Source organism: Rahnella perminowiae (genome assembly GCF_019049695.1).
GTDB lineage: Bacteria > Pseudomonadota > Gammaproteobacteria > Enterobacterales > Enterobacteriaceae > Rahnella > Rahnella perminowiae.
This window is the reverse complement of record NZ_JAFMOT010000177.1, coordinates 57,672-115,342: the sequence shown is the minus strand read 5'-3', so window position 1 is coordinate 115,342 and position 57,671 is coordinate 57,672. Positions and strand designations below refer to the sequence as shown.

Sequence of the window (57,671 nt, the reverse complement as noted above, 5' to 3'; positions counted from 1 at the left end):
TTTATTGGCCGGCGACCTTATAACGAACAGCGTACGCTCATTTCTCGCTTTGCCGGTCCATTCCTCTGGTCACAACGTATCAATACTGCCGGGCTCGGTGGGATCCTGGCGTCGGTCGCCCTTCATCACACTCAAGAGCTGACGCAATTACAGAATCAACTGCAGCAAAATATCGAATATTTTGATTCGCTGATTGCAAATGACAATCACAATGACGGGCTGCCAATACGTTTTATTCAGATAGGTTCCGAGGAAGCGACCATCTCAATCGCCAAAACGCTATTTGAACGTGGTTTTTATACCTCTCCGATTTTCTTCCCGGTCATTGCGCGCGGTAAAGCAGGTTTGCGCATTATGCTACGTTCAAACATCAGCCGCAGTGAGATTGCGGAGTTTGCCGGGCACGTCAACCAGTTGCGAGCGAACTATGAATGAATCTGAAAGTTACCGTGTTCCGGCCGTGGACACGCTTTCGTTGAGGATCATGTCGCTGGCCTGTCTGGTCGTGTTCATGACGCAGATGGCGACCACCATCTACCTTCCTTCACTTCCGGTCGTGATGCGGGAGCTTGGGATGACCCAGAGCGCGACAGAGTTGTCGATCTCGATTTTCGTCGTCGGCGCGGCGGTGCCCGTTATTTTCTGGGGAGCGGCGGCAGACCGCTATGGACGGCGCATCTCACTGACATTATCGCTGGTGTTATTTATCGGCACCAGCCTGCTGCTGGCGTGGTGCAGGGACGCTAACCTGCTTCTGGTTTTACGTGCCTTGCAGGGGATCGGCGCGGGGGGAGCCGCGATTATCGGGCGCATTCTGGTTAAAGATAACTGGAGTGGTGCGGAACTGGCAAAACGACTTTCCGTATTGTCGGTAGCGTTTATTACCGCGCTGGGCGGCGGACAGTTTATCGGCGGACTTATCAGCTATTACCTGCACTGGCAGGTTGCCTTCCTGGTGCTGGCCGCCACCGGCTTTGTTGCGCTGCTTTTCTCACTGACGGTGCCGATGGCGTATGCCGAACCTGCCAGGATCAGCAAGGGTATGGCGCACGCCTACTTAACCATTCTGCGGCGCCCAGGTTTTTTCTGGCCAGCGTGCGTGGGAGGGCTGGGCTTTGCCACGACCGTGACATTGCAGGAAGTCAGTCCGTTTGTCATGCAGCAGAGTTTTGGTCTGGAGGTGACCAGCTTTGGTCTCTTTGGCCTGCTTATCGGCATCTCCTATCTGGCCGGCGCATTGACGGTAAATCGCATCGTGCACGCTACGGGAGTGGTCACCTTAATGCGTCGTGGCTCGTTGATGGTCGCGATCTCCGCGCTGGCGCTGCTTGTTCTGTGGTGGGCTGGGCTACTTAGCCACACATCGGGACTGGTTATTTTTATCCTGCTGTATTGTCTGATTATTTTCGGCCAGGCGGTGATGTTCCCAAGCAGCATGTCGGCGGCGGTGAACGATGGTAAGGATTTCGGTGCTTACGCGATGGCGCTGTGCGGGTTTCTGCAGCAGGGGATGGCGGGAATTGCCTCCTCATTTGCCGTGCTGCTGGAGCATCACGGCACATGGACGCTGGCCATCTTGCTGACCGGACTGGCGAGTTTTCTGATCGCCCGGTTCAAAGTCCACGCTTAATTTCTAAGAGAGGCACCATGGCGACAATTGCAGCACGTCATTACACCGATAATCCGACGTTTCGTGAAAACCAGCAGGCATTTGCCCGGATGCAGCAGCCAATAGATGAAGCGCGGCAAGCGGCGCTCCAGGGAGGAGGGGAGGCGGCTCGTCAGAAACAGGCGGCGCGTGGCAAACTTTCAGCCCGTGAACGTATCGCCCTGCTGATTGACGTAGGCAGCGCCTTTGTTGAAATTGGGCAGTTGGCTGCTCATCAGGTATATGAACATTCGGTGCCGTCGGCCGGGATCGTGACCGGTATCGGTATTGTTAAAAATCGCGCAGTGGCGATTTACGCCAATGATGCTTCGGTAAAAGGCGGCGCATATTATCCGCTGACATTGAAGAAGCATCTGCGCATGCAGCAGATTGCCCGTGAAATGGCACTTCCCAGCGTCTATCTGATGGACTCGGGGGGCGTTTATTTGCCGCTTCAGGAAGAGATTTTTCCTGATGAACATCATATCGGGCGCATTTTTCGCAATATTGCTGAAATGTCCGCGGCGGGTTTACCCCAGATCGCGGCGGTGTTGGGTTCCTGTACCGCAGGAGGAGCATATATACCCGCAATGTGCGACGAAACGGTGATTGTCAAAGACAACGGCACTATTTTCCTCGGCGGCCCGCAGCTGGTGCGTGCTGCAACGGGGGTAATTGTTGATGCCCAGACCCTTGGCGGTGCCGATGTCCATACGCTGGATAGCGGTGTGGCCGACCACTATGCAGAACATGACCGTCATGCGTTGCACATTGTCCGTGACATTATTGCCCGCAGTGATGCCGGTAAGCTTGCGTCACCGCCGCTGGCGGCGGTTGAGCCGCTGTTCGATCCGCGCCAGATCCCTGGCATTATCAGCGCAAATCCGCGTGAACCTATCCCCGTTCGGGAGATTCTTGCCCGCCTGCTGGACGGCAGCGAGCTGACGGAATACAAAGCCCGCTATGGGCGCACGCTCATTTGCGGAACGGGCCATATCGGCGGTTTTCCGGTTGGGGTGTTGATTAATGACGGGGTGCTGTACTCAGAAAGCGCGCAGAAGGCGGCGAACTTTATCGAGCTGTGTGTACAGCGCAATATCCCCTTGTTGTTCCTGCATAACATCAACGGCTTCATGGTGGGGCCGGAGTATGAAGCCGGGGGCATTGCCAAACACGGAGCCAAAATGATGAATGCGGTCGCCTGCGCCCGTGTGCCTAAATTCTCTGTCCTGATTGGCGGCAGCTTTGGGGCGGGCAATCTGGCGATGTGTGGTCGCGCGCTTGGCCCGCAGCTCATGGCAATGTGGCCGAACGCGAAAATGTCTGTCGTCGGCAGCGAGCAGGCGGCAACGGTGATGGCACTGATGCGTGAGGAGCATTTAGAAAAAAAAGGCCAACCTTTCACCGCTGAAGAGGCTGAACGGGTCAAACAACCGGTCCGCGATGCTTATGACCGGCAGGGACAGGCATTGTATGTCGCTGCACGTTTGTGGGTGGATGCCGTTATTCTTCCCGAACATACCCGCGACTGGCTGGCGTTGGGACTTGCGCTTGCCCACCAGGCACCCCAGCAGACGACCCATTTTGGCGTTTTCAGGATGTGAACCATGTTGAATCGAATTCTTATTGCTAACCGTGGCGAGATTGCCCGACGTATTGCCCGCACCGCCAGAGAAATGGGTATTGAGTACGTAGCGGTTTATTCTGATGCCGATACCGAAGCCGATCATCTGTCAGGTGCAATACGGACCGTCAATATTGGTGGCCCGCTTGCCGCTGACAGCTATCTGAACATTGATGCGCTTGTGAGTGCCGCACGTCATTCGGGCTGTGATGCGGTTCATCCCGGCTACGGATTTTTATCTGAAAACCCGGAGTTTGCCGAGGCGGTTTCCCTGGCTGGGCTGACGTTTATCGGGCCGTCGGCGAATATCATCCGCGATATGGGCAATAAAATTCTGGCCCGGCAACAGATGGAAAAAGCGGGAGTGCCAGTACTCCCCGGATCGCAGGAAGCTTCTGAATCCTTCAGTGTGCTGAATGCGCTGGCTGAAGAAATAGGATATCCGGTGATCCTCAAGCCTGTCGCGGGTGGCGGGGGTAAAGGGATGCAGGTGGTGGAGCAGGCTGCTGAAATGCAGGCGGCCGTTGCCGCGGCCGTGCGTATCGCCAGGGCTAACTTTAACGATGGCCGTCTGATGATCGAACGCTATATCCATTCGCCGCGTCATATCGAAGTGCAGATCATGGGTGATAAGCACGGGCAGGTGGTGCACCTGTATGAAAGAGAATGTTCACTGCAACGGCGGCATCAGAAAATTATCGAAGAAGCCCCGGCGACGTCCATCTCTGCGGAGGTTCGCGAAGCAATGTTAAACGCGGCCGTCAACGGGGCACGGCAAATAGGCTATTTTAATGCGGGAACATTTGAGTTTATCGTTGCGCCTGACAACCGGTTTTATTTCCTTGAGGTCAACACCCGCCTGCAGGTAGAGCATCCGGTGACAGAAATGATCACAGGACTGGATCTTGTTGAGTGGCAGATCAAAATTGCGGCGGGCGAACAACTGCCCTTGTCTCAGTCGCAGATAGTCAGTAAGGGGCATGCTTTTGAGAGCCGTATATATGCTGAGGATCCGGACGATGACTTTACTCCCTCGCCAGGACCGGCCACAGTAACATGGCCGGAGACAGCCCGGACCGACAGTGCTTTCGACCACCATGGCGAGGTACCTGCGTTTTACGATCCGCTGATTGCTAAACTTATTGTCCATGCCGCAGATCGCGAGCAGTCCCGGCTTAAAATGGTGCAGGCACTGACTCAGACGTGGGTGTTTGGGGTGACGACCAACAGTGGCTTTCTCCTGGAATTATTAAACCATCCCCGGGTGATGGCCGGTAACCTGCATACCGGGTTAATTGACCAACTTCTTACGGGGCGTGACGTTTCAGTCGGGCCACTGGCTGCCTTTGCCAGCGCAGCTGCACTGCTGGCAAAGCAGGAAAGTGCAGGGCGTACCTCTTCCCCCTGGTACGGGCTACAGGGAAACAGTGACCGGCAGGCATTAGACCCGGCGGCACCCGCAGGAAAAATATATATCCGCTATCAGGGGAATGAAATTGCTGTCAACCTGCTGACGCTCGGTAATACCCAGGTACTGACGGCTATTGGTCCGGAGACATTCACCATCACTATCGCGCCGGTGGATCATGGCTGGGGCGGGCAGTGTGGTGATGTGAGCTGGCAGGGAAGAGAGAGAAAAGGGATCGTGGAAGTGATACTGGCGGGCAAGCGATACCGGGTCGATAGCCAGCTGCATCTGGAAGAGAATAACCGTTCGACTGGCAATGGCGTAACAGCCCCCATGCCGGGAACCATCGTATTTATCGCGGTAGAACCGGGCGCATTCGTTAAGGAAGGCGATACGCTTGCCATCGTCGAGGCGATGAAAATGGAAAACCGGGTGGTGGCAGTCACCGGGGGTGTGATTGCTGAGGTGCTGTGCGCAACGGGTGAGATCGTCAGTAGCGGGCAGCAACTTTTTACCCTTGAGGAGAGGCCGGGTTAATAACCGCATTTTCACACATTGGTTTATAGGGGTTACGGATGCCGGGGAACAGAATCGTAAACCTGGAAAGGTTTTTCAGAAGGCTTGAGACGGCGGATTTTAGTGTCGTTAAGATACCTTTGGTGGTCACGTCATTATCGAACCGCAAACTTTTGCGGATCCGGAACCTCATCACATATAACCAGCCAGGGACCGAACCCACCGGAATACGACTGCGGTCTTCTTCCAGAGATGCGCCACCAATTAAGACGTTGTCTGGATGGAGCATGTCGTAATCCCGGCAAATAAGAACGCCTTTGCGTCTGATGTTTTTAACCCGATCCACGTATTGCAAATATCAATCAATGCCAGGCTTAAAAAATAATGAAAAGGCGAGGCAATTATTGTTCAGACCCCCGGGAGACTTCGGCTGTTTCGCCACTCTCCTGCATGTACGCTGTGGTTGTCGTCTACTGAGAAACTGAGCGTAGCGGTGCCCCCGCGCGCAATCCCGCCATCACCATGTCGATGAGCCAGGTTAGCCGGGGCTGCCACTCATCATTAAAATCGAGCTGCCATATCCCTGCAATTGCCAGGAAAAAGTCGTCAGTGGTAACCCCCGGGTGGATAGTTCCCGCTTTCTTATTGGCATCAAGTAACAACTGAGCGGCAGCAATGACAGGGGCATAGCCTGCCTTTTCCGGACAGTCCCGCGAGAGCGATACCTCGCGAATGGCATTGGCCAGGCCTGCTTTGGTCATTGCATATTCGGCAAGGCGATTCATCCAGTCACGCAACGCCTGTTCGGGTGCGCAGGTCCGGAGCAAATGTTCTGCAAACTTTGTGACCTGCAACATCTCATAGCGATAAACCTCCATCACTAATACCTCCCGTGTCGGGAAGTTGCGATAAAAAGTGGCCTGCCCGACGCCTGCCTTCTTCGCGATCGTGCTTAGGGGCACGTCTGCGGAAACGGTCAGTTCCTGAAGTGCAACCGACAGAATACGCTCGCGGTTTTGCTGCGCGTCAGCCCGTGCCGGGCGACCCGTTTTTTGTTGCTGTGTCACCAGTCCTCCTGTCCACAATATTAAAACTTGCTTAACGGACAATTGTCCGTTAATTTTTTCCTGTCGGACAACTGTCCGTTTGGCATTCTACCTTTTTCATCAATCCGGAGAAACATATGAAAACTTCAGGTAATACGATCCTCATCACGGGTTCCACCTCGGGGATAGGGCTGGGCCTTGCGGTACGTTTTCATGAAGCAGGCAATAAGGTCATTGTAGCTGGCCGTCGCAAGGCTTTACTTGATCAAATCACAAACGATTACCCCGGCATCGAGGCCATTGAACTCGATATTGCCGATGCCGGTTCCATTACCCGGGCAAGCGAACTCGCGGCAGTGCGTTACCCCGACCTGAATGTTGTCATCAACAACGCCGGTATTATGTTGAGCGAAAATGTTTTGGATCAGGATGCAGTGAAGATTGCGCAACAGACTGTTGAGATCAACCTTCTGGGGACCATTCGTATGACTTATGCGTTCTTACCGCAGCTGGTTAAAAAGAATGACAGTGTCATCATTAATGTCAGTTCCGCACTGGCGTTTGTTCCGTTCCCTATTGCCATGACCTATAGCGCCACAAAAGCTGCGGTTCATTCATTCACTGAAAGCTTGCGTGTTCAGCTCGCCGACACTTCCGTACGCGTAATTGAGTTAGCGCCACCAGGCGTGCAAACCACATTGTTTGGTCAGGAAAGTGACGAGCATGCCATGCCGCTGGAAGACTTCATTAATGAGACGATCGACCTTTTGCATGCAGCAGAGCCCACACCTGATGAAATCATCGTTGAGCGCGCCAGATTTTTACGTACAGCCGGGGCGACGGGTCACTACGACAGCGCCCTTAAAATGCTTTCTGAATGGAAGGCTGCAGACTAAGAGCGTTCGTGGCAAAGAGTATGGGCAACCCCGACGCAGCAGATTAGTCACTCCATAATCGAACTGAAATGACCCCAAATCTGACGACCAAATTCTCCCGATGCGGAGGGAAAACTGAACATGCATCGGGAAGACTTTTCACGCTAGCTCGTTGAATTTAAATGATACAAAGGTTCGTTCAGTTTTATGAAAAACAAAAAGCCCGCTTAAGTTTCCTTAAGCGGGCTTCTCTAAATAATTAATGGTGCAATAAGTCACTTAAAAACTTCCTGGCACGTGGGTGTTGCGGATGATTGAAGAAGTTTTCCGGTTTGGATTTTTCCAGAATTTTCCCCTGATCCATAAACCAGATTGTGTCCGCCACGTCGCGGGCAAAATTCATTTCGTGTGTGACGCACATCATGGTCATACCTTCACGTGCAAGACTGCGCATCACATTCAGGACTTCACCGACCATTTCCGGATCAAGCGCCGACGTCGGTTCATCAAACAGCATCACTGGCGGTTTCATGGCTAATGCCCGGGCGATGGCAACACGTTGCTGCTGCCCGCCGGAAAGCTGTGCCGGATAGGCATTGGCTTTGTGTGATAATCCGACACGTTCCAGCAGTTCACCCGCGTGCTTGCGCGCTTCCTGACGTTTCACGCCGAGCACCTTTACCGGCGACATCATGATGTTGTCCAGCACCGAAACGTGCGGGAAAAGATTAAAGTTCTGAAAGACAAAACCGATACGCGTGCGCAACTGGTTCAGGCGGGTGCTGGTGCCATGAATATCCATGCCATCGAACAGGATCTGGCCCTCTTCAATAGGTTCCAGCCGGTTCACGGTGCGGATCAGCGTTGATTTGCCCGAGCCGGACGGTCCGCAAACCACTACGACTTCACCACTTCTAATTTCTGCACTCAGGTCGGTCAGCGCCTGATATTCGCCATACCATTTATTAACCTGATTAAATAAGATCATCGGTCGCATCGTCGTTCCTTATTATGGTTGAGTCTTCAGCAGTGGAGCCTTCGTCATTTTCTCCGCTTCCGGCATCCGGTTCTGTCGTTTGCGCGTGATACGGGCTTCAAGCTTATTGGCCAGCCACGTCAGGCTGAAACAGATGATGTAATAGCCAATCGCGACAATCGCGAAGACTTGAAAAGGTTTGGTCAGCAGTTGGTTATTCACCTGATTAGCGGCAAAGGTCAGCTCCGGCACGTTAATGACGTAACCCAGCGTGCTGTCTTTAATGATAGAAACCAACTGGCTGACCAGACTTGGCAGCGTGTTGTATAACGCCTGCGGCAGAATAATCAGACGCAGCGTTTTGAAATAACTCATCCCTAAAGCGCGCGCCGCTTCGTACTGGCCGCCCGGCAGCGCCTGAATGCCGCCGCGCACGATCTCGGCGATATACGCACTTTCATAAATCACCAGCGTACACAGCATAGTGCTGAAGCCGCTGATGTTGTGACCGATTAACAGTGGAACGCAGAAATACGTCCAGAACACCACCATCAGCAGCGGAATGCCGCGTAAGCCGTAGACCCAGCAGGCAGCGGGCCAGCTCAGCCAGCGGAAAGGCGATAAACGCGCCAGCCCGAGCAGAATACCCACCGGCAGTGCAAACAAAACGGCCAGCAGGGAAATCAGTAACGTACAAAGTATCCCGCCCAGTGGCCCCTGCGGGTATTGCCCCATCAGGAACAGCATCCCGTTGTCGTGCAAAATCGTGAACATCTCGAGCATGTGATTACCTCGCGTAGGCCCGCTGGAACCGGCGGGCCAGCAATGCGCCAGCACCCATCAGCAGCAGAGAGAAGAACAGATAACCGGCAGAGGCCACCAGATACGATTCGAAAGTCCGGAACGTCTGGTTTTCAATATCACGGGTCACGTAAGTCAGTTCAGCTACGCCAATGACCATAGCCAGACTGGTGTTTTTGAACAGTAAAACGGTGTGGTTGAGCAGTGAGGGCAGCGCGTTGCGGATGCCCTGCGGTAAAATAACCGAACGCAGCGATCGGGTGTAACTCATGCCCAGCGCGCGTGATGCTTCGGTTTGCCCTTCAGGAATAGCGCGTAATCCGCTGCGGATGTCTTCAGAGAAATACGCCGCCTGACACAATCCGAGCGCAAACATCGAGAACAGAAACTCGGCGTTGAAATCGTTAATCCACATCTGCACAGATTCCGGCAGCAGCGTCGGAATGGCGAAATACCACATCATCAGTTGAATAAGCGTCGGTACATTGCGGTGATACGACACATAGGCGCGGACGAAATATTCGGCGGCGCGTTTGTGCGTCAGCCGGATGACGACCAGCAGCAGGGCAATACACATCGCGAGCAGCCAGGACCCCAGCGCCAGCTTGAGGGTGACAACCATGCCATCGACGATCATCTGCCCGAACTGACCGGTCAGGACTTTGCTGAAATCGAGCGTCATCGTATTTTCACCCTCCTGAATGGTTGTACTGTGGGTTTATAGGAAAAAGATCACAGACCTTCGCCGGGGCGCATGGTGGAAAGACCACCGGGAACCTGCAACGTCGGGGTGATTTCGATGTTGCCGATGTTGACGGCAATCGGCGCAGAAACGGCAAACGCCACGCAATCGGCGATGTCTTTGGCTTCGGGCAGTTCAAAACCGTCAATGAAACGGCGGCGGGCTTCTTCGTGATCGCCGGAAACATTGCCGAAAATGTCAGTCGCCACGCGGCCCGGGCAGATTTCAGTGATGCGCACACGCTTGCCGTAGCAGTCAACGCGTAACTGGCGTGACAGGGCGTGAACTCCGGCTTTGGTGGCGTGATAAATCGAGTTGCCGCCGAAGTTATAAATCGCGGCAATCGAGGTGATGTTGATGACGTGGCCGCGATCGCGTTCCATCATGCCCGGTACCAGCAGGCGGCAAAGATGCAAAACGGCGCGCAGATTCACATCCACCTGCGTATCCACGGATTCTTCATCGGCGCTCAGGATAGAGCCGGGACGGGAAACCCCGGCGTTGTTCACCAGAATATCCACGCTGATCTCGCTGCACAGGCGCGTCACCGCGTCGAGGTCGCTGACGTCGAGCGCATGCGGAATACAACCGGTGCGGGCGGCGAGGGCGGCCAGTTGATCGGCGCGGCGCGCGACGGCATGAACGGTGATCCCTTCCTGACAAAGGCGTTCGACAATGGCTTCACCCATGCCGGCCGATGCGCCGGTCACCAGCGCGGTTTTGTAATCTGAAAATGGCATTGCGACTCTCCTGTTAAACCTCCGGCTCCATCATGTTCTGCCGGTGGGTGTTTTCTGACTGTATCCAGTAATTCTCAGACGGTATAAGACATAAACCGTGTGAGGCGATAAGAGGGGCTTATAACAGCGTGTTTTACCGTGCCATCTGGCGGCGTTGCCGGGCTGGGGGCATCAGCGCGATGTCCATTTCGGCAATAATTTCCCGCAGCGTATGCACCATTTCGAGGGATTCCGGCGTATCGCCGTGAACCAGAATCGATGTCGCATCCACCGGCAACGTCACGCCGTCGATGCTTTGCACCGTGCCTTCGCGCAGCAACTGCCGGATGCGCGCGCGTACCTGCTCTTTGTCATGAATAACCGCGCCCGGCAGCGTCCGGCTGACCAGCAGGCCGTTGCTTTCATAGGCGCGGTCGGCGAGAAACGTACCAATCACCGGCAAATCCAGCGCCCGCGCCATGCGTTCGACGGCGTTGCCGGGCATCGTGCTGATGATCATTTGTGCATCGAAATTCTTCACCGCCTGCAATAACACCCGTGCCAGCCGGGCGTCTTCGGACACCATATTGCCCAGCGCACCGTGGAAACTCATGTGCGTCAGCGGGTAATCCGCCGCTTTCGCAAAAGCAGAAAGCGCGCCAAGCTGATAGGTGACGTAATGCGCCATCACCTCCGGTTCGATATGCATCCGGCGGCGGCCAAACCCGGACAAATCGGGAAATCCGACGTGCGCGCCGAGATCCACCTGATACTTTTTCGCCAGCGCGACGGTCTTCGCCATAATCACCGCATCCCCCGCGTGAAACCCGCAGGCCACGTTGGCGGAGGTGATCAGCGGCATCAGCGCGGCGTCGTCGGCGATAGTGTAATCGCCAAAGCCTTCGCCGATATCGGCGTTTAAATCGATGTATTTCATGCGGCCAGCTCCTCGCGGCGTAAAGTGAAAATCTCCGCGCCGTATTCCACGCAGTCACCGTCTTCCACGAACAGGGATTCCACCACGCCCTGCACCGGGCTGCGCAGCGGCAGATAAATCACGCCGACTTTCAGCAGGCCGAGCAGCGCATCTTTCCCGACTTTTTCACCCGGTTGTGTGAACGGAATTTTGTTGAGCGGATGCCGTAACAACACAATGCCGGGGAAAGGTGCACACACCGCGTCGGGAGCGGTCAGCACGGGAAGCGCAGGCGTTTCGTCCGGCATGCGGCATGGCAAAATGGCGGGGGAGACTGGCGCGTATTTCATGCTGATCCGAAAGCCGTTTCCGCTGAGTTCAATCTGGCTCAGGCCGGACGTACGCATCTTTCGTGCGATATCTCGCAACTCGCTGAGTGCTGGTGCTTTTTTTTCCATATCCTTCCCGTCGAAGAGAGAGTGTCCCCGCGCAATAACGACGACAAAACGACCCGCTTTGCGGGCGGTAAAAGCACTCTATCGTGTCACTGCCGACGTCAGGAAAGAGGATTTCGCTTTGCGGTAATAAGGTGTGCTTATTACCCCACCAGCGTCAGTGGCCGGTTATCCACCGTGCGGCTGGCCATCAGCGACAGTAAAATCGCTTTGACCGCTTCGGCGGGCTGGGACAGCGGCAGATGGTCGGACATGCAAAATGACAGCGCCGCCTGAATATTCGGTTTATCAATTTTCGCCATCCACGAACCCGAGGCTTTGAGCATCGCACGGGCGGCGGATTCCGGCATGATCGTGCAGCCTAACCCCGCCGCCAGCGCGGCATTGAGGGTGGTTTGCGATTCGATTTCGCACTTCACGCGGTACGTTACTGCTTCATGGATAAACGCGTCGTCGATGACTTTACGCATGATGTTGTAAATGCGCGGCAGGAACAGGTCATACTTTGCCACCTGCGCCAGACTGACGGATTTCAGCGGTTTGCTCAGCGCGTGCGGGCAGACGAAATACAACTCTTCTTTCATCAGCGGCATAAACCGTAATCCGTGAATTTCCCGGTTGCCGTAAATCACCGCCATATCCATCCGGCCATTCATGATCAGCTCGCTGAGCGTGGTGCCGAAGTTTTCATTGAAATACAATACGATGCCCGGATATTGCCGGTGGACTTCTTCCATCAGCGGCAATGCCAGTTGCTGTGCGGCGGTGCCCGGCGCAAGCCCGACAGAAACGCTGCCCGAAAGTGCCAGCGCCGAGCCGTCAATCGCGCTCTGGGCCTGATCGCACTGGCGCAAAATGGCCTGCGCGTGGATATACAAAATCTTGCCCGCTTCGGTCGGCGTCACGCCGCGTTTGGTGCGGATCAGCAGTTGCTGATTCACTTCGCCTTCCAGCGTCGCGAGTTGCTGGCTGAGCGCAGGCTGCGCAATGTGCAGGATATCTGCGGCCTGAGTGAGGCTACCCACATCGACAATCTTGATAAAATATTTAAGGCGGCGGAGATTCACGATGGCATCCTCATCACGGAAACAAGTGGTGTTATAAGTAATGTGTATGAAGCAAGATGAGTGCCAACACGCACTAACAGGCTGATTTATGTCCGATATCCGGTTTTCCTTCTGATTTACCCGCCGATTTATTCACTGTATAGCCGGATGTTTTCTGCCTTTGCGCAGCCTCCCGAATAATGAAAATTCCCGCCTGCACTGCGCCGGTGCAAATTGCCTGATTTGCGCGTTCAGCCATTGTTTTGTGTTATGTCACCACAACAAAGCGCTATTGGTCGGCGCGGTCCGTTCCTCATTACTCTTTCCCCTGAAGTGCCTCATCGCTGTCCGTCTTTTTACGTTCGATAAAAACAATGGAACCCCAGGACCATGCCTGATATCGCCGATCGCTTAAAAAATGTCTCTGTTTCTGCCTCCGTCGCCATGACGCAAAAGGCCCGTGACCTCGCAGCCGCAGGCGTGAACGTCATTGCGCTTTCTACCGGTGAACCGGATTTTCCGACGCCCCCTCATGCCACGGAAGCCGCCTACGCCGCCGCGCTCGGCGGTGATACCCGTTATCCGCCGACCGACGGAACCCCGGCGCTGCGGGCGGCCATTGCGCGTAAATTTCAGCGCGATAACAACCTGAATTACGACGTGAGCCAGATCCTCACTGCAGGCGGCGCGAAGCAAATTATTTTTAACGCGATGCTGGCGACGATTAATCCGGGCGATGAAGTGGTGATCCCGACGCCGTCGTGGATTAGCTATGCGGATATCGTCAAATTCGCGGGCGGTATTCCGGTGCCGGTGGCCTGCCCGGAGGAGAACAATTTCAAGCCGTATCCGCAGGACATCGACGCGGCGATTACGCCGAAAACCAAGTGGCTGCTGCTGAATTACCCGAGCAATCCGACCGGTTCCGTGGCAACCCGCCAGGAATTGCAGGCGATGGGCGAGGTGATGCTGCGCCATCCGGGCGTGTGGATCCTGACTGATGACATTTACGAACATCTGATTTATGACGACGTGACGTTTTATACGCTGGCCGAAGTGGAACCGCGTTTGCTCGATCGCGTGCTGACGGTCAACGGCGTGTCGAAAGCCTATTCCATGACCGGCTGGCGTTTAGGTTTTTGCGGCGGTCCGCAAGATCTGATTAAAGCTATGAGTAACGTGAACACGCAAAACAGCGGCGGCGTCACCACGCTCACGCAGGCGGCGGCGGTCGCGGTGCTTAACGGCCCGCAGGATTTACTGAAAGAGCGCGCCGAAATCTACCGCCAGCGCCGCGATTACGTGCTGGAGCGGTTAACGTCCGTGCATGAACTGCGCTGTCATAAACCGCAGGGTGCGTTCTATCTGTTCGTGAACATTGAAGGCTGCATCGGGAAAACCACCGCAGGCGGGCGTCACATCAATAGCGATGCCGATTTCGTGATGGCGCTGATCGAAGAAAAACACGTCGTCACCGTGCAGGGCGCGGCCTATGGTATGAGTCCGTATTTCCGCATTTCGTATGCGACCAGCATGGAAGTTTTGCAAGACGGCTGCGACCGGATAGCAGAGTTTTGTGCGGAGCTGAAGTCATAATGTCTGAGTCAGAAGCATAAAAAAACGGGCCTGTTCTGGCCCGTTTTCTGTTTCATCCATAGGGCGTTTTAAACCCCCATGATTTTCTTCACCGGCATAACGCTATCGCGCAGGCGGGTGAGCCACTGGCTGATCTGCGCCGCAACAGCAATGGCTTCGCGTGCATCGCTTTTGACCAACTGAATGCTCTGACCGGGCTGAACCTGCGCCAGGCGCCATAAGTCTTCTTCAATAATTCCGGCAATTTTCGGATAGCCTCCGGCGGTATTGGCGTCAGCCAGCTGAATGATCGGCTCGCCGGCAGGCGGAACCTGAACGATGCCGGGGACTAAACCGTATGAACGCATTTCGATGACTTTCGAGGGCGTGACCGGCGCGCCGGATAAGCGGTAACCGGTGCGGTTGCTGTGCAGGGACACTTTCCACGGCTGCGACCAGAAGCGGGGAAGATCGGCTTCAAACAGCGTGTATTCTCCGGCGGGAATAGCCCGCAGTTGCACGCATCCCTCAGTGCTGGTCGGGAATACGTTTGCCAGCGCGATCTCCGGCGGCTCGATGCCCATACCTTGCGCAGGCAGGGGAGATGCGGTGGTTTTACCCGCCGCGAGGCGATCGTTTTTCTCCAGTGGTCGTCCGTCTAAACCACCAAAACCACCACGCAGCGCGGTACTGCGCGAGCCCATAACGACCGGGACGTCAATGCCTCCGGCGACGCACAAATAGCTGCGCGCACCGTAACGCGGGAACTGCATTTCCAGTTCCTGCCCTGCGCGGACGGAACACGCCCACCAGGGCGGAAGATCTGTACCGTCGAGCTTCGTGCGGCAATCTGCGCCGGTGATGGCAATGCTGGTATCGGCGAGAAACCGGACCTTAAACGGAAACATCTGCACTTCAATGCAGGCGGCGTTTTCGTCATTGCCCAGCATGATGTTGCCCGCGTGAAACGCCAGCGGATCCATCACGCCGCTGACGGACACGCCGATATCCCGAAATCCGTTGCGGCCCGCGTCCTGAACGGTATTCAGCGGGCCGGTTTTCACTATTTCAATCACGGCTGGTTCAGTCACAATTCAATCCTTTCTGGCAGAAAGCGCACGCTGTCCCCCGGTGCCATGAGTGCAGGATTCTCCGCCTGCGGGTCAAACAGCGTCAGTTCGGCGAATCCGATGGCGTTCCAGCCGTTTGGCCCGGTCAGCGCGGAAATCCCGGTCTGTGCGCCGCCGATGGTCACGGTGCCTTTGAGCATATTCAGCGAGGGGACTTTTTTACGCGGCGTGGCCAGAGACGGATCCAGCCCGTGGAGATAGCCAAAACCCGGTGCGCTGCCCAGTGAAAACACCGTGTAGCAACCCTCGGAATGGCGATGGATGACCTCGCGTGGCGAAAGCCCGGTATGCTGGCAAACCGCGTCCAGATCGGTGGCATATTGGCCGCCGTAAATCACCGGAATTTCAATCAGTTTGCCTTGCGGATGTACGGCCTGTGCCTGTTCCCAGGCGGCCACCAGCAGGGCAAAGGTGGCGTCGTAATCTGCCGGTGTCTGGCGAAACAGCACCAGCAGATTGGTCACGCCGGGGATCAGTGATTCGATATCATTACGCGCACGCAATGCGACCGCCAGTGACCAGATGCGGCGCTGGGCGGGCAGGTCGAAATCTCCTGGCGCTTCAATCAGCCATGCACGGCTGCCGATGGTGGAGATTTTGATGTTGTCGCCCTGACTGGCAAGAATAAAAGAGGCGCGGGAAGGCGCCTCGTGCGACGCAGTGATCATCGGTTATTCCAGAGGTTCGAATTTAAGGCTGGAGAGCGGCTGTACTTTGTCTTCGCGCACCATTTTGTATTCGGTATTTGGCCCGATCCAGGTATCCCAGATTTTATCGATGGTGCCGTCGTCATCCATCGCTTTCAGGCTGCTGTTAACCTTCGCCAGCAATGCCGGTTCGTCCTTTTTCATGCCGACGCCAATCGGCTCCAGCGCCATCGGCTCTTTGATCATCCCCAGTTCAATGCCATCTTTTCCGGCCTGAGAAATCATTTTGATGGCGGTCATGGTGTTGGTCACAAAGCCCACCGCTTTATTCTGTTCCAGCGCCAGAAAGGCCGACGCAGCATCCTGGAAGGTCACGGCTTTTGCGCCTGCCAGATAAATCGATTGTTCAGACGTTGTGCCTTTGGTGGCGCTGATGCGTTTGCCTTTAAAATCCGCACGAGTTTTATCGACGTTGGGCTTTTTCACCACCAGCACTTCTTTCGCCACATAATACGGGTCGCTGAACTGAATCTGTTGGCCGCGAGTTTTGGTATACGCCAGATTGGCAATCAGCACGTCGGCGCGCCCAGTGGCGATCACCGCAATGCGCGCCTCAATAGACGTCGGCATCAGATTGAGTTTTACGCCCATCTGTTTGGCTAACGCCGTACATAAATCGACGTCCATTCCCGCAAGCTGGCGCGTTTTCGGATCCGGCGACGAGAACGGCGGCACATCGGAATACACGGCACAATTGAGTGAACCGCGTGCCTGAATATCAGAAAGAACATCCGCTTTCGCAGAGGAAAAGGCCGCCATCAGTGGCAACGCCAGCAAGGAACAAGACAGTAACTTCAGTTTCATCATTCATTCTCCGGGATTTTTTAATTAGCAGTGTGTGACGACAACTTCCCCTGGCTCACTGTGAGCAAAACTGGCTGCGGTTTCTTTATGAGTCAGCCCGACTATATAAGCTCACCCTGGCGTTGTATAAGAAGTAAACCCTGTATGGCGATACGCTTTTTGTATGACCGGGAAAAAGGCAGCTCTGCCAGAATAGCGGACAGATTCATCCCGCTGCTCACCAGGAACGAAGGTTAATAATGAACGCCAGAATGGGTATTTCGCTAAAAATATTATCAGCCCTGTGTGCCACATTAATGCTGGCCTGCGTGAAAGGGTTAAGCGGAAATATACCTACCGGAGAAGTGATATTTTTTCGTTCTTTCGTTGCCTTATTCCCGCTGCTGATCTGGCTCAAATTGCAGGGCCCTGTTTTCCCGCAAATTAAAACGAAGAATATATTCGGCCATTTAATTCGCGGTTTTTCCGGCACGGGTGGAATGTATTTTAACTATCTGGCGTTAGTGTATATCTCGCTGGCGGATGCCACGGCGATAAGCTACGCCGCGCCGCTATTTACGGTGGTCATGGCCGCGGTTTTACTGCGTGAAAATGTTCACGCAGCCCGCTGGCTGGCGGTGGGCATCGGTTTCACCGGCATTATCGTCATGCTGTGGGCGCATCTGACAGACAGCGGTTCGCTGCTGTCGGGCAGTGTTAAGCAGGTTTCAGCGGGGCTGGGCGTGATTCTGGCGCTGCTGGCGGCGATGTGTACGGCCGTCTCTTCGGTGCAAATCCGTTTTTTAAATGGCATCGAAAGACCGGGCGCGATCGTTTTCTACTTCTCGCTGATGACCATGCTGATTGGTCTGGCGACGATTTTCTTCGGCTGGAAAATCCCGACTACCTTGCAGCTTTTACTGCTCATCGGTTGCGGATTTTTTGGCGGAATGGCACAGATCCTGATTACCCTGAGCCTGCGTTACGCCGATGCGTCGCTGCTGGCGCCTTTTGATTACACCACGATGGTCTGGTCGATGATGCTTGGTTTTCTGTTCCTCGACAGTTTTCCATCATCTTCCACGCTGGCCGGTGCGTCAATCGTGGCCGCAGCCGGGATTTTCGCCTTATTGAGTGAGAGGCGTATAAACAGAACGGCTATTATCAAATCAGCAAAGTAGGGGAGTAAGGGGGGCGGTAAGCATCCTGATCTCCTCCAGGATATCTCAAACGTGCGTGGAACTAAAACAGGTGTGCTTACATAATGGCTACGCGAATTTTAGCCAAGCCAGCACGGCAATAACGAATTTCATCACAGGATATTACAGCCAGCTCAGACCCCATCAATATAATGGTGGTTTGACGCCGAATGAATCAGAAAGATTGTTCTGGAAAAACTCTAAAGCCGTGGCCAGTTTTTGTTGACCAGTACAGACCTCATACTCATTTTCCTCCAAACAGAAACGTCCTTCGTGCTAACCCATCCTGTTCAGCAAAATCGCAAGGCATTGTCCGTTTTGTGATCTGTATTGCAGTACGTGTTTAATAAATTGTACTACAATTTTCATGAAAATTAAGAACAATAGTTGTGAATTGTACGGTGATCTTGCGACGCATAGGCGCGATACAGGTAAAGTACCCGGCAACTTTTCCTTTTATTCTTTTGTGGAGCCTCTATGAGTAGCCAGGAGTTGAGCAAAACCGATCGCATTATTCTTGAGATAGGGCAGCAAATCGTCAGTGGCAAATATGCCCCGGGGTCTGCATTGCCAGCGGAAACCGAGTTGTGCGAAGAGTTCCAGACGTCACGGAACATCATTCGTGAAGTGCTTCGCTCGTTGATGTCGAAGCGGCTGGTGGAGATAAAGCGTTATCGCGGTGCTTTTGTGGCTTTACGCAACCAGTGGAATTATCTGGATACCGATGTTTTGCAGTGGTCGTTGGCGAATGATTATGACCCGCGGCTGATCCCGGCGATGAGCGAGGTGCGTAATCTGGTTGAACCGGTCATTGCCCGCTGGGCTGCGGAAAGGGCGACCTCCAGCGAATTAGCGGTTATTGAAAAGGCACTTAACGATATGATCGCCGATCACCAAAATCGTGACGCCTTCAATGAGGCTGATATCCGTTTTCACGAAGCGGTACTGGCGTCGGTGCATAACCCGGTGCTGCAACAACTCAGTGTGGCGATAAGTTCCTTGCAGCGTGCCGTATTTGAACGGACCTATATGGCCGATGAAGCCAACATGCCGCGCACATTGAAGGAGCATCAGGATCTGTACGATGCGATACGGCATCAGAACGCAGATGCAGCAGAACAGGCGGCACTGACAATGATCGCCAGCTCGACCAAAAGGCTGAAGGATATTACATGAGAGAAAGCTATATCGCCATTGACTGGGGCTCGACCAATTTTCGCGCCTGGCTCTACCTGAACGGTGAATGTACCGATCACCTGGAGTCAGAAGCGGGGGTTACCCGGCTCAATGGCCGTACTCCTGAACAGGTTTTCCGCGACACACTTTTACCCTGGCAAGCTCATCAGGTACCGGTTCTGATGGCGGGAATGGTTGGCAGCAACGCAGGATGGATGACGGTACCGTATCTGCCTTGCCCGACGCGGCTGACTGATTTCTCCAGACAGTTAACGCGGGTGGAGCAGGCCACACCGTTCAACGCGTGGATTATTCCCGGTCTGAGTGTGGTCAGCGAGGGTAATTGCAATGTCATTCGCGGTGAAGAAACACAGTTAATCGGTGCTTATACAGAATGTCCGGCTTCGCTTTATCTGATGCCGGGAACGCACAGTAAATGGGTACAGATGGACGGTAGCGAGATTGTTGATTTCCGTACCGTCATGACCGGCGAACTCCACCATTTGCTGATGCACCATTCGCTGATTGGTATCGGGCTGACCGGGCAACAGGCAAATCCGGCGGTATTCCAGCAGGGGCTGGAGAGTGGTTTCAAAGAAACCAACATTATTCGCAGTCTTTTTGAGACCCGCGCGGCGCATGTGTTAGGGCAATTAGATAAAAGCGCCGTCAGTGAATGGCTATCGGGGTTGTTGATCGGCAATGAAGTGTCGCAAATGCAGCGGCAATACGGCATCACTGGCGATCAGCCCATCACCTTAATTGGGAGTCCCAAACTGACCGCACGTTACCAGCAGGCATTGAAGTTTGCCGGACTGACCTGGCAAACGCTGGAAGGCGATCGCGCTTTCCAGACAGGTATAAGGAGTATTATCAATGAGTTGGAATACTAAACTTCCGTTAATCGCCATTCTGCGCGGTATCACACCACAAGACGTTCAGGCGCATGTGACAGCATTGCTGGAGGCAGGTTTTGATGCAGTGGAGATCCCACTCAACTCTCCTGACTGGCAGCGCAGCATCAGTGAAACGGTGAAAGAGTTTGGGCATCGGGCGCTGATTGGTGCCGGGACGGTTTTACAACCCGCGCGAGTTGATGAACTGAATGCGATGGGTAGCCGTCTGGTGGTCACCCCTAATATTCAGCCGGAAGTGATTCGTCGGGCTGTGGGGTATGGCATGACCGTTTGCTCTGGTTGCGCGACCGCGACGGAAGCCTTCAATGCACTGGATGCGGGCGCTCAGGCGCTGAAAATCTTTCCTTCCAACGCATTTGGACCGGATTACATCAAAGCGTTGAAAGCGGTGCTACCGCCAGAAATTCCGGTCTTTGCCGTGGGGGGGATCACTCCTGAAAATTTACATCTCTATCTTAATGCCGGTTGTATCGGTGCAGGGTTGGGAAGTGATCTCTACCGTGCCGGACAGTCTGTTGAACGTACGACACAACAAGCTAACGCCTTTGTTAAAGCTTATAAGGAATCAACCCGATGAAAGTGACCAAACTCACCACCTACCGGCTACCGCCGCGCTGGATGTTCCTGAAAATAGAAACTGATGAAGGCATTGTCGGTTGGGGAGAGCCGGTTGTTGAAGGCCGTGCCCGCAGTGTGGAGGCTGCTGTGCATGAGCTGTCTGAATATGTGATCGGACAGGATCCGGCGCGCATCAATGACATTTGGCAGACTCTGTATCGCGGTGGATTTTATCGCGGTGGGCCGATTCTGATGAGCGCGATTTCCGGTATCGATCAGGCACTGTGGGACATTAAGGGCAAAGCCCTGGGCGTTCCTGTTTATCAACTGCTCGGTGGTCTGGTTCGCGATAAGATTAAAGCCTACAGTTGGGTTGGCGGCGACCGCCCGGCAGATGTGATTGAAGGCATTAAAAAGTTGAAAGGCATTGGTTTTGATACCTTTAAACTCAATGGCTGCGAAGAAATGGGCATGATAGACAATTCACGTAAAGTTGACGATGCCGTCGCTGTCGTGGCGCAAATACGTGAAGCATTCGGTAACAGCATTGAGTTCGGACTCGACTTCCATGGCCGCGTCAATGCACCTATGGCGAAGATTCTGATCAAAGAGCTCGAACCTTACCGTCCGCTATTTATCGAAGAACCGGTACTGGCCGAACAGGCAGAATACTATCCTCGTCTGGCTGCTCAGACACATATTCCCATTGCAGCCGGTGAACGCATGTTCTCGCGCTTTGAGTTCAAACGTGTATTGGCCGACGGTGGTTTAGCCATTATCCAGCCGGATTTGTCGCACGCGGGTGGGATCACGGAATGCTTCAAAATTGCGGCGATGGCAGAGTCTTACGATATTTCGCTGGCACCGCATTGTCCGTTGGGGCCGATCGCACTGGCTTCTTGCCTGCATCTGGATTTTGTGGCGCGTAATGCGGTATTCCAGGAGCAGAGTATGGGTATCCATTATAATAAGGGTGCCGAATTATTGGATTATGTCATTAATAAAGAAGATTTTACCATGACGGATGGTTATTTCTATCCGCTGAATAAACCCGGACTGGGCGTTGAAATTAATGAGGAGTTGGTGATTGAGCGCAGTAAGAATGCCCCTGACTGGCGCAACCCAATTTGGCGTTATGAAGATGGTGCTGTCGCCGAATGGTAACCTGTTCTATATATTTTAAGTAACAGAGATATCAAGTAAAACTATATCAATAAAGCAATTAATAATAATATCGATATATCCGTATTTGTTTTTTAATCCACATTAGGTGGGATGGCCATCTTATGCCCTGACACCAGGGACAGACTCATTAAGGTGATAATAATGAACATCGATCTGTGCTCTACAACACTAAAAAAATTAAACGCAAAAATAATACCTTTTATTATTATTTGCTACTTTGTTGCCAATCTGGATAAAACCAATATATCCGTTGCGGCACTGCAAATGAATGCCGATTTAGGCTTGTCTGCCAGTATGTATGGCCTGGGTGTCGGTATGTTCTATATCTCCTACATTATTTTTGAAATACCCAGTAACGTCATTATGACGCGGGTTGGTGCACGCATCTGGATTGCGCGCATCATGATTACCTGGGGGATTGTCAGCGCCGGGATGTCACTGGTCCATACGCCGACACAATTGTATGTGATGCGCTTTTTGCTGGGTATGGCAGAAGCCGGGTTTACACCGGGGATTATCTACTATATCTCCTGCTGGTTTCCCAAGAGCAACCGCGCCCGTGCCATGTCGTTCTTCTATATGGGATCGGTGCTGGCGTCAGTGATTGGATTACCGATTTCCGGCAGTATTCTCAATATGCACGGCATTGCCGATATCGCGGGCTGGCGCTGGCTGTTTGCGATGGAAGGCATCCCGGCCATCATTCTCGGCTGTCTGGTACTGTTACGTCTGCCGGATACGCCAAATCATGCCACCTGGTTGAGTGCGGACGAGAAAAAATGGCTGAACACCCGGTTACAACAAGAGAATAGTGACGTAGAAGTAGGGAAACATCATTCATGGGCCAGTGCGCTCAGGAATAAAGTGGTATTGATGTTGAGTCTGGTGTGGTTCCTGCAAGCATTTTGCTCAATTGGTATTACACTCTTCCTGCCGCTCATTATTAAAAGTGTGGCTACAGAACAGAGTAATTTTGTTATTAGCGTTTTGTCGGCCATTCCTTTTGCCTTTGCCGCGATCTTTATGTACGTGAATGGACGCCATTCAGATCTTACCAAAGAGCGCTCGCTGCATCTGGGGGTGCCGTTAATTATTTCCGGCTTACTGCTGGCTGCCTCGATATATACCAGTAACCTCTTTGTTGCCTATATTATGCTGGTATTGACCGTCGGCTTTAACTTCGCGCTGACCCCGATATTCTGGGCGGTAACGACCGAAAAATTAGCGGGTGTTGCTGCGGCGGCTTCTATCGCTTTCATTAATGCCATTGCCAACTTTGCCGGTCTGGGATTGCCGCCATTGCTGGGGAAAATAAAGGATGTCACCGGCAGTTTCCATTATGGCTTATTGATCATTGCTACGGCACTGGTTATCGGCGGCATCGTCGGTATCTATGTTGGCCGTCCGGCTAAAGTAATAGTGACAAAATCGTCAGCCTCATCATTATCGCAACACTAAGGTCTTGTTATGAAGAATATCGCGGTTAAACAGAAAATATTGAAGCAGGCATCGCTGCCAGATCAGTTGAATGCACAACTGAACGCGCTATACGATGTGTATGAATACAACGACATGGCCGCCGGGGAGTTTGACCGGCTGGCCGCCGAGTTTCGTGTAGTACTTACTAACGGCGAAGCCGTGGTCAGTCGCGAATTTATGGGACGGCTACCTAACCTTGAACTTATCAGCGACTTTGGTGTTGGCTATGACGGTATTGATGTTGCCGCAGCAAGAGAACGTGAGATCGCTGTGACCCATACCCCCGGCGTATTGACGGATGACGTCGCCGACCTGGCCATGGGGTTGATACTGGCAACGTCACGCCAGATCCCTGGAGCACAACGCTTTATCGAACAGGTGGCATGGCAGAAGGGCGGTTATCCCTGGACCCGTAAAGTCTCAGGAGCGCGGTTAGGCATTATTGGCATGGGGCGTATTGGGCGTGCTATCGCCAAACGCGCGGCTGCATTTAATATGTCGATCGCCTATACGGATCGCGCAGCACTTGCCGACATGGATTACACCTTCCATGCAACATTGCTATCGCTGGCCGGGGCGAGTGATTTTCTGGTGGTCTGTACCAACGGTGGTGCAGAAACCCGCGGCCTCGTTAATCGCGATGTATTGAATGCTCTGGGCGCAGAAGGCATTCTGATCAATATTTCCCGTGGATCGGTCGTCGATGAGCGGGCGCTGATTGAAGCCATCGAAGAGGGGACACTCGGGGGAGCCGGTCTTGATGTTTTCACCGACGAACCGCACGTCCCGCACGCATTGTTACACCGGGCAAATGTGGTGGTCACGCCGCATATGGCCAGTGCTACCTGGGCGACGCGCAAAGAGATGTCGCGTCTGGTGCTGGAAAATGTCAACGCCTATTTTGCTGGCGAGCCGTTGGTGACGCCTATTCCGCAGTAACCGAGTGAAAACGTATTCTGCATTTAAATCAAAGCGTGGCGTTAAGTCGCGCTTATTTATTGTCAGCGTTAAGCCACCTCCCGGGAGGAGGTGATTGTCCCTGTGAGGCTTTAGCCTGAAGGAGGTCCATGTCAGCTTACTCACCACAAGTCCCGTTTGGGGGATAATCACGTTGTTCTTTCGCAGTCATCGCCGTCCGGGACTGACCACTGAAGGGCGCATCTGTCTGCGGGCAATACGGCCAGCTTTCAGCCAGATAAAAGGTATCGTACTTGTTCCCATTACTCTTATGCGCGAAGAACAGGAGAGGGGCTTGCTGATTGTCCCGCAGGAAATGCCGATTAGTTCACTGATTGCGTATTACCTTGTATACAAGGAGTTCGCCATATTACAGAAGATAAGTCGCCGCTTCCGTAACTGGATAACGACTACCGCAGCAGCAGCCAGGAATGAACATTCAGATAAACTAGGGAATGTCAGAATGCATCACCGCATTCATCAGCGCTAGCAACAGATGTACCAGTGCTGATAAACCCATCAGTACGGTTATGGGGGCCTGCGTGCATGAGAATATCAGCCCGGCCAGCGCGATGCCCACCAGGGAACCTGTTTGCCTGAAAGTGGTATGTATGGCTGAGGCGGTACCTGCTGTGTCCCGCGTTCTGCCTGCAAGTACGAGTGCGGTCATTGGCGGTACGGCAAACGCCACGCCACCTGCGAGCAGGGCCATTGAGATAAAGACCAACAGGGTTATCTGTCCGTTTAGCAATATCATTCCTGCATAACCCGCGCTGCCTGCGAGAAGGCCTGTGACCATTTGTTTTTTTATTCCCCAGCACCGCATTAACCGCCCGGCGGACAGATTGCCTACGAAGAGAAAAAATGCCAGCGCCATTAACGGCAGCGTACTCTGACCCCATTCCTGTTCCAGGAGCTGTATCAGGACCCAGCTCAGACAGCCCAGGGTGGCCATCGCCAGAACCTGGCCGGTGAAATCCAGCGCCCGTAAACGGGATGGCAAGGCAGCAGGCAACAGCCTGTAACCGGAACAGATGCCGTATAGACCCACAGGCAGGTTGATGAGAAAGATGCTGCGCCAGCCGAAATCCCCCACCAGAACACCGCCAAGCACCGGGCCTGCCGCCGCCGCAACGGACACCAGACCGCCAAACATGCCGATTGCCTGCTGTCGTGCATGTCTGTCGGGGATTAATGACGACAACATCAAAATCTTCAGACTGAAGATAGCAGGCTGCATCGGATTCCAGACCTCCTGTTGCTTCCATCAGGATTAGTTTTATGCTATTTCGGTTTAAACGATTGATTATTCTAATAAAAATATCATTATCATTTGACATCGTTAACTGACTGATAATATGACTGTTCGCAATGTCCAGAATGCTTTTAGGTACATCAATTCCCGCGCAAATAAAATGGCAGTTCAGATTCAAAAAAATTCCACATGATATTCAAATAATTTGAATCTTTTTTTGAAAAACCGAACATTTCCTCTCAAAGGCGCTACAGGCTGTGGAAAACCTCGATTTCCATCCTCATTCTATTAAAAAAGTCGACTGTCTAATCGAAGAGTAATGTTCAAAAAAATTCTTGACATAACTTTACTGTACGTAAGGATATGTTAATTCTTTTTGATAATGGTAATGTTTATCAAAATCATTACTAATTACATACATTATCATTCAGGGTTGAAAATGAAATACAACAAGATAGCCTCGGCGCTCGCCGTGATTCTGGCAGGAAAATTCGCTTACGCAGCAGATCAAACTATCGTGGTATCCGGTAACGTGCTTGGGGACTCGCGTGCCGAAGAGGTGAAAACCTGGGCTGGTAGCCGGACCGTGATTAACAACGACCAATTGCAGAAAGGGGCAAATCGCACGCTGGATGACGCGTTACAACGCGTTCCTGGCGTGAAAATTCAGGACGAAACGGGCACTGGCGTGTTGCCGCAGATCGCGGTTCGCGGCCTTTATGACAGCCGTAGCGGTCGCGCACAGATCCTTGAGGACGGTATTCCGCTGGCGTTAGCACCCTACGGTCAGGAAGGGATGTCGTTATTCCCGGTGACGTTCTCTACCATCGACCGCATTGACGTAGTGCGCGGCGGTGCAGCGGTGCAGTATGGCCCGAATAACGTCGGCGGCGTGATCAACCTGATCAGCAAGCCTATCCCGGTGAAATGGGAAAATGAAATCGGTGAGCGCGCTACCTTCTACGGCAAAGGGCGAAATCTGTGGGATACCTATCTACGGACTGGCGGCATGCTGAATGATGATTTCGGGCTGCAAGTGGAGGCCAACCAGGTGAAAGGCAGTTCGTTCCGCGAGCACAGTGACAGTAAAGTACAGAACTTCCGCGTGCGCGGCCTGTGGAATATCAATGAAGACACCACGTTAAATCTTTCTTATCAGTACTATGACGCGCATGCCGATCTGGCCGGTGCGCTTTCCACTGCGGATTATCTGAGCGATCGCCGTCAAAGCACTCGTCCGTACGATGATTATGACGGCCACACGAAGCGATACAGCGCGGTATACAACCAGCAGTTGGGATCGCTCGGTTTCATCGATTCGGCGGAATTTAACTGGATGTTCTTCGGTCATGAATCAGACCGTGATTTCCATGTTGGGATGAGTAAAATTCCGGGGCAGAACTTCAACCCGGCGCTGCCTGCCGATATCGTGCAAAACTCCCCACGTAATTTCAAAGTATGGGGTACCGAGCCCCGTATTAGCCTGGATGTCGATGGTGACAAGGTGAACCAACAATGGATCATCGGTGGTCGTTTCGTCAGCGAAAAAGTGGACTATCAGGTGCGTCAGCAGGCGCTGGCGACCGGGGTCACGACGGTGACGCGCGACTGGAATTTTGATGATAAAGCCTGGGCGGGGTATATCAGTAACGCCGTGAAATTGTTTGGCGATACCCTGACCATTACGCCGGGCATGCGCTACGAGAACGTCAGTGAAAAATATGTGGATAAAAAGAGCGGCCAGCGTACTTCTTCGCCGGATACACAGTGGCTGCCGGGGTTGACCGTTGGCTATCAGTTGGCACCAGAGTGGTTCCTGTATGCTGATATGCAAAAGAGTTTGCGTCCCGCGCAAGTGACACAGATTGTGAAGGGCGGGGATGTCAGCTCAGAACTGGCATGGAACTATGAAAGTGGCGTGCGCTACACGCCCATGGACAACCTCAGTCTGCATGCGGGCCTGTATCGTATCGATTATAAAGATCAGATTTCCTATGACAGCACCTCTGACAGCTACCTGAACATTGGTCGCACTCGTCATCAGGGCGTGGAGCTGGAAGGTTTCTGGAGCCCGGCAGCGGTCGACGGGCTGAAACTGCACGCCGGTTATGCCTATTTGCAGGCGGAGCAGCGTAACGGCGTCAACCGTGGCAAAGAGGTGCCCTATGCTTCCCGCACCCAACTGACGCTGGATGGCAGCTATGAATGGCGCGGTACCACGTTATCACTGGCGAGTTACTACTTTAGTAAATCCTTTGCTGATGCAGCAAACTCGGTAAGCGAAAACAGCACCGGTTCGGTTGGCGAGATGCCGTCTTACTGGGTGTGGAACACGCAAGTGAGCCGCGATTTGTATAAATCTGGCAGCACGGTAATGAATGGTTATATTGGGGTGAACAACCTGTTCAATCGTGACTACTGGTTCCGTGGCGTTGATACCAGTCCGTGGGGACGCCAACCGGCGCCAGGCCGTTCAGTGACCGCGGGTGTTAGCGTGAAATTCTAAACCTGATAAGCCCGCTCGCACTGAGCGGGCTTAGTTTTTATAGCTGGATGAAAAACAAGCCGCGATAGGGCATGCCGATAAAATCACGATAGAGTGCTTCAAGATCGGCTTGCGGATCCACATCGGCAAATGACTGCGGATGGAACAGTTTAGCCATTGCCTCCAGCGCCACGACGTTGAATGGACTGTCGTAGAATTGATGGTAGATGGCCATGACGCGATGCCCGTTTGCCACAGGCAATACACTCAACATGGGACGCTGCATGAGTGCCTGCAAACGTGGCAGGGTAGTTGCTCGCGTCGCGTCATAACCGAGGGGAACGGCCAGCGACGTCCTACCGCGCTGGCTCCAGTCCGCTCCACTCATCAGATAAATATCCGGTCGTGCAACGATCAGCAACTCCGGGCTAATGTCCGCGCCTTGTGGCGGCACCTTATCGGCAATCAGGTTGCGCCCACCGGCGGCTGGAATGAACTCGCCGAAACTATCACGACCAAATACCGCGCAGCAATTCATGCCGCTCATCCCTGCATGATTCTCAAACACCACGCCAGGCCACTGATCTTGTGGGATTGCCGCAATGCGTTCCTGGGTACGCGCCAGCAATTGATTCCAGCGCTGAATAAAACGTTCGGCATTCTGGGTTTCGCCGGTCACTGTCCCCAGCAGGCGCAGACTGACCGGTGTGTTGGTCAGTGGCTTGTGGCGGAAGTCGATAAAGATCACCGGGATGCCACTCTTTTCCAGTAGTGCCAGCGTACCTTCGCCGCGCAATTTCGCCAGGATACCGATATCAAACACCACCAAATCCGGTTTTAACGTCATCGCCTGCTCAACGCTGAACGTACTGCGATACGGATTGATAAATACAGGAATATCGCTTAACCGTGGGTATTGACGAGCAAAGTAGCGGGCCATATCGGGCGCACGGGTTTTTAACGAGTCGTCCCAGGCCACAATCCCTTTCAGCGCATCGCCAGGATGCAACAAACTCATCGTCAGTAGCATGCGACTATCGGCCAGTATGATGCGTGTTGCCGGGGCATTGAGCGTCACATTTCGCCCGGCAAGATCGGTGACGGTGACCGGCTTTGCCATGCCGGACACGGGCCAAAACAGGATAGAAAACAGTAAAAGCCACTTGCCTCTCATTAATCTTTTCTCTTTTTGAAAAATCCGCTGTTGAAGTTTTTCTAACGTGATGTTGATGCACGTTATCGTCGTTAAAGGGGAATTACGTCTAAATATCGTGGAGATACCTTAGGGTTCAGGTAATCCAGCCACACAAGTTAAGGTAGATAAGTCACCGTCACACAGTGAATATAGTTAACTATTCTTGTCAAATCATTTGAAAAAGATCGACAGAATGGTAATGATAATGCAAACGATAAGCATTATTAAATGGGTTTCGCATGATTTCTCTGACTTCACCTGATGAACGCCTGCAGTCGCAATCAGCGCTGTATGGCATCCTCAACTCCGTTCCGCATCCGACTATTGTGGACATGATTGCTACCGCGGGTTATGACTTCGTTCTGCTTGACCTGGAACACTTACCACACAACGAAACACTGTTAAGCCACTGCATTCAGCTGGGGCAACTCAAGGGGTGTATTCCTCTGGTGCGTATCACTGTGGATGACATTCCGCGCGCCGGCCGCATTCTCGATATGGGTGCGCATGGCATTGTGCTGGCACGTACCGAAAATGCACAACAAGTGAGTGCGCTTTGTGATGCGATGTTCTTCCCGCCGTTGGGTACGCGCGGCATCACCGGTGGCAGTGTCACTGGTTTTGGCACGATGCCGCTCGGCGATTACATCGGCCATGCGAATGAGAAGTTGTGGCTGGTACCCATGATTGAGACGGTGCCCGGCATTGACGCCATCGATGAAATCCTGCGTATTCCGCAAGTGACACTGGTGATGGAAGGAGCACTGGACCTGGCAATGAGTATGCAGCTCGGCCCGCAACCGTCGCATCCTGATGTTGAAATGCATATCCGCTTACTTGCCAGCCGCTGTATCGCCGCAGGGAAGCGTTTCTGTGCTAATCCCCGCACACCGCAACAGCAACAGTTTTGGCGTAGTCAGGGTATTGATTGCTGGCTATGCGGCGAAGACCGCGGCTTCCTGTTTCGCACCCTGAAACAACACCTCACCGATTTTGTTTCCCCTAATCCTTAGTTTCTGAAACCAAAACAGGTATGCACATGCTCAACCACAAGCCCTATGTAATCATTAGTCACGTCGTTAACGCGGCGGTGATCGAAGGCTTTATCCCTGCGGCGCAGCGTCTCGGTTATCCGGTGGTGCTGCTCACCGACCACGCTATGGCACACAATCAGGTGCTGGATGACAACGTCTGCGTGATTGAGTGTGAGGTGTTTAACCCGCTTTCAATCCTCGATGCGCTGACCGAGTGGGGCATTACACCTGCCGCATTGTTCTCCAATAGCGATCACCTGCAAACCGCCACGGCCATTGCCGCCACGGCGCTCGGGCTGCCAGCTAAAAACTGGCAAATTTGCTATGCCGCGAAAGAAAAGTGGCGTATGCGCCAACGGTTACAGGCGCATGGACTGCCGTCGGTGTGGTCAAGCCAACTGCTGCCCAACGAAGCGCCGCACGCCAACTGGCCCTGGCCTGTGGTGATCAAGCCGGGTCAGGGGGTGGCTTCAATGGATGTGCGTTTGCTGGACGATCTCGCCAGCTGCCAGCACTATCTCGCGTCGCTGTCGTCGCGTCAGACGCTGCTGGTCGAAGCATTTATGCAAGGCCCGCTGTTCACGTTGGAAACGCTGGGTGACGGTAACGAGCTGGTGGCGGTCGGTGGCTTCGATGTCGAACTCTCCCCACCACCACATTTTGTTGAAATGGCCGCGCGCTGGGGCGGTGAGCACAGCGTGCGCTGGAAACAGCAGGCATTAGATCAACTGCGCCAGTTTGGTGTCGGTTTTGGCGTCTGTCACAGCGAGTTTATCGTTACCGATAAGGGGCCCGTGCTGGTGGAGATCAACTATCGCAGCATTGGTGATGGACGCGAATTTCTGCTTGAACGCCTGCTGCCGGAAGGCTGGTTCACGCCGATTCTGTGCCTGCATCTCGGTGAGCCGCTGCCGCCAGTGAAACCAGCGCGGGGGGAAGCGCTGATCCACTATCTGGTGGCGCAACAGAGCGGCACGTTACAGCTTGCACCACAGCCCGCCGCCGCACCGGGGTTACGTTATCGCCCGTTAAAAGCGCAGGGCGAACGCATTGAACTGACTCATTCCAATAAAGATTACCTCGGCGTCCTTTATCTTGAAGCCAGCGATACTGCGCAACTGGAGCAACTCACTGCCTGCACTTTAGCGGCACTGAAATGGGAGGTTGCGTAATGAACCAGCACGATTACATCACGCTGCGCATCATCAATGCCAGCCTGCGCGAAGACGTTGGCGGTCTGGTAAGTACAGGCCGCATTACCGAACAGGATGATCAGCAGTGGCTGGTTTATCAGGCGGCGCAGCACAAGCTGCGATTAGCGGTACGTGCCAGCGATTATATGCAGCGCTGGCAGGCGATTTATCCGCACTGGGAAGTGCATACCCTAACAGGCTGGCAGCAACAGTCCGGTTATACCGACTGGCTGGCTGTGCTGATGCCCGATCAGCAGGATGAAACCCGTCAGCTTTTCGCTACTTATAAAGAAGAAGCTGATGCCGCCGTGATACAGGGGGAAATGTGCGCCACGGCGTTTGCTACGCAACGTGAGGCCTTGCTGCGTGCACCGACATCGATGCACTGGGGCGAACGTCTGCGCCATGCCGATCAGTTGGCGAGTTTCCTCGATCATCCATACTACCCCACGGCGCGCGCGAAGTTTGGCTTCAGCGAGGACGATCTGCGTCAGTACGCGCCGGAGTTTTGCCCGTCGTTCCACCTGCGTTGGCTGGCGCTGCCGCGCGGACAGCTGTCGCTCACCGTGCCGGAGGCAAAACCCACCTGGTGGCCACTGCCGCAGCAGGTCGGGTTGGATGCCCGACTGCAGCAGGATTATGAGCTTATTCCTCTCCATCCGCTGACACTGCGTCATCTGAGTGATCTGCCTGCCGGCGCGATCATTGCGCCGCAAGCCTGGCTTGAAGTCTATCCGACACTGTCGGTACGCACCGTTCAATTGGCGGATTATCCCACCGAACACCTTAAAGTGCCGCTCAGCATGCGCACCCTCGGACAGAAAAACATCCGCCTGATTAAAGCGTCCACTCTGTACGACGGGCAGTGGTTCGCCGAGGTGCTGTCGGCGATTGGTGAACAGGACAGCCTGTTGCGCGGCAAATACCGTCACGTGGATGAGCGTTTCTGCGGCCATGTGGCGGAAAATAAGCAACTGGCGTTCCTGCTACGCCGCTACGCCGCACCGCGCAGTGGCGAAACGTTGTTACCGGTGGCGGCGCTCGGCAGCACATTGCCGGACGAACGGCTATATCTCGTTTCGCTGCTGGAGCAGCCAGGCATGCCGGATGCTGCCAGTTGGTGGCGCGAGTACTGCCAGCTGATAGCGGATGTGCACCTGACGTTGTGGCTGCGCTACGGTATTGCACTGGAATCCAACCAGCAAAACGCGGTCCTGAGTCTGACGCCAGGGGAGCCGCTGACGCTGGTGATGAAAGATAATGATGCCGCGCGCATTTTCCCGCAGCGCTTCAAAGCCGCCTGTCCACAACTGGCGGAACGTGTTCAGCAACTGCGCGATGAGCGTATTTGCGTGCAGGAGGATCTTTCGCTGGCGCAGATGTTTATCACTATCACCCTACAACTGTGCCTGGCGGCGGTGTTGGAGAGCCTTGCTGCGGCGAAGCTACTCGATCGTGAAGCCGCTTATGACACGCTGCGAAGTGCGCTGGAAAACAGCCTGGCACGGCTGGACAGTGAAGGTGTTGATACCGCCTTTGCCAGAGAGCAGTTGTTTGCCTCTGCAACCCAGCCGGTGAAATACCTGATGCTGAGTGGCAGCCTGCTGAGTAAGCAGGCATCCGGTGCGGCGGATATCAACAAATTCTACGGCCAGAGCGGACCGAATTTCCTGCAGCGAGGCGATCGCTGATGCGCAGCACGCTAATGGCGGTGCTGGCTTGCCACTTTCTCGCGGCATTCATCGTACTTGGCGTGCCGCTCTATTTGCCACGTTTGTTGTCGGCGTTTGGCATCGGCGAGCAGAGTCTGTGGGCCGGTGTGCTGTTCAGCTTACCGGCGGTGATGACGGCACTTTCATCGGCAGGGTGGGGACGGTTTGCCGATCGCTACGGTCGGCGTCTGTCGCTGCAGCGCGCACTGGTTGGGCTGACGCTGGCGTTTATTCTGGCTGGCATTGCCCCCTCGCTACCCTGGCTGATTGTGGCGCTTGCGTTACAAGGTCTGGCCGGCGGCACGCTGGCGGCGGCTAACGGTTATCTGTCTCTGCACATGCGCGGTGATGCGCTGGCGAAAGCACTCAACTGGACACAGTTCTCGGCGCGTCTGGCGTTGTTGAGTGCACCGCCGCTGATGGGAGGCATTCTGATGCTGTTGCCTCATATCGGACAGCGTCTATGGCTGGGGTTAGCCTTTTTGCCGCTGTGCGGATTGCTGCTCAGTCTACGCTTGCCCGCTGACGTGGCCATTTCACCCAACCCTCACCTCAGGGAAGCGGTCAGCGGCAAAAATCCGCTGCTGCTGCTGCTGTGGACCATGCAGTTCTTGTTCAATTTCGCCATGGTAGTCACTTTTCCTTATTTTTTGCCCTATGCCGCGCACTGGCTGCATCAGGAGGTGTTAATCGGTGTGTTCTACAGCTGGCCACATCTGATCTATCTGCTGTTGTTGCCGCTGTGGCACCGGCTGAATGGCCGCAGCATGTTCCTCCTGCCTGGGTTGGTGCTGATCGCGCTGGCCGCGCTGTGGCATACACAGATCGCAGGTCCGCTAACCCTGCTGGCGGCACGCACCCTTTTTGGCATCGGCATATTACTGGCCTATAGCGGTGCCAATCAGATGTTGAGTGACAGCATTCGCCAGCACAACGCGGGTAGGCAGTTTGGGCAAATCGATGCCGCTGGTAAATGGGCTGGCGTGGCTGCGGGTATCAGTTCGGGCTGGCTTGTCGTGCATTTCTCGCTGCTGACGCCGTATCTGGCGTCAGCGACAGCGGCACTGTGCGGCGTCGCTATTTTTATTCTTTCATCCTTACGAGGTTCAGGTTATGTCCGTATCACTCGCAGTTCGTGAACACCCGCGACTGACGCCAAAAGTCGCGCCAGAGCGTGAGCAGGCGGAATTTGCTGGTCTGACAGCGCTGCTGAATTGCTATATTCGTGAATTCGCCCGACCTGCTGGACGTATCAGCCTGGTGCGGCAGGGGAATCTCCCGCTATCGCTGGCAAGTCGCATGGTGTCCGGCGAGGTCGTTTTGCTTGAGCTGGCAGGGTCGGATGGCACACTGTTGGCCATCCGCGCTACACGCTGGAGCCTGCTCGGGCGTGGTGATTTTACCGGCACGCCTTTTATCAAACAATTTGGCCGCTCATGGCGTGCCATACGTTGCAGCGAGGCGATGGCGTTTCTGGTCAACGATATGGTGCATCAGACCGGTCAGTTGCCGGATCTGGAACTGATGGACCAGATTGAGAACAGCGTGCAGGTAGCCAGCTTGTTTTTGCAACATTTGCCGGAAAATACCGGGCAACACGGTTATATCCGCAGCGAGGAGAGTCTGCTGTGGGGGCATCCAATGCATCCCAGCCCGAAAAGCCGTCAGGGCCTGACGCCCCAGGCGTTGCTGGCCTGTTCACCCGAAGTTTCCGCACGTTTCCCTTTGTTCTGGTTTCGTATCCATCCTTCACTGTTGCAGGTGCGTGGCAGCGCGCCAATCACAGCGATGCTCGAGCAGCTCAATGGCGACCACTGCTATCCGTGTCATCCATGGGAAGTGTCCCATATAACCGAGTCGGCATTGTACGCCCGGGCGCTCAATGCGGGGCTGATTACACCGCTCGGCCTGATCGGCCCGACATTCTCTGCCACTTCGTCGGTGCGTACGCTGTATCGCGCCGATCTGCCGTACTACCTGAAATGTTCCATTCATGTCCGCCTGACTAACTGCGTGCGCAAAAACGCCTGGTACGAGTTGGAGAGCGCGGTGGCACTGAATGAATTACTCGAGAGTCATTTTGCCCGCCTGGAAGCACAAACGCCGGGCTTTCACATCATGCGCGAACCGGGGGCAAGCAGTCTGGACTTCTCCGTGCTGGCGCAAGCGGGTGAAACGGATGAGGTGCGCCATCTGCAGGAGTGCTTCGGCATTTTATACCGTGAGAACCTGGGTGATGAACAACCGTGGCTTGCTGCCGCGCTATTTGCCCTCGACCGCCACGGAAATAGCCCATTGCAGGTCGTCATTCAGCAACTCAGCGCAGCGCAGACGATTCCCCTACAGCAGGCCAGTCTGCTATGGCTGGAACGCTATCTGGCACTTTTGCTGCCAGGGGTGCTGGAGGCTTTCTTTAGCGAAGGTCTGGTGTTCGAGCCACATCTGCAAAATGTGTTGCTGGCGATGGAAAACCATCTGCCAACAGCTGTCTGGGTACGGGATCTGGAAGGCACTAAGCTGACAAGCGAACACTGGGCGGCCAGCGATCTGGCGATGATGTCAGAACGGGCACGCCAGTCGGTCTGGTACAGCCGTGAACAGGGCTGGCGGCGTGTGGCGTATTGCCTGTTGATCAACCATCTTTCCGAAGTCTTATTCCGTCTGGCTGACGGTGATCGTCAGTTGGAGCAGGTGCTGTGGGATCTGTTGGCCGGGCAACTGGCACGCTGGCAACTGCAGCCGGAGATCGCCGACATTCTGTCGGGCGGTGCGATTCCGTCGAAAAACAACCTGAAAACCCGCCTGTTGCAGAAAGCCGATAAGCATGCAGATTACACCATGATGCAACACCCGATGAGGAGCGCCCAGTGACGCCGTTAGTGTTAAAGACGTTGCAGCAATTGCAGCAACAGCGTGCAGAACCCTTCTGTGCCTACGTTTACGATCTTGATGCATTGTCTCAGCACATCAGTGCGATGCGCAGTGCACTCCCTGCGGGCTGCGAGTTATTTTATGCTGCTAAAGCGAATCCGGAAGCCCCCGTGCTACACACGCTGCATGAGTATGTTGATGGTTATGAAGCAGCATCAGGGGGAGAGCTCAACTGGCTGCGTGAGCAGGTGCCGGACAAACCGCTGATTTTCGGCGGACCAGGCAAGCTGGAGAGCGAATTGCAACAGGCAGTGCAGTTGGGCGTAGAGGTATTGCACGTTGAAAGCCTGACTGAGTTGCATCGACTGCAGGCGATTGCGCTGCGCGAGAATCAAACCGTTTCGGTGCTGCTGCGGATGAATATCGTGCTGGACGGTATCGGCGGCACACGCCTGATGATGGGAGGAAAACCGACGCCATTTGGCCTCGACGAGCAGGAGTTGCCTGCTGCGCTGCGCGAGATAGCTGCATCCCCCTTGATTAAACTGCGCGGCTTCCACTTCCATCTGATGTCGCACCAGTTGGATGTCGATAACCATCTGGCGCTGATTCGCCTCTATCTGGAGAAAGTGCGCAACTGGTGTGATGAATGGCAATTAGACGTGGATCTGATTAACGTGGGCGGTGGGATAGGTATCAACTATCTTGATCCTGAACAGCATTTTGACTGGGCGAACTTTTGCCAGCGTCTGCCGGATGTCATGCAGATCAGTCAGGCCCTGGGCTGGACGCTACGTTTTGAATGCGGACGTTACATCGCCGCAGATTGCGGTTATTACGTGATGGAAGTGCTTGATGTGAAGAAAAACCTCGGTGAATGGTTTGCTATCGGGCGCGGCGGCACACATCACTTTCGCACACCTGCGGCACAGAACCATAACCATCCGTTTAGTGTGCTGCGCCGTGAACAGCATGCGGCGTGGATTACGGATCAACACGTGACCGTAGTGGGTCAGCTATGTACGCCAAAAGATGTGCTGGCGCGCCAGCAACCGATTGCCGCCCTGGCTGTAGGTGACTGGCTGGTGTTCAGCCTGGCAGGGGCATATGCCTGGAATATTTCCCACCAAAACTTCCTGATGCACAACCCGCCGGAGGTATTTTGGCTGAGCAAGTAAATTCTTTGAATCTGAATCATATGGCTTATGGTGAAGAAGTCTGAAAAGCAAAAAGCCTGCTTAGCTTCCTATGCAGGTTTTTCTAAAAATGGATCTCTGACTAGGATCACCTTTATCAGTAGCTGGCTCATAAATAAGCTAAATATAAAAATCACCTCCTGTCAAAACCATCACTTGTTGCGGATAACATAAATCTAGTTTGAGCGAGCCTTGCCATATGTGGATTTGCCGACATTCATTGCCGTTGCAGCGGCGGCAACGGTGTAGTGCTGATCGAGTACAAGCTGGGCAGCTTCGAGGCGAAACTCGGGGCTAAAATTGCGTCTGTTACGTCCGGTCATAATGTCACCTGTTTTGACTGTGAGGTGATGATATCACCTCTATTCAGGTGGCCAAATTCAGTGTGCCACTACAAACAGACCTAATCCGTTTCCGTGAATAGTTTTGTATAAGAAGAGGACCTCACACTTTCGATTCACGCAGGTTAATTCGGTTGAAGATGCTCATAAACGGCTTAACAATTTCTCCGAATTAAAGCCAGAAATATGCCGTACCAGTACAGACTGATACGGCTATTTCTGTAGTTTATTTTGTCAGAAGGGTTATCCCATTGTGCAACTGATTTCCTTCCCACAAATATAAGGTGGAGCATACGCTATCCGGCACATATCCAGGTAATCCGACCACCACTGCATCATCGCTTTACGGGCATCAAGATATTCCGCTTTATGGATGTAAGCTGCTCGAACGCTATTGCGTTCCTGGTGACTCATCTGCCGTTCAACCGCATCCTGTGCCCATCGGCCAGACTCCATCAGGGCACTGCAGGCCATTGCCCGAAATCCGTGGCCGCAGATTTCATCTTTCGTGTCATAACCCATCAGCCGCAGTGCCTTGTTGAGCGTGTTTTCGCACATCGGTTTATACGGATTATGATCACCCGGAAATACCAGCTCCTGATGCCCGGATATTTCCCGTATCTGTTTCAGAATAGTGATGGACTGGCTGGAGAGAGGAACGATATGCGGTGTGCGCATTTTCGCTCCACGCCCGGAATAGCGGACACCGGGGATTGCCTCGCGAGTGGCAGGAATGGTCCAGATTCTGTTCCTGAAATCGATCTCAGACCAACGGGCGAAACGCAGTTCGCTGGAACGGATAAAAAGGTACAGGGTGAGTGATACGGCCAGGCGGGTTAATTCTCGTCCTTGCTTGTAGTCCTTAATACGGGTTAACAGTTCTGGTAGTTGTTCCAAGGGAAGGGCAGGGTAGTGGCGTTTAACGGGAGGGGCGATGATACCGTCCAGATTTGCTGCCGGGTACGTGCTGCGACCGGCAGGTATCCAATCACAGGGAATATATGATTGTTCATGCTGGCAAGCAGACGGAAGGCGTGGTTCTCTGACCATATGCGGTTGCTTTTATGCCAGCTCAACGCCACGGACTGAAAGGATTTACCCTGTGAGCGAGCAACTCTTTCAGCAATTCGCTGTTGCGCGGGATTGATATTCTGCACCAGCAACTTGCGAATACCTTCACGCTGCTAACGGGCATCGGCCAGAGAAGCGTCAGGATAGGCACCCAAGCTAAGATTATTTTCTATTGATACGATATTTGAGATACCAGAGACGTGAACCGCCTGGATTGATCAGCTGATACAGACCGTGGCAATTGCAGATTGTAAAGGGTTTATCAGAAGGTTTAAAACTGCGGATTTTTTGTCATCAAGACACCTTTGGTGGTCACGTCATTATCGCACCGCAAATGCCCCTCAATCAGCCCCCACATCTCTCCCGGACGGCAGTTGCCTAACGCAAAAAACCAAAAAGCCCGCTTAAGTTTCCTTAAGCGGGCTTCTCTAAATTTGGCTCCTCTGACTGGACTCGAACCAGTGACATACGGATTAACAGTCCGCCGTTCTACCGACTGAACTACAGAGGAATCGTGTGAACGGGGCGCATAATATCCAGAGGGCTCCGGAGTGTCAACGCTAAATTCGTTAAAAACATCCGACTGCTCAGCAACTAATCAATATGGATGCAAAAGGGCAGGTTAGTGCGAAAAAATGTCCTTCAAAACGGGATTTAACAATCGCAACGCTGACCGCGCAGCTGCCTTGCCAGCGGGTCTTGTTGGTAAAAACGGGTAAAATGGCCGTATACCAGCGGAAAACGTTCTGAAAGTAATTCTGGTGCACTGAAGAAATATTCGGATAGCACGGCAAAACATTCGGCAGCATCGGTCGCAGCATAGGCGTCCATGCTGGCAGCGTCTTCACCGACCGTATCAATTTCATCCTGCAGGTTTTGCATCGCGGCGTGTAAATCGTGCTCCCACGACACTACTTCACGCAGCGGGATAGGCGGAATACCACTGACTTCACCGCCGTTGCGCATATCCAGTTTATGCGCCGCTTCGTGGATGATCAGGTTAAAACCCGAATTGTCGAATGAGTCCTCGATGTCCTGCCAGTTGAGGACAATCGGCCCCTGATCCCAGCTTTGTCCGGCGTGAATTTGTGAACCAGCATGTACCAGCCCGTTTTCATCCTGCCAGGGAGCATCAACCACAAAAGGGGAAGGGTAGAGCAGGATCTCGTGAAAACCGTCGAGCCAGGCGGCGCCCAGTTCCATGACAGGCAGCGCAAACAGCAGCGCGATACGCGCCTGCATCAGCTCCGTCAGGTCAACGCCTTGCAAAGGAACCAGCCGTTTTTGTTGCAACAACTGGCTGGCAACCTGAATCAGACGCAATTTTTCATCTTCGTTCAGGCAAGACAAAAGTGGGATATTCAGCGCATCGTTCCATACGTCTGATTTCTCAATTTTCAGTTCATTCGCTTTCCACGGCCACTTAATCATCATCTTGCTCGCAAAGTGATCAATCGGATTGTCAGCAGTGTTCTCCGCCAGAGTACTCCAATACAAGTAACTTCAACAAGTTAGCTTTGTCACAGGACTGAATCTGTATGGATGTTACACACCAGTGGATTTTTAGCAAAAAGCGCACGCATCTTATAAGACGTAGCTCACGTTATTAGTCTAGTCACAGAGTCACGAAAGTGCCCGCTGCCTGAAGAGGATAGCACCTGCCGCAGGCGGTCTGAGAATCAAAGCCATTTCCCGATAAAAATCTCCGGTGGTACGGGCTTGCCGAAAAAGTAGCCTTGCAGGAATTCAAGCTGGTAGGGCGCGAGATAATTCACCTGCGTCTGGGTTTCAATTCCTTCCGCCACGATGATCATTTGCAGGCGTTTAGCCAGATCAATCACATTATCGACGATATGTTCGGCCAGCGCATCGGTGCCAATCCGGCCGATGAAGCTCTGATCGATTTTCAGAATATCGATATGGAATTTTTGCAGGTACGCCAGACTGGAATGCCCGGTGCCAAAGTCATCCATTGCGATCAGTACGCCCATCTGGCGCAGCGTGCGAAACAGGCTGTAGGTGATTTCACCCGGTTCGATTAATTCACGCTCGGTCAGTTCGAGTACCAGATTGATCGGGTTCACCTTAAAAGCATCAATAAAAGCTTTGCAGTCTTCAGCCAGTGAGTGGTCTTTGAAATGACTGGCGCAGATATTGAAACCGAAATGGAAATTTTTAGGCAACTGTGCCGCCAGCGGGCCGAACTGCTCACGAACCTGTGCCATGATGAGGCGAGTCATGGGCACAATCAGGCCGCTCTCTTCAGCCAGCGGAATGAACTGATAAGGCGGGATCAGACCTGACTGCGGATGTTGCCAGCGCATCAGGACTTCAGCCCCCGTCACCTGATGGGTAGTGCCGTCCACGACGGGTTGCAAATACGCGATGAACTGTTTTTTCTCCAGCGCCTCTTTCAGGGCAGCTGTCGGGCCGCCCACGCGACCGAGCAGAATATAAGTCATGAACGCGATAAATAAGCTGAGCAGCGGAAATAGCACCAGACTGACGGTTGCGTAATCGAAGACATAACCCCAGTGATCACTTTGGCGGATCACTAAACGTATAGCGTAAGGATAGTGCTGAGAAGTCAGCTCCATGCGTTCGCCGGCTGGCCAGTCTTCACCGCGGTGAATGATGCCGTTGCTGTCCATCCACTGGTCGCCAACCTGTAACGCCAGATAAGCATGGGTACTGAGCAATGACAGAATGTTATGCAGAAAATAGCCATCGACACCGACCAGCACACCGCTGCCGTTAACATCATGACGATAGGCAATAAGGGGGTGATTAGGCGTGACGCTGTTGCCGCTCATCAGCATCAGTCTGCCACCCACGAATTTGTCGGTCGAGATAGTGTCAGAGCGCGGGCCAAACAGGGAAGTGCAGTAAATCGTATCCTGGTGATAAAGATTGACCGTACGGACATTGGGCACTTTCGCCACCTGCCAGCGCAGCGCTTGCAGAGTCCTGGCATCACAGGGCATGCCAATCAGATTTTCAACGGCACTGGTTGCAATGGCGGCATTATCCAGCGTCATATCCACCAGCCTCACGGATTGTTGCAAATTTGCAGCGGTATCACGTCGTAATCCCTGAGATGTTTGCCATGAGATTGCCCATGTTCCGAGTGCAGCGACAACAACGAAGGCGAGCAGTGAAACGCATATCCGGACAGAGCGTCGGTTTAACCAATTTAAGGTCAAGGGTAACCACCAGTGAGAGCCTGAGAGCGACGATTCGCCCCGTCAATATAACCTATAACGGTGTTATTCACTGCCACAAGGCAAATAACAAGGCCAATCTGAGAGTGCTGATAATCTCATTTTTAATTCATATTATGAATAGTTATGGATTCAACTGTAATAAGTTTAAATCAAAACCGGCCCCCGGCGGCCAGGATGAGTATTTACCGGACATACCGTTACATTTTGCAAACGAAAGACTGAATCAGCCGGTCTTAAGTGGTTTTTCTGAAGGCGTAAATTTTGTAGCATAGTGTTTTACGCCGTCTGTTCAGTGAACGCCACCAGGACAACCCGATGCTTCCCCGTTTTAAAGTGCTCTTTTATGCGGCTGTTTTATCCTTTTCTTTCTCCGGCTCAATAATGGCGGCAGACGCTCCCGCTTACGGCCCGCAATTGCAGGGATTTGATTATCCGTTCCCGCTGAAGCAATTTTCCTTTAGTTCCCAGGGTGCACCACTGCAAATGGGCTATCTGGACGTTGCCCCTGCCGGGCATAAAAACGGCCAGACTGTGGTGCTGATGCATGGCAAGAATTTCTGTGCCGCAACCTGGGGTGACACTATTTCGGCTCTGGTAAGTCATGGCTATCGGGTTATCGCGCCTGATCAGGTCGGGTTCTGTTCATCGACCAAGCCTTCCCATTACCAGTACAGTTTCCAGCAGTTGGCGACCAACACGCATGAGTTGTTGAAAAACCTTAAAATCAGCAAAGCCGTTATTGTCGGGCATTCGACTGGCGGCATGCTGGCGACACGTTACAGCCTGATGTATGCGCCGGAAGTGTCGAAACTGGTGCTCGTGAACCCAATTGGTCTGGAAGACTGGAAAGCCAAAGGCGTCCCCTATCGTACGGTCGATCAGTGGTATGATCGCGAACTGAAAACCTCAGCGGACAGCATTAAACAGTACGAATTAAAAACGTATTACGTGAATAAATGGAAACCGGAATATGACCGCTGGGTCGATATGCTGGCAGGCCTGAATAACGGTCCGGGGCACAAGCTGGTAGCATGGAACTCAGCGCTGATTTACGACATGATTTTCACTCAGCCGGTCTTTTACGAATTCAAAAATCTCCGCGTACCCACCACCCTGATAATTGGCACGGCTGACACCACAGCCATTGGCAGCGATATTGCCCCGCCTGCGGTGAAAGCCAAAATCGGCCATTACAACGTGCTGGGCAAACAGGTTGCGAAGCTTATTCCGCACGCGAAACTGATCGAGTTTAAAGGCCTTGGACACGCACCGCAGATGGAAGAACCGGAAAAATTCAATGCGACGCTGCTGAAAACGCTGGCACGCTGACGGCCTGTATCCCTGACCTGTTCATAAAAAACCACAGCCCTTACGGACTGTGGTTTTTTATGTCTGTAGTTTAGTGATTAACGCAGATTGTCCGGGAAGTTAGCCGGTAACTCGCTGGCCGGGCAGTCGATCACCCCGTTATTGTCGGCGCCGCAGTCGCGGACGAAAGTTATGGTCGCGAATTCATCAATGACTTCCGTCGGATAAGCCGGGCCGGCATCGCGATATGAATTCATCAGCGGAATATGTTCGTTCTGGAAGCAAACGGTTTTTTCCGGATTGTTCATGATCCAGCGTGGAAAGAAAATCGTGCCGTGGAACACGTTGTCACCCAGGTTGACTATCAGGCTGACATCGGTACCGGTCGGCTCTGTCCAGGAAATTTTGTACACATCAGAAGCCACACGCACGATATAAGCTTGCTGATCTTTCACCCAGCGGTTGCCAACCAGCCCGCTATGAATGCGGTAATCCAGCGTTCCGGCATTTTTCACATAGATTTCATAATTCCAGCCATTGTCATAGGTGTAAACCACGTGTTTGCCGATGAAATTGCTCAGGTCGTGTTTATCAAAGCTGCTCATAATAATTTTCCTTATTAGTGCGCCGTATGTCAGTGCTGTTTCGATAGAGAGAGAGTACACGCTAAAAAATTGATAAAAAAACGCTCTTTTCTGATAAAAAGCATCTAAAATTCCGATAAATTTCTCCGAAGGAAAAAAGCATGGCACTTCCACGAACCACTCTTGAGCAGTGGGTGGTGTTGCAGACGGTCATTGAACAGGGGAGTTACGCGCAGGCAGCGCGGGTGCTGAACCGCAGCCAGTCTTCTGTCAGTTATGCGCTGAGCGGATTGCAGGAACGGCTTGGCCTGCCGTTGCTGGAAATTCAGGGTCGTAAAGCGACCCTGACCGGGCAGGGACGGGCGTTGCTGACGCAGGCAATGCCGCTTATTTCAGCCTTTTTGCAGCTTGAGCACCGCGCTGCCGGGCTGAAAGGCGGAACACGCACCGAACTGAGCCTGGTGGTCGACAGCGTCTTTCCGAAATACCGGTTGTTTCGCGCACTTAAAAGTTTTCAACAACAATTTCCCGATACCCGGGTGCACCTGACGGAAATTTTGCGCGGAGAAAGCCTGGAGCAATTAAACGAACGGTCTGCTGATTTATACATCACCACGCTGGCACCGGAAAATGCCATACAGGGACGCTTTCTGCTGGACGTGGATTTTGTCCCGGTGGCGAAAAACGATCATCCGCTGATGAGCCTCGCTGTTCCGCTGACCGCAGAGGACCTGGCACGCTTCCCGCTGATCAGCGTGGCCGACCGGCACTCGCCGCGTAATGAAAATGCACCATCCGGCCCCCGTGCCAGCTGGACCTTCACTACTGTCGGGGCCGCGATGGAAGCGATTATGGTGGGCGTAGGATACGGCTGGCTGCCGCTGGAAAGTGTGGAGAAAACGCTGGAGAGCGGTTTGCTTCGCCGTCTTGAATTAACAACCAGAACGGTGCGGCAAACGGCACTGTATATGGTGATGGATAATCAATCTGAGCAGTTCGATAAAACGGTCAGCGCACTGGCAACAAGCATTCTGACAGAGTGCGGTTTGCTGCCATAACATTCTGGCAGCAAACCCTTTCAGCTGCGGGCGTGACTACTTCTGAGATGGGCGGCAGGCCGCCAGAATATCCAGTTGTGGGTCACGTTCTGAAGTCTGTACGTTCATCGCGCTCAGCACGGTGTGGAACAGGTTATCCTGCGAAACGTCTTTGTTCGCAGCATTGGATTTCAGGCATTGCATATCTATTCCCTGCGCTTTGACATAGCCATCAGACAGCCAGAATAGCATCGGCACATGGGTCTGTTGCGCCGGTGCCACGCTGTAAGGCGTACCGTGCAGATACAGGCCATTTTCACCCAAGGATTCACCATGGTCGGAAAGATAAATTACGGCCACATTGTACTTATCCTGATACTGCTTCGCTTTTTCAATCACCTGCGACACCATGTAATCCGTGTAAAGCAGCGTATTATCGTAGGTATTCACCAGTTGTTCTTGTGAACAGTTTTCAATGTCGCTGCGCGGGCAGTCAGGCATGAACTTGCGGAATTCCTGAGGATAGCGTTTGTAATATGTCGGGCCGTGGCTGCCGATCAGATGTAAGCTAATCAGCGTATTTTTGCCGTCAGCCTTGATGTCATCATCAATATTCTGCATCAGTGCCATGTCGTAGCAGGTATCACCATCACAATATTTACCGTCTTTTTGGGTATTAATGGTGACATTCGGCACACGGTCGCAGACCCCTTTACAGCCTTCGTCATTGTCTTTCCAGAATACTGAAACGCCGGCCTTATGCAGAATATCCAGCAAACCTTCACTGTTACGGGCGCGGTTGGCGTCGTAACTGGTGCGTTTCATGTTTGAGAACATGCACGGCACAGAAATTGCCGTTGCCGTACCGCATGACGTCATCTTCGTAAAGTACACCACGTCCGGAATGGCTTGCGTGTACTGATTGGTTGGTTTGGCGTATCCCTCATACGACTGATTTTGCGCCCGTGCTGTTTCCCCGATCACCAGGAACACCAGATTGGGTTTTTGCCCCGGTTGTTGTACCAGTTTTGCATCATTACCAAGAGTCCGGAACGGCATTTTCGGTGTGAAGTAACGGTGATTCATGTACTGGAACGCACTGTAAAGATAGTTGGTCGGTACGATTTCCAGATTCAGAGTGCGGTTGTTACGGCCAACGGAAGCATAATCTTTGTAAAAAACGCCGGCAATGGAAGCAACGACCAGCAATGAAATCACCATTGACACCAGGCGTACTCCCAGACGGCGCAGCAGTGTTTTTTCATAGCTGACCGGTGTCAGGAAAAGCAAAATCGCGGGCAAAACGCCGGTGAAGACAAACCACAGCACCACTTTCAGATTCAGGTATGAGGATGCTTCAGCAGATTGCGTCTCGAGGATATTCTCGATCATGCCGCGATCGAAAACGACCTGGAAGGTCATCATCGCGAAACTGGCGAGGGCACTGACCGGGAGCACGATAATGAAGAATGGCTTAAGCAACGGGCGAAAACTGAAAGGGGTGAACACAAAGTTCAGTGCGGCAAACAGCGCGACCGGTATGCTCAGGGCGAAAGCCAGATTGTATGCGGGCAGTGCATTTAAGATGCGGTAAAAATGCAACAAAATAGGTAAGTTAACCACAAAGGTAAAATACAGAGTCAGCAATAAAGTCAGCGTAAAGTAGCTGATCTTCGGAAATATATAGCGCAATGAAAACTCCCAACAAAATGACGGTAGCAGGGTTAATGTGAGGGAAAGATAACGTACGGAAATGAATATTCATAAGAATATTCATCCAAGCTTAAGAAAGCCTTAATCTACCCGTCATAAATCCTTCATCCTGCAGCGTTTCTGAAAAAGTTCAGAAAATATATAAAATATAAGAGACCGCCTTTTCTTGCATGAAGCCTTATGCTCACCGGCGTAGCGATGTGGATGTTCAACGAAACACCCTTTGTTTAAACCTCTCTGAGCGCGTTTCCCTCCGCTCATTTTGTCTTTCCCTGATTATGCCTGACCGGTTTAATTCATCACTGACTGTCTGCGGGCTGTCAGAAGGATATTCGTTTTGATCTCATCTTCGGCCATCATTGCGGCCAGCAGCATTATTGAACCCGGTGTGATTATTGGGCCGCGAGTGGTTATCGGGCCTTTTTGTGTTATTTCAGCGGGTGTGCAAATTGGCGAAGGAACATGCATTTCTTCGCATGTCATCATCAACGGCAATACCAAAATAGGTAGGGATAATCAGATTGGCAGAGGCTCATCCATTGGCGAAATCAGTCAGGATTTGAAATACGCCGGAGAACCTACCGGACTGGAAATCGGCAATGGAAACCAGATTGGCTGCCATGCCACATTACATCGAGGCACTGTACAGGGCGGCGGTATGACCCGGATAGGGCATCTGAATATTTTTGAGCGGGGTGTCCATCTCGGCCATGACTGCCAGGTGGGAAATGCCACGTTCATTGGCGAACATAGTGCTCTGGCAGGGCATGTTTTATTAGGTAATGATGCGCGGATTGATGCCCTGAGCGCAGTGCATCAGTTTTGTATTATTGGTGCGGGAGCCCGTTTGCTTGCCAATACGTGTGTGGTGCAGGATGTGCCGCCGTTTGTGATGGCAGGCGGAAACCGCGCGGTACCTAAAGGGATAAACGAGCAGACAGCAGAATTTTGCCGGGCTGGCAGTTCGCAGCAAAATATCATCCGCTATCTGTACGATTTGCTTTATCACCGGCAGGAAACGATTGAACGGGTAAAGTCAGAAATTGAGCGGCTCAGCACGGAATATCCGTTACTGTGCCACTTCAATGCTTTTTTCCTTCATTCAGCGCGCGGGATCATTCGTTAACGGGTTTACGGTAATCCTGCGGCTGAACAGAGGTGACGGGCTGTCAGGCTTCGAGTGCTAACAGGGCAAAGGTTGCCAGCCAGTGCTCGCCCATATAGGTGCTGTCGAGATGGTTCAGCGCGCTGTGCAGATGGGCTTCTGCCGTCTGACGTAGCAAGACCGCACGCGGATCACCCGCTGGCAGCGCAGAGGCCAGCGAACGCTGACACCAGGCACGGCTGAGATTCAGCCCGTCCAGATGGCCAATTTTACCGTCGCTGCGGTCAGTGACCGTGGCGGGGATAAACAGTGTCGCAGGCTGGCTGTGCGCCAGATCCGGTAAAAAACGGCCAAACCAGGTCACAAATGCTTCGGGCGGTAAAACGCGGCGCATCAGTTCAGCTTCCATCAGGGAAGGTGAAAGGAATTCATCACCGCCCGGTTCCCATGCCTGACAATGCACATCTTCAAGATGCCAGCGCAATGCCGTTTCTTCGATCAATTCTGCCAGTTTGTGATGCTTAACACAGCGGGCATAATCCAGTGTTAACGCCAGAGCAAAAGCTGTGTTGAAATGGCTGCCGACCCGCAGGGGATAGGTTGCCTTTGGCAGAAAAGTGCTAAAACTCTTTTCGAAGAACCGGCTCATGGGCGCGAGCGTTTTCGCCCATTCCGCAGCCTGTGGCAGGGTCATTTCATGCAATTGCTGGCTCAGCGCCAGACACCACGCCCAGCCATACGGCCGTTCAAATCCGGCATGTTGCGTCTGTTGCAGATAGGCCATTTCACCGGCGACATTTTCTGCCGTGAAATGCCGGCCGGCCACCGCAATGATTTTTTCTGCTTCCGGCAGTTGTGGAAAACGATCCAGCAGTCGCAGCAATAACCAGTATCCGTGCACACAGGAATGCCAGTCATAGCTGCCGTAAAAGATCGGATGCAACTGGCGTGGCGTTTGCGCATCCGCTGCGCTGCTCATGGCATGCATGAGTTTATTCGGGTATTCGCGTGTTAAGTGATTCAGTGCCAGTGAAGCAAAACGGGATGCCATCTCTGCCGTCAGTACACTATGTTGTTGCGTCGTCATCGTCTTTCCTTATCAGAAACGGAACACAAAGAAATACATAAACGCGGTATTGACCAGCAACAGTAATACACCGGTTTTCCACTGCGCTTTAATCACGCCATTCTTATCCTGCAATTCCAGCAGCGCCGCGGGGACGATATTAAAATTGGCTGCCATCGGGGTCATCAGGGTGCCGCAGAAACCGGATAACATGCCGATCGCGCCCATAATCGCCGGATTTCCGCCCAGCTGGTTGACGATAAGTGGCAGCCCGATCCCCGCCGTCATGACCGGGAAGGCGGCAAAACCGTTTCCCATGATCATCGTGAAAAGCGCCATGCCGAAGGTATAGGCAATCACAATCGCCAGCGGTGAACCGAGCGGAATGATATTTTTGACCAGGTCCGACACCACGCCGCCGACTCCCGCCAGTGCAAACAGCGCGCCAAGAGCGGCCAGCATTTGTGGCAAAATAGCTGCCCAGCCAACGGTATCCATTGTCTGTCCCCCCGCTTTCACTGCTTTGACCGGCGAATCACGCAGCATAATCAGCGCCACGATGAAGGCCACCAGCGTGCCGATTACCAGCGAAATCAGCGTGACGTTTTTGGCTTCCACCAGCGGCGTGTATTTCAGCGTCAGGGTGCCAGCCAGGGTCACCAGGGGGATCAACAGGGCAGGAATAAACAGTTTATTGCCAAAACGTTTTGAGCCAGCTTCACGCTTTTCAACCTGATCAGGCTGTCCGCTTTCTGATTTGCCTTTCCCCAGTTTTCCGCTCCCGGCGATGATCGCCAGCAGAATCGCCATACAACCGGTAATGAAGTGTGGCAATTGCGCACCAAACAGGAAAGTTATGCCGTAAATCCCCCAGAACAGCGCATTGACATAACGGCGTGAGTGGCTTTTGTCGCGTACGTTGAAAAATGCATAAGCACAGAACATCAGTCCCGCAAGAATATAAACAGTCTGCAAGGTGATCATTTCGCCGCGCTCCCGTGTTGCACGTCAAAGCGCTTAGCCAGCGAACGGTCAAGTAACCACAGACGAATAAAATGGATAATCAGCGCAGCAATAGCCGTCGGGATCGCCCAGACAGACAGGTGCAACGGTTCAACGTTAATGCCGTACTGTTCCAGAAAGCCTTTAATCAGGAGGATAGATTGCACCGCAATGAAAATGTCCTCGCCGAAGAAAACGGCCACATTATCGGTTGCGGCGGCATGAGCCCGGATCTTCTGACGGATATCATTGGGCAAATCGCCGTATCTGGTGGTGGCTGCGGCTTCAGCCATCGGCGCGATCAGCGGGCGTACCATCTGCGCATGACCACCGAGCGAGTTAAGCCCCAGTGCGGCGGTCATCTGGCGCAGGAAAAAGTACAGCATCAGCACGCGACCGGTGGTGGCAGCATGTACTTTGGAAATTAAATGACGCGCCTGTTCTTTCAGGCCGCTGCGCTCGAGGATGGCAATCACCGGCAGTGTCAGCCATATCAACCCCATATAGCGATTATCGGTGAACGCTTTGCCAAATGCGCTGATGATATCAACGGTATGCATTCCGCCCGCCAGGCCGGTAGAAATACCGGCGACCGTCACCACCAGTAAAGAGTTAAACCGCAGTGCAAAACCCAGCACAACGATCGGAATACCTATTAATACCCACATATTTTGTCCCTCAATAATGACGTGTTTGCTTTATATTTTTAATGAACCTGAACAATGTTGATACACTTGTAATAACCGGGTGTTATTGCTTATGTTAAATACATATATATAAAAATATGAGACGGAAAGTAACAAGCAACAGTGGTGAATACAAGGCACAAAGGCGGGGCAGGTCATAGGAAATTATTCTAGAAAACTTAGGCTTAAGGGGCTGGCAAAATAAATAACTAACGTGTCAATTATGACTGGCGAATCTGACAGGAGGCGGGCGAAATAACAGAATAATTAACCCGGCCTGTTGACCGGATATAACAAAAAGAGAGGGTTCAGGCAGTTTTATTCGTTGTCTTCGTCGCCGTAATATTTGACGCCGAGTTTGATCAGCCCACGGCCTTGTGCTTTGCGGTGTAAGTTACTGTCGCGCAAGGAATAAACACAGCCGCAGTATTCCTGTTGGTAAAAGCGTTCGCGCTTGCTGATTTCAATCATGCGCGCCGATCCGCCTTTTTTACGCCAGTTATAATCCCAGTAAATCATGCCCGGGTAAGGTGCCGCGGCACGTTCGCCGCTGCCTGTGATTTGCTTCATGTCTTTCCAGCGGGAGATACCCAGACAACTGGTGATGGCGCTGAAACCATGTTCAAAGGCATATAATGCCGTGCGTTCAAAACGCATATCAAAACACATGGTGCAGCGCACACCACGCTCAGGTTCATTTTCCATTCCCTTTGCCCGCGCAAACCAGTTATCGGTGTCATAATCGGCATCGATAAAAGGAATGCCATGCTGTTCGGCAAAACGCATATTTTCTTCTTTACGTAGCAGATATTCTTTCTGCGGGTGAATATTAGGATTGTAGAAGAAAATCGTATAGTCGATCCCCGATGCCTGAATGGCTTCCATCACTTCGCCTGAGCAGGGCGCACAGCAGGAATGCAGTAATAATTTATCGTGTCCGGCAGGCAGGGCCAGTTTCTCGCGAATTACTTCAGACATATTATTCTCCAGACTCTCGGATTTTCTTTACGATCTTTTCAGGGGGAGATGATAGAAGAACCTCTCTGTCTGTCAAAATTTTCTTAACGGGTTAAGTTGTCAGAGGATTGTGCGCCGGACTTCAGTGCTATGATATGACCCGATCCGGGGGAAGCCCGGTACACAGAGATCTAAGGATACAGGCAATGCAAATTATGAGATCGAATCAAATTCGCTGGCTCAGTGTGGTGATTGTGACGGGCGGGTTGTTACTGATTCTTCCTCTTCATTTACTGGCATGTTTTATTGCCGGTTTTTTAGTGTTTGAACTCATCAATGCGCTTACTCCGTACTTTCAAAAAATTATCAGTGGCGAACGTGCACGCTGGCTAGTGGTGGCCATTATTGCGACCCTGGTTATCAGTTGTCTGACGCTGGCGATTGCGGGCATTGCCGATTTTCTGATGGAAGATATGCGTAATCCCGTGGCATTTAACGCCATGGTATCGCGTCTGCTGACAGACGCGCAAAGCCGCTTATCGCCCGTGTTACTGCATTATTTACCGGCGAATATTGAAGAGTTGCAGCGTAGTTTCCTGCTGTGGTTGCGTGAGCATATTGTGATGATTCAGGCCGTTGGCAAGAACGCCGCCCATGTTTTCCTGACCATGATTATCGGTATGATCCTCGGGGCGATTATCTCGCTTCAGCAGCCGCGTAAGGGGGAACTGCACGCGCCACTGAAAAAAGAGTTATTGCAACGGATGCATTTATTGGGCGAAGCCTTCCGTAACGTAGTCTTTGCGCAGTTCCAGATTTCCCTGATCAATACCGTACTGTCCGGCATTTTCCTGTTCGGTATTTTACCGTTGTTCGGCATTCATCTGCCGCTGGCGAAAACACTGGTTGTCGTGACATTCGTCTGCGGACTGCTGCCGGTTATCGGTAATCTGATTTCGAATACACTGATTTTCATTGTCGGCCTGTCGCTGTCATTGTGGGTCGGTGCGCTGGTGCTGGCATATCTGATTATCATTCATAAAGTGGAATACTTTCTTAATGCCCGTATTGTGGGCAGCCGTATCAAGGCGAAATCCTGGGAAGTTTTACTGGCGATGCTTATCTTCGAGGCGGCGTTCGGTATACCCGGCGTCGTCGCGGCGCCTATCTATTACGCTTACCTGAAAAGCGAACTGAAAGAAGCAGGTCTGATTTAATCCTTTCTGAAAACATGGCGCTTCGCGGGCAGAGCGCCATTGTTTAGTCTCTGTACAATCCATGCTAAAAATCCTGAAAAAAACAGATTCAGGCAAGTAATGGCGAGGATCGTTATATCAGTGAGTCACCTTAAGCCGTCATAATTTTACGGTGCCTGCCTTTTCTGCGGGTATGCAGTATTCCGTAATCCAATCAGGAGATAAAAATGACGCTTAACGTTCGTGGTTTCGCTGCACTTTCAGCGGATGCGCCTCTTGCGCCTCATAATTTTGTTCGCCGTGACCCGCGTGATACCGACGTTGTGATCGACATTCTGTACTGCGGTGTTTGTCACTCCGACATCCACCAGGCGCGTAATGAATGGCATCAAAGCATTTATCCGATGGTTCCGGGGCATGAAATTATCGGACGCGTGAAACAGATTGGTGCGAAAGTCGCGGGTTTCAAAGTGGGCGATACCGTCGGTGTCGGTTGTATGGTCGATTCTTGTCAGCATTGTGAATCCTGTGCAGAAAGCCTGGAACAGTACTGTGAAGAAGGCGCTACCATGACTTATAACAGCCATGATCGTCATGACAACATGATGACCTATGGTGGTTATTCTGAACAAATTGTGGTTTCAGAAAAATTTGTTCTGCGCGTTTCTGAAAAGCTGGACATCAAATCTGCGGCACCGCTGCTGTGTGCGGGTATTACCACTTACTCTCCGCTGAAACACTGGAAAGTCGGTAAAGGTCACAAAGTGGCTGTGGTGGGGCTGGGCGGTCTGGGCCATATGGGTCTGAAGTTTGCCAAAGCACTGGGCGCAGACGTTACGCTGTTCACCCGTTCCAAAGGTAAAGAGCAGGAAGCTTACCGTCTGGGCGCTGACCACGTCGTGTTGTCAACCGATGAAGCGCAAATGGCGGCAGTTAAAAGCCACTTCGATTTCATTCTGGACACCGTACCTAACCCACATGATCTGAACCCGTACCTGGATACGCTTAAACGTGACGGCACCCATATCTTGGTCGGTCTGATCGAACCAATCGAACCTGCGCTGCACAGCGGCAAACTGATTATGGGGCGTAAAACGGTTGCCGGTTCCCTGATCGGTGGTATCGCTGAAACCCAGGAAATGCTGGATTTCTGTGCCGCCCATGATATTTCCTGTGATGTGGAAATGATCGACATGCAGGATATCAACGGCGCGTATGAACGTATGCTGAAAAGCGACGTGAAATACCGCTTTGTTGTTGATATGGCGTCACTGAAAAACGCCTGAAGGCCGTATTGAATCACATGGATTAAATAGCGACCTGATGCGCCTGCCCGGTTTATCACTCTTTGAGTGAAAGAACACGGCAGGGCGGGCGCATTGTGGCGAAATTTACTCTTTACACGTTTCTGTGACTTCTCGGCTTGAAAGCGCGGTGGTATCCTGCTGCCTTTCGCCGGGCGAAGGAAAACCAGTGGCTAAGAGTTTTGACGAACTCATCAGAGATATGGATCTGATGATTGAACATGTGGACAGGCTGAAAAACTTGCCCCCACGGGCTGCTCAACCAGCGGTCTCTGACAAACCTGCGTACGATTCTTTCGGTGAGATTTTCGCGCTGAAGGCTGTCATGCGGGCTTTTATCTCTTCAGTCGACACCATCGTAAAAGTGCAGATTGCGAAGAAAGTTGAGCAGGATATCGGCCATCTCGAGAATACCGTGCGGTCGATTGGCGGCGGCAGTGCGGACGCAGAAGACGTCGCGCAAATTACGGCGTATGTTCGCCACGCGGTATCTGAATTAATGGATTAATGCCTCGTTCCGCCAGCAGACCCACCCTTAAAAGCCGGTCACACAGCGTATTGCACCAATACTTTGTGTGACCGGCTTTTTTATGGGCTGTTTGTCCGTAGGCGCGGCAATGAAAAGCGTCTATTCTTGCCATAATTCCTTTTTGCCGGTGCCGGTTATGTCTCAGGATTATCGTTTTTTCGCGTCAGCCCGACGCCGTTGTTATGCCCTTTTATTTGAACACCGCACCCGCACTGGACGACGGATGGAAATATTTTGGATCCTGTTGTCACTGCTCAGCGTGCTGGTGTTGTTTATCGAATCCAGTGCACGTGACTTATTTCCGGCGACACCTGAGATCATCCCGTTGTTCGGCCTGGTCGAAATGGGGTTTACCGCGCTTTTTACGCTGGAATACGTTTTACGGGTGATCTGTTCGCCGCGCAAAACCCGCTATCCGGTGAGTTTTTTTGGCATTATTGATCTCTGCACCATTCTGCCCATGTACATCCTGTGGATGCTGCCTTCTTTTGCGGGGGCGGGGAATCTGGAGATCCTGATCCGCCTGCTGAGAATTTTACGTGTGCTGCGGGTGCTGAAGCTGCTGCGCTATATGAGCGACGCCGGGGTTTTATGGCGCAGCGTGATGCGCGCGAAACGTAAGCTCAGCATCTTCTTTGGGTTTGTCGCCATCATTCTTTGTCTTTTTGGCGGGCTGATGTTTGCAGTCGAAGGCGGCAGTGACGGATTCACCTCGCTGGGCGCATCTGTTTACTGGGCCGTGGTGACACTGACGACAGTCGGATACGGTGACATTACGCCGCATACCGCGCTGGGAAGAATGCTTGCGTCGGTGCTGATCCTGCTGGGGTACTCTATCATCGCCGTGCCGACCGGGATTTTAACGGCTTATATGTCACAAGAATTGGAAAAAGGGCGTGCTGCCCGTTCCTGTCAGACTTGTCTGCATTCCGGCCACGAAATTGATGCAAAATTTTGCGCGCACTGTGGAGCGGTTTTGGCAGCAGATAATCCACAACCCGTTGAAAAGTAGCCTGATAATTGTACGCCAATTGTACTGTCTGGTACAAAAAATGACTAATCTAACGCTTTACCGCCGCATTGCATTAAAAAGAGTTGCTATTAAGGGGCAGTCATGAGTAAATACATACCGGCCTGTGGTACAGACCTATTTATGCACGACATCCTGAGTAAAGTTGTTCCAATTTAAAGCGTTATCCATGATAACCCTGCTCTGACGAATTTCCTTCTTAGTGCCTCCATAAGTAACGACTGAAATCCGGCTATAACATGCCCATGGTGGCGAAATTTATTTTTAAAAGGTAATTCCTATGTCAATGATGAAAGGTCAGGTTAAGTGGTTTAACGAGTCTAAAGGCTTTGGCTTCATCACTCCTGCTGACGGCAGCAAAGATGTGTTCGTACACTTCTCCGCTATCCAGGATCAAGGTTTCAAGACCCTGGCTGAAGGCCAGAACGTACAGTTCACTATCGAGAACGGTGCTAAAGGTCCGTCTGCGGCTAACGTTACCGCTATCTAATCTTACTTTACCGCTGTTTCAGCGATAAAAGTACAGATGACAAAAACCCGCATGCGCGGGTTTTTTTACGCCTGTTGTTTGCCCATTCACTCTTTGCTGATAGGTTTTTTGTCATTTTCGCGAGCGTCTGCTGTCTTAACCGGCGGTCACTGGCTAAAAGATAAAAAAAAGCCCGCACAGAGGCGGGCAAAATATTTCTTATGACATTCATTCTGCACTCCCTCGGGGGTGAGCACGCAGCCAGTATAGAAGAAATGAAACTCAGGATTCTTGCCCGAATTCGTTAAGAAAGTGCAAATGATTTCCACCGGGTTATTTTACCGTTTCGCATCATCTTTCCTGTCAGGCATGCCTTTGTGCAATGGTCTGTACTACAATAATCATAATTGAAAACCATGGGATAACCTGATGAAAGTTAATGATCTTGTGACAGTAAAAACTGACGGCGGACCGCGCCGTGAAGGTAAGGTATTAGCCGTAGAAGAGTTTTATGAAGGCGTCATGTATCTGGTTTCGCTGGAAGATTATCCGGCAGGTATCTGGTTCTTCAATGAAGGCGATACTAAAGATGGCACATTCGTTGAACCCCGCGAAGGTTCTGAATAATATTTATGCGATGTCTGTCGTGAATAAAAAAAAAACCGGGGCAAGATTTTTGCCGCCGGTTTTTTTTACTTATTGCCTGCCGGTAATGACGCTGAGGCCGTTATCAGAACGTTTCCCAGTTCGGTTCATCGTTTCCCCCTTTAGGCGAACGGGAAGCCTGGCCGGGCAGGGAGCGGGATGATGCCGGGGGTTGTGGTTGCGCACTGCGGATGCTGCCATCGAGACGGAACACAGCCACAGCCTGTGTCAGGCGGGCGGCCTGCTCTTCAAGTGACGCGGCGGCGGCAGATGCTTCCTGCACCAGCGAGGCGTTTTGCTGCGTGACACCATCCATTTCTGACACTGCCTGGCTGACCTGACTGATCCCGCGACTTTGTTCATCCGATGCGGAAGCGATTTCGCCCATAATGTCCGTCACATGGCTGACAGCGGTAACAATTTCTGACATTGTGTCTCCCGCGTCACCCACCAGAATGCTGCCTTCACCAACGTAATCGACAGATTCTTCAATCAGTGCTTCAATTTCTTTCGCTGCCTGTGCGCTTCGTTGCGCCAGATTGCGCACTTCGCTGGCCACCACCGCAAATCCACGTCCCTGCTCACCGGCGCGTGCTGCTTCCACAGCAGCATTGAGTGCCAGAATGTTTGTCTGAAAAGCGATACTGTTGATCACATTAGTGATTTCGGCGATTTTGGTCGAACTCCGGGAAATCTTATCCATGGTACTGACCACGTCCGCCACAATATTCCCGCCTTTTTGCGCTTTGTTTGAAGCGTCTGCAGCCAGTTTACTGGCGTGATGGGCATTTTCGGAGTTCTGTTTCACCGTAGCCGTTAGCTGTTCCATACTGGCAGCCGTTTCTTCCAGTGCCGCGGCCTGTTGTTCGGTCCGCGAAGACAAATCGGTATTACCTGAAGCAATTTCCGTCGAGCCCTGATAAATAGACACCGCGCCTTCACGTACAGTCAGAACCGTTGATGCCAGCGAGCGTTGCATTTGATCCACATTATTACTCAGTACGCCGATTTCATTGCGGCCCTGC

At 52.8% G+C, this 57,671-nt stretch carries 52 protein-coding genes, 1 tRNA gene and 4 pseudogenes (2 of these 57 cut by a window edge); 30 read left to right on the top strand and 27 right to left on the bottom strand.

Annotated features, from left to right (window positions below; all coding sequences use genetic code 11):
- The 4 genes in view from J1781_RS13635 to J1781_RS13620 are tightly spaced (at most 49 nt apart) and all read left to right on the top strand, a layout consistent with a single transcriptional unit that may run on beyond the window.
- Positions 1-435, top strand: partial view of an aminotransferase class I/II-fold pyridoxal phosphate-dependent enzyme gene (locus tag J1781_RS13635; RefSeq protein ID WP_129950997.1) — the 3' portion only. It extends 777 nt beyond the left edge of the window; only the last 435 of its 1,212 coding nucleotides appear in the window; the start codon falls outside the window, past its left edge; the stop codon is at positions 433-435.
- Between the two features lie 49 nt (positions 436-484).
- The gene (locus tag J1781_RS13630; protein ID WP_217219037.1) at positions 485-1,630 is read left to right on the top strand and encodes an MFS transporter; all 1,146 of its coding nucleotides are present in this window, start codon (positions 485-487) and stop codon (positions 1,628-1,630) included.
- 17 nt (positions 1,631-1,647) lie between these two features.
- Positions 1,648-3,252: a carboxyl transferase domain-containing protein gene (locus J1781_RS13625; RefSeq protein ID WP_217219033.1), complete on the top strand. Its 1,605-nt coding sequence runs from the start codon at positions 1,648-1,650 to the stop codon at positions 3,250-3,252.
- A 3-nt stretch (positions 3,253-3,255) separates the two neighbouring features.
- The gene (locus tag J1781_RS13620) at positions 3,256-5,217 is read left to right on the top strand and encodes an acetyl/propionyl/methylcrotonyl-CoA carboxylase subunit alpha (protein ID WP_217233745.1); all 1,962 of its coding nucleotides are present in this window, start codon (positions 3,256-3,258) and stop codon (positions 5,215-5,217) included.
- Here the strand turns inward: J1781_RS13620 and J1781_RS13615 are convergent.
- Positions 5,192-5,485: a hypothetical protein gene (locus J1781_RS13615; protein WP_217219035.1), complete on the bottom strand. Its 294-nt coding sequence runs from the start codon at positions 5,483-5,485 to the stop codon at positions 5,192-5,194. The two genes, J1781_RS13620 and J1781_RS13615, sit on opposite strands and share 26 nt — an antisense overlap.
- 181 nt (positions 5,486-5,666) lie before the next feature.
- Positions 5,667-6,263 carry a TetR/AcrR family transcriptional regulator gene (locus J1781_RS13610; protein ID WP_129951000.1) on the bottom strand — a complete coding sequence of 199 codons (597 nt, stop codon included), beginning with the start codon at positions 6,261-6,263 and terminating at the stop codon, positions 5,667-5,669.
- 116 nt (positions 6,264-6,379) lie between these two features.
- On the opposite strand from J1781_RS13610, the gene J1781_RS13605 reads away from it, so the two are divergent.
- A complete protein-coding gene (locus tag J1781_RS13605) occupies positions 6,380-7,138 on the top strand; it encodes an SDR family oxidoreductase (RefSeq protein WP_217233744.1) in 759 nt (252 codons plus the stop codon).
- 238 nt (positions 7,139-7,376) lie between these two features.
- Here J1781_RS13605 and J1781_RS13600 read toward each other — a convergent pair whose 3' ends face one another.
- The 7 genes from J1781_RS13600 to nac all read right to left on the bottom strand — a co-directional run bounded on the left by J1781_RS13600 (position 7,377) and on the right by nac (position 12,793).
- Positions 7,377-8,114 carry an amino acid ABC transporter ATP-binding protein gene (locus J1781_RS13600; RefSeq protein ID WP_013576021.1) on the bottom strand — a complete coding sequence of 246 codons (738 nt, stop codon included), beginning with the start codon at positions 8,112-8,114 and terminating at the stop codon, positions 7,377-7,379.
- Between the two features lie 12 nt (positions 8,115-8,126).
- Positions 8,127-8,876: an amino acid ABC transporter permease gene (locus J1781_RS13595; protein ID WP_129951002.1), complete on the bottom strand. Its 750-nt coding sequence runs from the start codon at positions 8,874-8,876 to the stop codon at positions 8,127-8,129.
- 4 nt (positions 8,877-8,880) lie between these two features.
- Complete coding sequence (locus J1781_RS13590; protein ID WP_013576019.1) at positions 8,881-9,576, bottom strand: amino acid ABC transporter permease; 696 nt, start codon at positions 9,574-9,576, stop codon at positions 8,881-8,883.
- 50 nt (positions 9,577-9,626) lie between these two features.
- Entirely contained in the window at positions 9,627-10,376 is a 750-nt protein-coding gene (locus tag J1781_RS13585; protein ID WP_013576018.1) for an SDR family oxidoreductase, read from the bottom strand.
- A gap of 133 nt (positions 10,377-10,509) precedes the next feature.
- On the bottom strand, positions 10,510-11,292 hold the full coding sequence (locus tag J1781_RS13580; protein ID WP_217219464.1) for a LamB/YcsF family protein: 783 nt from the start codon (positions 11,290-11,292) through the stop codon (positions 10,510-10,512).
- Positions 11,289-11,729 (bottom strand): acetyl-CoA carboxylase biotin carboxyl carrier protein, encoded by a 441-nt coding sequence (locus J1781_RS13575; RefSeq protein WP_129951004.1) that lies wholly within the window; start codon positions 11,727-11,729, stop codon positions 11,289-11,291. The genes J1781_RS13580 and J1781_RS13575 overlap by 4 nt, the downstream gene beginning before the upstream one ends.
- 140 nt (positions 11,730-11,869) lie before the next feature.
- Positions 11,870-12,793 (bottom strand): nitrogen assimilation transcriptional regulator NAC, encoded by a 924-nt coding sequence (gene nac, locus J1781_RS13570; RefSeq protein WP_129990874.1) that lies wholly within the window; start codon positions 12,791-12,793, stop codon positions 11,870-11,872.
- Between the two features lie 369 nt (positions 12,794-13,162).
- Here nac and J1781_RS13565 point away from each other — a divergent pair, with 369 nt between their 5' ends.
- The gene (locus tag J1781_RS13565) at positions 13,163-14,368 is read left to right on the top strand and encodes a pyridoxal phosphate-dependent aminotransferase (RefSeq protein ID WP_015690101.1); all 1,206 of its coding nucleotides are present in this window, start codon (positions 13,163-13,165) and stop codon (positions 14,366-14,368) included.
- 68 nt (positions 14,369-14,436) lie between these two features.
- Here the strand turns inward: J1781_RS13565 and J1781_RS13560 are convergent, their stop codons facing one another.
- From J1781_RS13560 to J1781_RS13550, 3 genes are read right to left on the bottom strand one after another with little or no spacing between them, the layout of a single operon-like run.
- Entirely contained in the window at positions 14,437-15,423 is a 987-nt protein-coding gene (locus J1781_RS13560) for a 5-oxoprolinase subunit C family protein (protein WP_205951552.1), read from the bottom strand.
- An 11-nt stretch (positions 15,424-15,434) separates the two neighbouring features.
- Positions 15,435-16,145 carry a 5-oxoprolinase subunit PxpB gene (pxpB, locus tag J1781_RS13555; protein ID WP_129951007.1) on the bottom strand — a complete coding sequence of 237 codons (711 nt, stop codon included), beginning with the start codon at positions 16,143-16,145 and terminating at the stop codon, positions 15,435-15,437.
- A gap of 3 nt (positions 16,146-16,148) precedes the next feature.
- Positions 16,149-16,988, bottom strand: a complete 840-nt coding sequence (locus J1781_RS13550; protein ID WP_041689107.1) for a transporter substrate-binding domain-containing protein — start codon at positions 16,986-16,988, stop codon at positions 16,149-16,151.
- Positions 16,989-17,227: 239 nt separating this feature from the next.
- On the opposite strand from J1781_RS13550, the gene J1781_RS13545 reads away from it, so the two are divergent.
- From J1781_RS13545 to J1781_RS13510, 8 genes and pseudogenes are all read left to right on the top strand, one after another.
- Complete coding sequence (locus J1781_RS13545) at positions 17,228-18,148, top strand: DMT family transporter (protein WP_217233743.1); 921 nt, start codon at positions 17,228-17,230, stop codon at positions 18,146-18,148.
- Positions 18,149-18,266: 118 nt separating this feature from the next.
- Positions 18,267-18,392: pseudogene (locus J1781_RS13540) on the top strand (IS3 family transposase); the annotation flags it as partial.
- A gap of 251 nt (positions 18,393-18,643) precedes the next feature.
- Positions 18,644-19,342 (top strand): D-galactonate utilization transcriptional regulator DgoR, encoded by a 699-nt coding sequence (dgoR, locus tag J1781_RS13535; RefSeq protein WP_013575998.1) that lies wholly within the window; start codon positions 18,644-18,646, stop codon positions 19,340-19,342.
- Positions 19,339-20,235, top strand: a complete 897-nt coding sequence (locus tag J1781_RS13530; protein ID WP_217233742.1) for a 2-dehydro-3-deoxygalactonokinase — start codon at positions 19,339-19,341, stop codon at positions 20,233-20,235. The genes dgoR and J1781_RS13530 overlap by 4 nt, the downstream gene beginning before the upstream one ends.
- Positions 20,219-20,836 (top strand): 2-dehydro-3-deoxy-6-phosphogalactonate aldolase, encoded by a 618-nt coding sequence (locus tag J1781_RS13525; protein ID WP_217137954.1) that lies wholly within the window; start codon positions 20,219-20,221, stop codon positions 20,834-20,836. The genes J1781_RS13530 and J1781_RS13525 overlap by 17 nt, the downstream gene beginning before the upstream one ends.
- A complete protein-coding gene (gene dgoD / locus J1781_RS13520; protein WP_015690092.1) occupies positions 20,833-21,981 on the top strand; it encodes a galactonate dehydratase in 1,149 nt (382 codons plus the stop codon). The genes J1781_RS13525 and dgoD overlap by 4 nt, the downstream gene beginning before the upstream one ends.
- A gap of 162 nt (positions 21,982-22,143) precedes the next feature.
- Complete coding sequence (locus J1781_RS13515) at positions 22,144-23,460, top strand: MFS transporter (protein WP_217233741.1); 1,317 nt, start codon at positions 22,144-22,146, stop codon at positions 23,458-23,460.
- A 9-nt stretch (positions 23,461-23,469) separates the two neighbouring features.
- Positions 23,470-24,420 carry a 2-hydroxyacid dehydrogenase gene (locus J1781_RS13510; protein ID WP_217233740.1) on the top strand — a complete coding sequence of 317 codons (951 nt, stop codon included), beginning with the start codon at positions 23,470-23,472 and terminating at the stop codon, positions 24,418-24,420.
- A gap of 466 nt (positions 24,421-24,886) precedes the next feature.
- On the opposite strand, the gene J1781_RS13505 is transcribed toward J1781_RS13510, so the two are convergent.
- A complete protein-coding gene (locus tag J1781_RS13505) occupies positions 24,887-25,645 on the bottom strand; it encodes an MFS transporter (RefSeq protein WP_238483537.1) in 759 nt (252 codons plus the stop codon).
- A pseudogene (locus J1781_RS26185) lies at positions 25,620-25,865 on the bottom strand (IS110 family transposase); the annotation flags it as partial. The pseudogene J1781_RS26185 and the gene J1781_RS13505, both read right to left, overlap by 26 nt.
- Positions 25,866-26,132: 267 nt before the next feature.
- Here J1781_RS26185 and J1781_RS13500 point away from each other — a divergent pair.
- Positions 26,133-28,199, top strand: a complete 2,067-nt coding sequence (locus tag J1781_RS13500) for a TonB-dependent receptor family protein (RefSeq protein ID WP_217157428.1) — start codon at positions 26,133-26,135, stop codon at positions 28,197-28,199.
- A gap of 37 nt (positions 28,200-28,236) precedes the next feature.
- On the opposite strand, the gene J1781_RS13495 is transcribed toward J1781_RS13500, so the two are convergent.
- Positions 28,237-29,298 (bottom strand): ABC transporter substrate-binding protein, encoded by a 1,062-nt coding sequence (locus tag J1781_RS13495; RefSeq protein ID WP_238483532.1) that lies wholly within the window; start codon positions 29,296-29,298, stop codon positions 28,237-28,239.
- Positions 29,299-29,612: 314 nt separating this feature from the next.
- On the opposite strand from J1781_RS13495, the gene J1781_RS13490 reads away from it, so the two are divergent.
- Genes J1781_RS13490 through J1781_RS13465 form a run of 6 tightly spaced genes read left to right on the top strand, consistent with a single transcriptional unit; the run spans position 29,613 to position 37,361 of the window.
- Positions 29,613-30,386, top strand: a complete 774-nt coding sequence (locus J1781_RS13490) for an HpcH/HpaI aldolase family protein (protein ID WP_129951017.1) — start codon at positions 29,613-29,615, stop codon at positions 30,384-30,386.
- Positions 30,387-30,412: 26 nt separating this feature from the next.
- Complete coding sequence (locus J1781_RS13485; protein ID WP_217157432.1) at positions 30,413-31,579, top strand: ATP-grasp domain-containing protein; 1,167 nt, start codon at positions 30,413-30,415, stop codon at positions 31,577-31,579.
- The gene (locus tag J1781_RS13480; protein WP_217233737.1) at positions 31,579-33,291 is read left to right on the top strand and encodes an IucA/IucC family protein; all 1,713 of its coding nucleotides are present in this window, start codon (positions 31,579-31,581) and stop codon (positions 33,289-33,291) included. Before J1781_RS13485 ends, J1781_RS13480 begins: the two co-directional genes overlap by 1 nt.
- Positions 33,291-34,451 (top strand): MFS transporter, encoded by a 1,161-nt coding sequence (locus J1781_RS13475; protein WP_217233736.1) that lies wholly within the window; start codon positions 33,291-33,293, stop codon positions 34,449-34,451. The genes J1781_RS13480 and J1781_RS13475 overlap by 1 nt, the downstream gene beginning before the upstream one ends.
- A complete protein-coding gene (locus tag J1781_RS13470) occupies positions 34,426-36,183 on the top strand; it encodes an IucA/IucC family protein (RefSeq protein ID WP_217233735.1) in 1,758 nt (585 codons plus the stop codon). The genes J1781_RS13475 and J1781_RS13470 overlap by 26 nt, the downstream gene beginning before the upstream one ends.
- Positions 36,180-37,361: a type III PLP-dependent enzyme gene (locus tag J1781_RS13465; protein WP_217233734.1), complete on the top strand. Its 1,182-nt coding sequence runs from the start codon at positions 36,180-36,182 to the stop codon at positions 37,359-37,361. Before J1781_RS13470 ends, J1781_RS13465 begins: the two co-directional genes overlap by 4 nt.
- 209 nt (positions 37,362-37,570) lie before the next feature.
- Here J1781_RS13465 and J1781_RS13460 read toward each other — a convergent pair.
- The 5 genes and pseudogenes from J1781_RS13460 to J1781_RS13440 all read right to left on the bottom strand — a co-directional run.
- Positions 37,571-37,702, bottom strand: a pseudogene (locus J1781_RS13460) (transposase); the annotation flags it as partial.
- Positions 37,703-37,963: 261 nt separating this feature from the next.
- Positions 37,964-39,076 (bottom strand): annotated as a pseudogene (locus tag J1781_RS13455) (tyrosine-type recombinase/integrase).
- A 150-nt stretch (positions 39,077-39,226) separates the two neighbouring features.
- Positions 39,227-39,302 (bottom strand) — tRNA-Asn (locus J1781_RS13450).
- Between the two features lie 143 nt (positions 39,303-39,445).
- The gene (gene mtfA / locus J1781_RS13445) at positions 39,446-40,222 is read right to left on the bottom strand and encodes a DgsA anti-repressor MtfA (protein WP_129952102.1); all 777 of its coding nucleotides are present in this window, start codon (positions 40,220-40,222) and stop codon (positions 39,446-39,448) included.
- Positions 40,223-40,470: 248 nt separating this feature from the next.
- A complete protein-coding gene (locus tag J1781_RS13440) occupies positions 40,471-41,994 on the bottom strand; it encodes an EAL domain-containing protein (protein ID WP_217159074.1) in 1,524 nt (507 codons plus the stop codon).
- Between the two features lie 336 nt (positions 41,995-42,330).
- Between J1781_RS13440 and J1781_RS13435 the strand changes: the two genes are divergently transcribed.
- The gene (locus tag J1781_RS13435) at positions 42,331-43,344 is read left to right on the top strand and encodes an alpha/beta fold hydrolase (protein WP_217137813.1); all 1,014 of its coding nucleotides are present in this window, start codon (positions 42,331-42,333) and stop codon (positions 43,342-43,344) included.
- A 77-nt stretch (positions 43,345-43,421) separates the two neighbouring features.
- On the opposite strand, the gene J1781_RS13430 is transcribed toward J1781_RS13435, so the two are convergent.
- A complete protein-coding gene (locus tag J1781_RS13430) occupies positions 43,422-43,931 on the bottom strand; it encodes a phenolic acid decarboxylase (protein WP_217159088.1) in 510 nt (169 codons plus the stop codon).
- Positions 43,932-44,068: 137 nt separating this feature from the next.
- Here J1781_RS13430 and J1781_RS13425 point away from each other — a divergent pair, with 137 nt between their 5' ends.
- Positions 44,069-44,965, top strand: a complete 897-nt coding sequence (locus J1781_RS13425) for a LysR family transcriptional regulator (protein ID WP_217233733.1) — start codon at positions 44,069-44,071, stop codon at positions 44,963-44,965.
- A 36-nt stretch (positions 44,966-45,001) separates the two neighbouring features.
- Here the strand turns inward: J1781_RS13425 and J1781_RS13420 are convergent, their stop codons facing one another.
- Positions 45,002-46,636, bottom strand: a complete 1,635-nt coding sequence (locus J1781_RS13420; RefSeq protein ID WP_217137814.1) for a phosphoethanolamine transferase — start codon at positions 46,634-46,636, stop codon at positions 45,002-45,004.
- 358 nt (positions 46,637-46,994) lie between these two features.
- Here J1781_RS13420 and lpxA point away from each other — a divergent pair, with 358 nt between their 5' ends.
- Complete coding sequence (gene lpxA, locus J1781_RS13415; protein WP_217233732.1) at positions 46,995-47,783, top strand: acyl-ACP--UDP-N-acetylglucosamine O-acyltransferase; 789 nt, start codon at positions 46,995-46,997, stop codon at positions 47,781-47,783.
- 43 nt (positions 47,784-47,826) lie between these two features.
- Here the strand turns inward: lpxA and J1781_RS13410 are convergent, their stop codons facing one another.
- The 4 genes from J1781_RS13410 to J1781_RS13395 form a co-directional block, all read right to left on the bottom strand.
- Entirely contained in the window at positions 47,827-48,849 is a 1,023-nt protein-coding gene (locus J1781_RS13410; protein WP_217233731.1) for a DUF2891 domain-containing protein, read from the bottom strand.
- Between the two features lie 12 nt (positions 48,850-48,861).
- Positions 48,862-49,812, bottom strand: a complete 951-nt coding sequence (locus tag J1781_RS13405; protein WP_129951030.1) for a DUF979 domain-containing protein — start codon at positions 49,810-49,812, stop codon at positions 48,862-48,864.
- Positions 49,809-50,498 (bottom strand): DUF969 domain-containing protein, encoded by a 690-nt coding sequence (locus J1781_RS13400; protein WP_129951031.1) that lies wholly within the window; start codon positions 50,496-50,498, stop codon positions 49,809-49,811. The genes J1781_RS13405 and J1781_RS13400 overlap by 4 nt, the downstream gene beginning before the upstream one ends.
- Before the next feature lie 336 nt (positions 50,499-50,834).
- Positions 50,835-51,494, bottom strand: coding sequence for an epoxyqueuosine reductase QueH (locus J1781_RS13395; protein WP_217137815.1), 660 nt, complete (start codon positions 51,492-51,494; stop codon positions 50,835-50,837).
- Positions 51,495-51,679: 185 nt separating this feature from the next.
- On the opposite strand from J1781_RS13395, the gene J1781_RS13390 reads away from it, so the two are divergent.
- From J1781_RS13390 to dsrB, 6 genes are all read left to right on the top strand, one after another.
- Positions 51,680-52,690 carry an AI-2E family transporter gene (locus J1781_RS13390; protein ID WP_129951033.1) on the top strand — a complete coding sequence of 337 codons (1,011 nt, stop codon included), beginning with the start codon at positions 51,680-51,682 and terminating at the stop codon, positions 52,688-52,690.
- Positions 52,691-52,896: 206 nt separating this feature from the next.
- Entirely contained in the window at positions 52,897-53,955 is a 1,059-nt protein-coding gene (locus J1781_RS13385) for an NAD(P)-dependent alcohol dehydrogenase (protein WP_129951034.1), read from the top strand.
- 187 nt (positions 53,956-54,142) lie between these two features.
- Complete coding sequence (locus J1781_RS13380) at positions 54,143-54,481, top strand: hypothetical protein (RefSeq protein WP_217219177.1); 339 nt, start codon at positions 54,143-54,145, stop codon at positions 54,479-54,481.
- Positions 54,482-54,590: 109 nt separating this feature from the next.
- Positions 54,591-55,514: a potassium channel family protein gene (locus J1781_RS13375; protein ID WP_217137816.1), complete on the top strand. Its 924-nt coding sequence runs from the start codon at positions 54,591-54,593 to the stop codon at positions 55,512-55,514.
- Between the two features lie 298 nt (positions 55,515-55,812).
- Positions 55,813-56,022, top strand: a complete 210-nt coding sequence (gene cspE / locus J1781_RS13370; protein ID WP_013575246.1) for a transcription antiterminator/RNA stability regulator CspE — start codon at positions 55,813-55,815, stop codon at positions 56,020-56,022.
- Between the two features lie 408 nt (positions 56,023-56,430).
- Positions 56,431-56,628: a protein DsrB gene (dsrB, locus tag J1781_RS13365; protein WP_015697634.1), complete on the top strand. Its 198-nt coding sequence runs from the start codon at positions 56,431-56,433 to the stop codon at positions 56,626-56,628.
- Positions 56,629-56,731: 103 nt separating this feature from the next.
- Here dsrB and J1781_RS13360 read toward each other — a convergent pair whose 3' ends face one another.
- Positions 56,732-57,671, bottom strand: the 3' portion of a protein-coding gene (locus J1781_RS13360; RefSeq protein ID WP_129951037.1) for a methyl-accepting chemotaxis protein. 761 nt of this gene lie beyond the right edge of the window; the window shows 940 of its 1,701 coding nt (coding positions 762-1,701); its start codon lies beyond the right edge, outside the window; it ends in the stop codon at positions 56,732-56,734.

Coding starts and splice junctions, on each gene's coding strand:
- J1781_RS13630 (WP_217219037.1), top strand. CDS start 485: ATGTCGCTGGCCTGTCTGGTCGTGTTCATGACGCAGATGGCGACCACC.
- J1781_RS13625 (WP_217219033.1), top strand. CDS start 1,648: ATGGCGACAATTGCAGCACGTCATTACACCGATAATCCGACGTTTCGT.
- J1781_RS13620 (WP_217233745.1), top strand. CDS start 3,256: ATGTTGAATCGAATTCTTATTGCTAACCGTGGCGAGATTGCCCGACGT.
- J1781_RS13615 (WP_217219035.1), bottom strand. CDS start 5,485: ATGCTCCATCCAGACAACGTCTTAATTGGTGGCGCATCTCTGGAAGAA.
- J1781_RS13605 (WP_217233744.1), top strand. CDS start 6,380: ATGAAAACTTCAGGTAATACGATCCTCATCACGGGTTCCACCTCGGGG.
- J1781_RS13600 (WP_013576021.1), bottom strand. CDS start 8,114: ATGCGACCGATGATCTTATTTAATCAGGTTAATAAATGGTATGGCGAA.
- J1781_RS13595 (WP_129951002.1), bottom strand. CDS start 8,876: ATGCTCGAGATGTTCACGATTTTGCACGACAACGGGATGCTGTTCCTG.
- J1781_RS13590 (WP_013576019.1), bottom strand. CDS start 9,576: ATGACGCTCGATTTCAGCAAAGTCCTGACCGGTCAGTTCGGGCAGATG.
- J1781_RS13585 (WP_013576018.1), bottom strand. CDS start 10,376: ATGCCATTTTCAGATTACAAAACCGCGCTGGTGACCGGCGCATCGGCC.
- J1781_RS13580 (WP_217219464.1), bottom strand. CDS start 11,292: ATGAAATACATCGATTTAAACGCCGATATCGGCGAAGGCTTTGGCGAT.
- J1781_RS13575 (WP_129951004.1), bottom strand. CDS start 11,729: ATGGAAAAAAAAGCACCAGCACTCAGCGAGTTGCGAGATATCGCACGA.
- J1781_RS13565 (WP_015690101.1), top strand. CDS start 13,163: ATGCCTGATATCGCCGATCGCTTAAAAAATGTCTCTGTTTCTGCCTCC.
- pxpB (WP_129951007.1), bottom strand. CDS start 16,145: ATGATCACTGCGTCGCACGAGGCGCCTTCCCGCGCCTCTTTTATTCTT.
- J1781_RS13550 (WP_041689107.1), bottom strand. CDS start 16,988: ATGAAACTGAAGTTACTGTCTTGTTCCTTGCTGGCGTTGCCACTGATG.
- J1781_RS13545 (WP_217233743.1), top strand. CDS start 17,228: ATGAACGCCAGAATGGGTATTTCGCTAAAAATATTATCAGCCCTGTGT.
- dgoR (WP_013575998.1), top strand. CDS start 18,644: ATGAGTAGCCAGGAGTTGAGCAAAACCGATCGCATTATTCTTGAGATA.
- J1781_RS13530 (WP_217233742.1), top strand. CDS start 19,339: ATGAGAGAAAGCTATATCGCCATTGACTGGGGCTCGACCAATTTTCGC.
- J1781_RS13525 (WP_217137954.1), top strand. CDS start 20,219: ATGAGTTGGAATACTAAACTTCCGTTAATCGCCATTCTGCGCGGTATC.
- dgoD (WP_015690092.1), top strand. CDS start 20,833: ATGAAAGTGACCAAACTCACCACCTACCGGCTACCGCCGCGCTGGATG.
- J1781_RS13515 (WP_217233741.1), top strand. CDS start 22,144: ATGAACATCGATCTGTGCTCTACAACACTAAAAAAATTAAACGCAAAA.
- J1781_RS13510 (WP_217233740.1), top strand. CDS start 23,470: ATGAAGAATATCGCGGTTAAACAGAAAATATTGAAGCAGGCATCGCTG.
- J1781_RS13505 (WP_238483537.1), bottom strand. CDS start 25,645: ATGTTGTCGTCATTAATCCCCGACAGACATGCACGACAGCAGGCAATC.
- J1781_RS13500 (WP_217157428.1), top strand. CDS start 26,133: ATGAAATACAACAAGATAGCCTCGGCGCTCGCCGTGATTCTGGCAGGA.
- J1781_RS13495 (WP_238483532.1), bottom strand. CDS start 29,298: ATGGCAAAGCCGGTCACCGTCACCGATCTTGCCGGGCGAAATGTGACG.
- J1781_RS13490 (WP_129951017.1), top strand. CDS start 29,613: ATGATTTCTCTGACTTCACCTGATGAACGCCTGCAGTCGCAATCAGCG.
- J1781_RS13485 (WP_217157432.1), top strand. CDS start 30,413: ATGCTCAACCACAAGCCCTATGTAATCATTAGTCACGTCGTTAACGCG.
- J1781_RS13480 (WP_217233737.1), top strand. CDS start 31,579: ATGAACCAGCACGATTACATCACGCTGCGCATCATCAATGCCAGCCTG.
- J1781_RS13475 (WP_217233736.1), top strand. CDS start 33,291: ATGCGCAGCACGCTAATGGCGGTGCTGGCTTGCCACTTTCTCGCGGCA.
- J1781_RS13470 (WP_217233735.1), top strand. CDS start 34,426: ATGTCCGTATCACTCGCAGTTCGTGAACACCCGCGACTGACGCCAAAA.
- mtfA (WP_129952102.1), bottom strand. CDS start 40,222: ATGATTAAGTGGCCGTGGAAAGCGAATGAACTGAAAATTGAGAAATCA.
- J1781_RS13435 (WP_217137813.1), top strand. CDS start 42,331: ATGCTTCCCCGTTTTAAAGTGCTCTTTTATGCGGCTGTTTTATCCTTT.
- J1781_RS13425 (WP_217233733.1), top strand. CDS start 44,069: ATGGCACTTCCACGAACCACTCTTGAGCAGTGGGTGGTGTTGCAGACG.
- J1781_RS13410 (WP_217233731.1), bottom strand. CDS start 48,849: ATGACGACGCAACAACATAGTGTACTGACGGCAGAGATGGCATCCCGT.
- J1781_RS13405 (WP_129951030.1), bottom strand. CDS start 49,812: ATGATCACCTTGCAGACTGTTTATATTCTTGCGGGACTGATGTTCTGT.
- J1781_RS13400 (WP_129951031.1), bottom strand. CDS start 50,498: ATGTGGGTATTAATAGGTATTCCGATCGTTGTGCTGGGTTTTGCACTG.
- J1781_RS13395 (WP_217137815.1), bottom strand. CDS start 51,494: ATGTCTGAAGTAATTCGCGAGAAACTGGCCCTGCCTGCCGGACACGAT.
- J1781_RS13390 (WP_129951033.1), top strand. CDS start 51,680: ATGCAAATTATGAGATCGAATCAAATTCGCTGGCTCAGTGTGGTGATT.
- J1781_RS13385 (WP_129951034.1), top strand. CDS start 52,897: ATGACGCTTAACGTTCGTGGTTTCGCTGCACTTTCAGCGGATGCGCCT.
- J1781_RS13375 (WP_217137816.1), top strand. CDS start 54,591: ATGAAAAGCGTCTATTCTTGCCATAATTCCTTTTTGCCGGTGCCGGTT.
- cspE (WP_013575246.1), top strand. CDS start 55,813: ATGTCAATGATGAAAGGTCAGGTTAAGTGGTTTAACGAGTCTAAAGGC.
- dsrB (WP_015697634.1), top strand. CDS start 56,431: ATGAAAGTTAATGATCTTGTGACAGTAAAAACTGACGGCGGACCGCGC.